The following is a 55,369-nucleotide window of genomic DNA, read 5'->3' on the forward strand; positions in this document are numbered from 1 at the left end:
CAACCAGATCAGATCACTCATGGCAGCACTCCTTGAACCGCCATTGAATCAATCAACCTCACCTCACACAAGCAATTTAATGGGTCCTGAGCCTAGAGCATAGTCAGAGAGCCTCCGGCTGGAGCAATGCCCAGCTTATTCTCGTGGGACGATAGGGTCTTTGTCCGCCTCTGGCTGGCCCGCTCGCGCATCGCGGAACGAGTACACAGCATCCAGCAATATGCATGCGAATCGCATATATTGGCACGATGAGAACAGAGCTCGAATCCGCAATCAACCGATGGCACGAAGCGGTAAGCAGCGGCCATCTCGCGCAAGCAGCAGCCGCAGTGAGCGATCCGATCGTCGTGTTAGGGCCGAAGGGCGCTGGTCCTATCTCGGCCCCCGATTTTGCCGACTGGGTGGACAGGTCAGGGATCAAACTTATTGCGAAGTCATGGCATCCAATCAGCGACCGCCTGATGGTCGTGGAACAAGATGCGACTTGGCCGGAAAGCGAGCAGCCGGCTCGGGTTGCGACGATCTTTCGCGTTACGGGTGACAAGGTATCGGCGGCTCTGAGATTGCCGGATCTTCGCTCTGCGCTGGAACTCGCATTCATTTGCCGCGAAATGGCCGCCTCCGAATGAGGGTCACGGGCGAAACGCGCCAGCCGATTTCAGCAATCGGCCCGGGACAAACCTTATTTGAGTTTGTCCGTCACTGGTCTCGCCGGCCGAATACGCCGACCGACCGTTTGCTTGAGCAGAACGGTAGGCATGTGCTTGTCGCAGAGGCGGTGGGGACACTCACAAAGCGAGAGCCTGTGACGATCAATGCGTTGGCGCGCGAGATTGGTATCGACCAGAGTGGCGCATCTCGTCTCGTTAAGGAGGCTGCGGAGGCGGGATATTTAGAGATGAAATCGTCTCCTCACGACGCGCGCCGGCGGGAAGTTTCTCTCAAAAAAGCGGGTCAACGACTTCTTGTTGACGCCCATTGTTGGCAGGAAGAAGTATTCAGGCAGTTGACGGATGGCTGGGAGGACGATGAGCGCTTGGCATTCCATCGGGCCATGCTTCGCTTGCTGCAACGCTCGCATATGATCGACACCTAAGGCGCCGCCCGCTCGAGGGCCTCCTTACCCGCCGTGGTCATGTCGGCGGCTCCTCGGCCAAATATCACTCGCCCCCACCCCAGCGCTCCGTTTGTAGATTGAACACTGAATCAAGCCTGCGACACCTCCTCCGCGGCGACGGTCTGAGCGCGAGCGATGTCTGCCAGAGCCGGGGCGATGAGATTAAGCCTGCATGAGCGCACAGGCATATCTCGCCTTGGACGGACACGCATGCTATTATGATGCTAATATAAAACGGGGCAAACAAACATGGACCTGATAATGCCCAGCGCAACGAATCTCGGCTTATTTGTCAGCGCCACGTTCGTGCTACTTCTCGTACCGGGACCAGCGGTCCTTTACATTTTTGCGCGTTCGGTCGAACAAGGCCGTTCTGCCGGCCTAGTTTCGATCCTGGGCATCCATACGGCTACACTGGTACATGTCGGCGCCGCCGGCGTCGGACTATCAGCGCTCCTGGCATCGTCTGCGCTCGCATTCAGCGTCGTGAAGTGCGTCGGCGCCGCTTACTTGATTTGGCTTGGCCTCAAGAAGCTCTTCGGCCAGTCGGCCATTCCCGACGTCGAGCGCGGTTTACCGACGCGCGGCCGCATGCGTATCTTTCGAGAGGGCTTCATAGTCAACCTTCTCAATCCGAAGACAGCACTCTTCTTTCTGGCTTTCCTGCCACAGTTCGTTGAGGTTGGTCGTGGCCATGTGGCGACGCAGATCGCTTCTCTCGGGCTTCTCTATACGGCGATTGGCGTCTTGACGGATGGCACCTATGCACTTGCTGCAGGCACCGCGGGCAACTGGTTGAAGCGTAGCCCCGTCTATCTCAAAGCCGAACGCTGGGTTAGCGGTTTCGTATACATTGGCCTTGGCTTGACAGCTGCTTTTGCGGGCAATCAAAAGAAGTAAACCGCCTACCTTCGTGTAAGCCGCTTTGAATAGCCCCTAGTTTTCTAGACGCCTTCCGCTTTCAAGGTCTGCTGCCGTTCGAATTCGACGGGCGACAGCATCCCGTTCCTGACCTGCTTACGCACCAGGTTGTAGAACATCTCGACGTAATCGAACACGTCCTGCCGGGCTTCCTCGCGGGTTTTGTAGGTCCGGCGCCGGATGCGCTCGCGCTTGAGCGAAGAGAAGAAGCTCGCCTGGCTGATCCCGGCCTTGCGACAGATGTCCGTGACAGGAACACCGTGGGCGCCCTGCTTCAGAATGAACGTCTTGTGGGCGTCCGAGAACCTCGATGCCTTCATCGTCTTCCGCTCCTTCCAGCCAGGAAGATTACGCATCGCCGAGCATGTCCATCGAATCCGCCATCAGCGCGCTCGACTGCGCGACGACGCCCGCCCCAAACTCGGCCATAAACATCGCGATGTTGACGATCATGACGATCACCAGCACACGCCGTTGCTCGCCCTGCGCCAGCAGGTTCAGAGTCTCACTCTTTCTGGAGCAGCAGTCGTCCACGCGCTTTCCCTTGTCCTCGACTCAGGATTTGGATCGCCTTATGCACCCTGTAACAACTACAGGGTCAAGCGATGAAGATCGGTGAGATGGCGTCTGCGACCGCGACCAATATCGAGACGGTCCGCCATTACGAGAAGATCGGGCTGTTGCCCCTGCCGGCGCGCGACGCGGCCAACTACCGCAGTTATGGACAAGAACATCTGGCGCGTCTCTCCTTCATCCGGCGCGCGCGCGACCTTGGCTTCACGCTCGATCAGGTCCGGGAATTGCTCGGCCTTGCCGACCACCGGGATCAATCCTGCGCGGCCGTCGACGCGATCGCGACCGTCCACCTGACCGAGATCGATCGCAAGATTGCCGATCTTCAGTCCCTGCGGGGCGAACTCAGCCGTTTCCTCGGCGACTGCCGGCGGGGAACAGTCGCCGATTGCCTGATCATCGAGACGCTGGCGCCGGCGGGGCTACCGCGATGACGACCGCTTTTGTCTATGTTCTGGCGGCGCTTGGCGAGATCGCCGGCTGTTTCAGCTTCTGGGCGTGGCTGCGGCTGGGCAAGTCGCCCTGGTGGCTCGCGCCGGGCATGGTGTCGCTTGCCGTCTTCGCGTGGCTGCTCACCCGTGTCGACAGCGCAGCGGCCGGGCGTGCCTATGCGGCATACGGTGCGGTTTATATCTGTGCGTCCCTGGGCTGGCTCTGGGCGGTGGAAGGTACGCGGCCCGATCGATGGGACTTGCTCGGCGCCGCAGTGTGCCTGGCGGGCGCTGGCATCATATTGCTCGGACCGCGCAACCTCGCTGCCTGACGCCGCATTCAGTGCGAATGAACATGCTGGCCATGGCTGTCATGGACGGGCGAGGAACGGTCGGCGAACCTCCATGATCGGGCGCACCCGCAGCCATGGTCGTTCGGCGTTGCTTCAATCTGAATGGTCGCATGTGCGATGCCGAAACGATGCTCAAGCGCATGGGCGACCGAAGTGGAGAAGATATCGTCGATCATGGCGGCGGGACGAACCAGATGGGCGGTAAGGGCGATCTCGGTCGTGCTCATCGACCAGATATGCAGGTGGTGTATCTGTGTGACGCCGGGCAACTTGGACAGGTAGGCGGCGACTTCGGCCTGATCGATCCTCTGTGGCACGGCATCGAGCGAGAGGCGCAGGGATTCGCGGAACAGCCCCCACGTCCCTGCGATGATGACGGCGACAATGGCGAGGCTGGCGATGGGATCGATCCAGCGCCACCGGGTGCCGAGCGTTGCCAGCGCCGCTAGGACCACGCCGGCCGAGATCGCTGCGTCGGCGAGCATGTGCACGAAAACCTCGCGGATATTGATGTCGCCATTGTCTCCGCGGGCAAACAGCCAGGCGGTGACGCCATTGACGACGATGCCGGCCGAGGCGACGATCAGCACGGTAGCGGCGGCCACCGGCTGCGGTGTGGCGAGCCGCTCGATTGCTTCCCAGGCGATCATGCCTGCGGACACGAGCACGAATATGGCGTTGATCATTGAGGCCATGATCGAACTGCGCCGAAACCGGTAGGTGAAGGTGGCGGTCGCCGAGTGGCTGGAAAGCCACACGGCGGACCATGCGATAACGAGTCCGAGCACGTCGGCGAGATTGTGCCCTGCATCGGCGAGCAGGGCGAGCGAGCCCGAGAGGAAGCCGTACACCACCTCGGCGATGACGAAGCCCGAATTGAGTAGAACGCCGACCGCGAATGCCCGATCGAAGTTGCGGGGAGCATGATGGTGCCCGTGGTGATGGCCGTGGCCGGCGTGGCTATGGTCGTGGGCTATCGGCGAACTCCATCATGTGGCAGAATTGATCGGATCGACGACTCCTGGCCGGACTGCGCAGGCGCAAGGTCGCTCATACGCCGCGACCGGGCGCCTTGCGAGCGTTCCAAGGGAAGGCGCAGCGATACGAAAGTATATCGGCCCCGTTTGGAGATGACGCCACGCCGGACTGCGTGATAGCCAGATTTCCGGACAATCGAAGTTCACTGCGCAGGACGGCGGGAGAGGTATTTCTTGCACCCATGGCTCAAAAAGTGATTGTCGTCGCGACCGGCAGCCGGATCGGAAGGACATCGATTGTCGCGGTGCTTACGGCTGCTGTCTTTGCGCTCGACACGGTCACCGATCTCGAGATCGCGACGGCCGTCTTCTACATCGTCGTCATCCTCATCGCGATCGGGCTGTTCAGCCGGCGCGGGGTGGTCCGCCTGGCGATCGCCTGCATAGCGCTGACCTTGTGCAGCGCGGCGCTCACAAAGTCGGGCTCCTACGAGGCCGGCCTCATCAATTCGGGCATCAGCATTGCGGCGATCGCGATCACCACCTGGCTCGCGCTCAGGATGATCGCAGCCGAAGCTGCCGCGTATGAAGCCCGCGCCCAACTCATCCGCATCGCGCGCGTCAACAGCCTGGGCGAACTGGCCGCCTCGATCGCGCATGAGGTCAACCAGCCGCTCTCGGCGATCACGACGAGCGGCGACGCCTGCCTGCGCTGGCTGGCGGCCGATCCTCCCAATCTCGAGCGGGCGCGGCTGGCGGCGGGCCGGATCGTCGATGACGCCAGCCGGGCCGGCAAAGTGGTCGCGCGCGTCAGGGAACATATGCGCGGCGAGGCCGCCGAGAGGCGGGAAATGTCGCTGAACGACGTGGTCGCCGAATCCGTCGCGCTCGCACAGAGCGAGATCGATCGCGGCGGGGTCACGGTCCGTCTCGACCTGACCGAACTGCTGCCTCCGATCCAAGGGGATCCCATCCAGCTCCAGCAGGTTCTCGGCAATCTGATCCTCAACGCGATCGAGGCGATGGCGGATCAGCCCGCGCCCAGCCGTTCGCTCGACCTGCGCACATGGGCGGACAATGGCATCGTTCGGCTGTGCCTGGGGGACGCCGGGATCGGCGTGAGCGAGGACAATCTTCCCTTCCTGTTCGATGCCTTCTGGACGACCAAGAAGGGGGGCACCGGCATGGGTCTTGCCATCTGCCGGACCATCGTCGAGGCGCATGGCGGCACGATCAGAGCGAAGCTTGGCAGCCCGGTCGGCCTGGAGATCCATCTCGGCCTGCCGGCAGCGGCGCGATCGTGACCGAGGAGATCGATCCCGGCGAGTTGCCGCCCGTGGTCCGAATCGTCGACGACGACGCCTCGGTGCGCGCGGCGATCGAAGATCTCCTGGCTTCCGTTGGCTTGGAGTCACGATCCTTCGCCTCGACGCGCGCCTTTCTCGACGGGGACGCGCCTGAAGCGCCGGGATGCCTGGTTCTCGACGTTCGCATGCCCGGGCAGAGCGGGCTCGATTTCCAGCGGCAGATGGCCTCGCTCAGGATCGGGCTGCCGGTGATCTTCATCACCGGGCATGGCGATGTCCCCATGTCGGTCCGGGCGATGAAGGAAGGGGCGATCGAGTTTCTCATGAAGCCCTTCGACGACCAGGCACTGCTCGACGCCATCCAGAGCGGGATCGGGCGCGACAGGGTGCGACGCGCGTTCGAGGCCGAGATCACGACGCTCCGGGCGCGATACGATGAGCTGACACCCGGCGAGCGCGCGGTCATGGACTCTGTCGTCAAGGGACTGCTCAACAAGCAGATTGCCGGATTGCTCGACGTCAGCGAGATCACCGTCAAGGTGCGGCGCCGGCAGGTGATGCTCAAGATGGGCGCGACATCGCTGCCGCAGTTGGTGCGCATCTACGACATGGTCGCGTCATCAGCGACGGACGGACAGAACCCGTCCGGTGCGGAGGGGCGATGACGGACGATCCGGCCTCGATGGAAGCGCCTGCGCCCGAACATCGCGCGGGGCGCGGCGCGGCAGCGTCCTGCTGCAGGCGCGGGCCCGGCGTCCCGGAGATAGCGAGGCGATGACCCTGCGCATTCGCAACCTTTCGGCACAGGGCCTCGGCGGCGACCGGGTGCAAGGCATGACCGAGGGCGAAACCCTGATCCTGACGCTGCGCGGGATCGGCGAGACGAGAGGGCGCGTGGCCTGGGTCGCGGGTTCGCATTCCGGATTCGCCTTCGACCATGCGATCGATCCGACTCTGATCCGGACGCCACCTGCGAACTCGGCGGCGGCGGACCGTTTCGTCCCATCCGTGACGGACAGCTACAGGAGGCTGGGCTTGAAGCCGCGGCAGTAGCTATCGGCCTGCGGTCAACCGGCGCAGCCGCTGGGAGACGGATAGCCGTCGACGACGAAATCGAGGATCGCGTGCAGTACGTAATCCACGCCGTGACTAAGGAGCACCGGCGCAGCTTCAAGCTGGTCGCGCAGAACCGAATGGTCGCGAACCGAGCCGTGCCGTGCCTGACGCTGATGATGTGGTTGGCGCCGACGAAGACCGCCGTCTCTCCATAGCTGATGGCGTCGGCGTCGAGATGCGCGGTGCGCGCGACGACGAAGAGCTGGTCGCCATAGACGTCGACCTTGGGCAACTGGTGGCCGTGCCCTCGGAACATCAAGGGCGCGGGCGATACTTTAGTATAGTCGGCGTTCCTTCAATTGACATTGCAGCAGTGCGGGAGCATCGGCCGCCCGTCGGCAGAACTGCCGCGATCAGGAAAGCAACACGAACAATGCCAAGCGACAGTAGTCGATTGTCCGCGCCGCTGGGGGCGCCCGGCCGAGCCTGATCGCATCAGTCTCGCCCCGGGCAGCCGCTAGGCGGTGCCCGAAGAGGTGAGACATGAAAGAAATGACCCCGATTGCGAGGGGTGTGCGTCCCTTTTCGCGCATGCTTCGCCTGACCGCGCCGAACCGGGCCGATGCCATCGCCTTCGTCCTGCTGACGGGCCTGGCCATGCTCGTCTTTCGCGGCGCGGAGGGCATCGCCGAACCACTGTCGCGGCTGCGCATCGAGCCGGTCACGCTCGATCCGGCCTATCTCCCCTATTATGCCCTGCGCACCACGCTGCGGATGTTCGCGGCGCTGTTCGCATCGCTCGCCTTCACGCTTGTGGTCGCGACGCTGGCGGCGCGGAGCCGGCGCGCCGGCCAGATCATCGTCCCCGCGCTCGATATCCTGCAGTCGGTGCCGATCCTCGGCTTCCTGACCTTCACCGTCACCTTCTTCATGGGGCTGTTTCCGGGCCGCATCCTGGGCGTCGAACTGGCCGCGGTATTCGCGATCTTCACCAGCCAGGCGTGGAACATGGCCTTCAGCTTCTACCAGTCGCTGCGGTCGATCCCGTCCGACCTCGACGAGGTATCGCGCGGCTTCGGCCTGTCGCCGGTGCGCCGCTTCCTGCGGCTCGACCTGCCGTTCGCAACCCCGGCGCTGGTCTGGAACATGATGATGTCGATGTCGGGCGGCTGGTTCTTCGTCGTCGCATCAGAAGCGATCACCGTCGGCAACACCACGGTCACCTTGCCCGGCATCGGCTCCTGGCTCGCGCTGGCCATCGCACAGCGGGATTTCACCGCGATCGGTTGGGCAGTAGGCGCGATGGCGGTGGTGATCCTGCTCTACGATCAGTTCATCTTCCGGCCGGTCGTGGCCTGGGCCGACCGCTTCCGCTTCGAGCAGACCGCAAGCAGCGAGCGGCCGCAGTCCTGGGCCTATGACCTGTTCCGCCGCACCCGGCTGCTGCCGCTGCTGTTCGCACCCGTCACCGGTCTCGCCCGGCTGCTGCTGATGCTCGATCCCGGTCATGCAACTGCCAGAATCGCGAAAGCCGACAAGCAGGCCAGCCGGATCGGCAACGCGATCTGGACGGCGCTGATCGGGGCGGCAGTGCTGTTCGCGGCCTGGACGATCATCGCCTATGTCGCACGGACCCTGAGCTGGGATGATGCGCTGACCGTAATAGGCCTCGCCTGCCTGACGATGCTGCGCGTGCTGGTACTGATCGCACTTGCCAGCCTGATCTGGGTGCCGATCGGCGTCTGGATAGGCCTCAGGCCCAAATGGGCCGAGCGCCTGCAGCCGGTCGCGCAGTTCCTCGCGGCGTTCCCTGCCAACGTGCTGTTCCCGTTCGCGGTGATCCTGATCGTGCAGTGGAAGCTCAGCCCCGAGGTCTCGCTGTCGCCACTGATGATCCTGGGCACCCAGTGGTACATCCTGTTCAACGTCATTGCGGGCGCGAGCGCGATCCCGACCGATCTGCGTGAGGCCGCCGACATGTTCAGGGTCAGCGGTTGGCAATGGTGGCGGCAGGTCGCCCTGCCGGGGATATTTCCCTATTACGTGACCGGTGCGCTGACCGCGAGCGGCGGCTCGTGGAACGCCAGCATCGTTGCGGAAGTCGTGTCCTGGGGCGACGAGAAGCTCCATGCCTCGGGCCTCGGCGCTTACATCGCCGATGCAACCGCCGCGGGCGACTATCCCCGCGTCGCGCTCGGCATCGCGGTCATGTCGCTGTTCGTGATCGCCTTCAACCGGCTGCTCTGGCGACCGCTCTACGCCTTCGCCGAACGCCGCCTGCGCCTCGCCTGACCCCTCGGACCCTGACCTATCGGATAAGGAGCCATATCATGGCCACCATCGTAGAAACCCGCCCGCTCGTCGAAGTCACCAACGTCCGCCATCTCTACGGCAAGGGGCATGGCCAGATGCTCGTGCTGGACGACGTCGACCTGACCCTCAACGAGAACGAGATCGTCGGGCTGCTCGGTCGGTCGGGTTCGGGCAAGTCGACGCTGCTACGGTCGATAGCAGGGCTGCTTCGCCCCAGCGAAGGCGAGGTCCGCTTCGTGCAAGGCGAGGACGGCAGCCAGCCCAGCGTCAGCATGGTGTTCCAGACCTTCGCCCTGTTCCCCTGGCTCACCGTGCTCCAGAATGTCGAGCTGGGGCTGGAAGCGCAGAAAGTGGCGGCCGAGGAACGCCGGGCTCGCGCGCTCGCGGCGATCGACCTGATCGGCCTCGACGGGTTCGAGAACGCCTACCCGAAGGAACTGTCGGGCGGCATGCGCCAGCGTGTCGGCCTCGCCCGCGCGATCGTCGTAGATCCGTCGCTTTTGCTGATGGACGAGCCCTTTTCGGCACTCGACGTCCTCACTGCCGAGACACTCAGGACCGACCTGCTCGATCTGTGGTGCGAGGGACGGATGCGGATCAAGTCGATCATGATCGTCACCCACAATATTGAGGAGGCCGTGCTGATGTGCGACCGCATCCTCGTCTTCTCGTCCAATCCGGGGCGGGTGGCGGCCGAGATCAGGGTTGATCTTCCACAGCCGCGCGACCGGCTCGATCCCGCCTTCCGCGCGCTCGTCGACGGGATCTATGTGCAGATGACAGCGCGCACGCCCGCGACGCGGGTCAATGACGGGCTGTTCCCGGGCATGGGGATCGCCATGGTGCTGCCGCGCATCTCGACCAACAGCCTCGCCGGCCTGATCGAGGAGGTGCACGGCACTCCGTTCGACGGCCGCGCCAGCCTTGCCGACCTTGCCGACTCCCTCCAGCTCGAGGTGGACGCGCTGCTGCCGATGGCCGAGACGTTGCAGCTCCTGCGCCTGGCCGAACTTGCGGGCGCAGACATCAGGCTCACGCCCGAGGCGCGGCGCTACGCCGAAGCCGATGTCGATGCCCGCAAGGCGATATTCGCCCAGGCGCTCCTCGCCCATGTCCCACTCGCGCAACATATCCGCCGCATCCTCGACGACAGTGCCGGCCACACGGCTCCGGCACGCCGGTTCCGCGAGCAGCTCGAGGATCATATGTCGCCCGATTATGCGGAAGAGACGCTGCGCACGGTGACGCAATGGGGGCGCTACGCAGAGGTCTTCGCTTATCATGAGGATACCGACCTGTTCAGCCTGGAAGATCCCAGCTGATGCGGCATGTCCTGGGGGGAACGGTCCTGCTGCTGGCCCTGCCGACGGCGACGCCGGCGTTGGCGGCTGGCGGCGCGGACGTGGTCGACGATGCCGCAGTGGAGACGCCGGGCACCTGCCATTTGGAAAGCTGGGTCACGCTCAACGACGAGAAAGGCGGCATCATCAACAGCGCCCCCGCCTGCACGCGGAAGGCTTGGCCTAATCTCGAGCTGGGGGGTTTCGTCGCCCATGGCTGGACGCACGATTCCGACGACACGGTGATTGGCCTATCGCCGAAGCTGGTACTGCGTTCGGAAGATCGCGGTGTTGGGATCGGCATCGCGACGAGTCTCGGCTACGGCATCGATCGGCGCCGGTTTGAAACCGCGTCGATCATCGTCCCGGTGACGATTTCCGCCTGCCGTATCGTTCGCTTCAATCTCAATGCCGGCTGGCAATGGACCCGCGCAGACCATCGGCACGACCTGTTCGTCGGCGCGCAGGCCGAGGTGGCGGCGACCAGGAACCTCAACCTAATGGTCGAGGCCTTCACCCGCGATCATGACAAGGCCGGCGGTCAGGCCCGCTTGCGCTGGACGGTCGCCGGCGGCGCGGTCGATCTCGATCTCATCGGCGGACGCTATGTGGACGGTGCAACGCCGAGCGCCATCACGTTCGGGGTGACGATCCGCCGGTAGGGTCGGGATGCAAATCAATAGATCAGAATCGAATGACGAAGCGGACGAGACAGCAGCCTCGCCCGAACGCTTTCACTGCAGCCTATCGCCGCTCCACTACTTTGGCGCAGGTCGGGCGGCCCACGGACCTACACAGCAGCTGACGGCGGTATTTGGCGCACCGTGCCGGGTGAAGATGATAACTATGTCTACGCTATAGCCCTCTAAATTCAAAGCCCACAATCGGACTGTAAGATGCTGAACTCACAGTAATTTTTAGATTGTCGCCTCCCCGGCACGCGGATTCTCGCAAGTTGGAAGGAATCGCCTCGGCCGAGCAATGCGCCCGATTGCCTTCCTTCATATCACGCTCAACGATGACCGTCGAAAAGCTGGCCGATGCTGGGGCGTGGTCAAACCCGACCTGCACCGAACCGCTTATCAAATGCCGGTCTCGCGACAGATCACCACCCGCCAGCCGTCAGGATCCTGGTAGGTGAAGCTGCGCTCGAGCCAGTATGGATTTTCCGGTTCCACGGGCGCGTAGCCCATCCATTGCATCCGCTCGTTGAGGCGATCATAGGCATCAGGCACGGTGATATAGAGCACCAGCAGATTGTCGAAGCTCGGAGCGGGACACGGGCTGCCTTCTGCGTGTTGGGTGAATTCAAGATGCACGGACTTGCCGGGCAGACCGAGCATGATGCCGTCATAGCCGGCATGAGCTTCGAAGCGCGCGAGCTCCGGCAGGCCCAGACCATCCCGATAAAAGGCGATGACGTCTTCGAGCTTGTCTGTCGGCCTCGCTATGCGCACCTGCGCCGGAATGGCGTCACCGCCCAACGAATATGCGGGCCGCGAAGTCTGATCGTCATTGTTCATGATAGTTCTCCTGTCGATTACTGTTGCGTGGAAAGCTGCGTGGCTGATTGCACCATTCGCCAAAGGCTTGGCCCCTGCATGACCAGAGCGCCGGCCACGACCAGCAGCGATCCCATGAGACGCGCTCCGGAAATCGGTCTTGCGGTGAAACCGACGATGCCGAAATAGTCGATCGCCATTGAAGCGAGAATCTGACCGGCAATGGCTGCCGTCATGAAACCTGCGGCCCCAAGCTTCGGGGCAAGGAGGAGCGCGGCCGTGATGTAGATCACCCCGGACATGCCGCCGATCCAGATCCATTTCGGCTGAGCGGCAAGGTTGGTGATCGACGGTGCGGAAACCCGCAAGGCCATCATGACCGGCGCGACACAGATGACGCTTACCGCAAGCGATACCACGGTCGCCCAGAGAGGATGGCCCAGAGCGCGGCCAAGTGCTGCATTTGCACCGGCCTGGAAGGGAACCAGCGCCCCTGAGACCAGTGTAGCGACAAGGAGGGCCAAAGGCTGCATGAGAAGAAGTCCTTGCTCGAATTGAACGGACTCTTCTTCTAATTATCCACTGTGCCTATTTGAAATTCATAATCTCCAAACTATCATGCACAGTATGAATAATCTGCGCGGCGTCGACCTCAATCTCCTGGTGATACTCGATGCGCTGCTCTCCGAGCGGCATGTTTCGCGCGCGGCGCTTCGGCTGAACATGAGCCAGCCGGCCGTCAGCCACGCGCTGGCCAGATTGCGCTTTCTGCTTGGCGATCCACTTTTTACGCGCCACGGCGGGGGGCTAGCGCCGACCGTCCGGGCGCTGGAGCTTTCACAACCGTTGAGGGAGGCCCTTGTACAGGTACGCGCAGTGCTTGGACCCGACGGTTTCGATCCGGCGCAAAGTCGCCACATCTTCAGGCTGGCGATGTCGGACTATGGCGCCAACCTCATCCTGCCAGGTCTGATGAGGCTGATGCGACAATTGGCGCCGGGCGTAGATCTGTCTGTTACTCAATTTAGCCGGGAGGGAATGATCGCCAGGGTGGTCGATGGAGAAGTCGATCTGGGGCTGGGCGTGTTTCCACATCTGCCTGCGCAGATTTACCCTGAGCTTCTGTTGTCGGATCGATATGTCTGCCTCGTCGATCGCGCGTCCCTTCCGCCGCAGGCGAGGCAAATCGATCTGGAAGACTATCTCGCGCGGCCCCACGCGCTGGTCGCCGTACATGGTGAGGCGTCGACCGAGATCGACGAGGCTATCCATTCGGCGGGATTGACTCGCAGGGTGGCGCTGGTGCTTCCGCATTGGAGTGTCGCGCCGACAACGATCATCGGAACCGACCTCATTCTGACCGTCGCCGCGAGGAGCCTTGATGCGCTGCGGCGCGACAAGAGTTTGGCTATCCTGCCTTCGCCGCTCGAGTTCCCCGCGATCCCGTTCACGCAGATCTCGCACAAGCGACGGCAAGCCGATCCCGCACTTCGATGGCTCCGGAGCATAGTCAGCACGATTGCGCAGCCAGCTTCACCGAGCATTACCCGAAGAAACCCACCGACGGTCTGACCTCTGGTGCCTCAAGGCGGGGTGAGGTGGCCCTGAGTTCCCAGACACCTGCCTGGTTCAGGCCGATTTGTCTGATTTCGAAGTCAACGGGCGACAGCATGCCGTTGTTCGTGTGCTTGCACTTTGAATTGCAAAACAGCTCGATGTGTTCGAACACGTCCTGCCGCGCATCGTCGAGCCTACAAACTCGATCGCCTGGAGCGCGAAAAGCGGATTCTGGCGGAAAAGTTGCGCGTGATTGCGGGAAGCGCCTTATCCCGCAAGACGGGTTTGACGTGTCGCCGAAGTGATCGCGTTACGAGCGTCGACCAATCTTTCCCTTTGCAGTCCGCCGCAAAGCGGTCGGCGTAATTGGAAAAGGCAAGGTCGACAGCCTCGCGCCGTCGCTGCTTGTCTGATTCGACGGGGTCGATCCCTTGGGCGACGAGGCGGAGGAGTCTCGTCGCTTCCTCGCGAGCGGTAAACGGCGTCCAGGGCGATCCATGGCCGCCGATGGCGTAGCGACGCGTCTTCGCCTCTCGCCCACCCATGCGATATTGAACGACGTAGGACGCAGAGCCCCCCGCGCTGATCTTTAGCCCGAACCCCTTCAGATCCTCATCCCAAAGGAAGCCAGTAACGGCACCCGCTTGGAGCGCGTCGATCGTCCGCTTGGTGATTTTTCCGGTGGCCATGACGAACCTCATGTACCAGAAAAGCAATCACCGCGGTGGAAACGGGCGGCGGCAGGCGGCGGCGCATTTCGGATTAAACTACTGAAAATAATATATTATAAATCGCAATCTATTGATCTAAATCCGCCGGTATCGGAAGTACCAGACCTCATGCCCCTGACGCCGCGCCTTCGCCTCATAACGCGTTTCGGGCCAGCCGCCCGGGCGAGTCAGGAAATCCCTGGGTTCGGTAGCCAGCCAGTCGAAGTCGGGATGGCCATTCATCACCATCATCGCCCAGCGCAGATACACGGGATGGTCTGTGCCGAAACGGAATTCGCCGCCAGGCTTCAGCTTGCGCGCGATCATTGCCACCGGGCCGGGGTTCATCATCCGTCGCTTTGCATGTCGCGCCTTGGGCCACGGATCGGGATGCAAAAGATAGACGAAGCTGAGCGCGCCATCGGGGATGCGCGCCAGCACCTGCAGCGCATCGCCCATGTGCAGCCGAACATTGGGAAGGCCCATGTCTCGGACATGCCCCAGCGCGGTGACGACGCCGTTGAGGAAAGGCTCGCAGCCGATGAAGCCATGGTCGGGGAGAAGGTCCGCGCGATAGGCCAGATGCTCGCCGCCGCCAAATCCGATCTCGAAATGAAGCGGCCGGTCCGTGCCGAACAGGCCCATGGCGGTGACTTCACCGGCTTCGGGAACCGACAGGACGGGCAGAAGTGCATCGACAAGCTGCTGCTGGCCAACGCGCAGCTTGTGACCCGACTGACGGCCATAGAGTCGGTTAAGTGTGGTGGGGTCGCCGGATTTGTGCGCGGTCATGTCCCCGGCGCTTAACGGGCGCGGACCGCCGGGGCAAGCATCGGGGGAAGTTAAAGTCCCAGCAGCGGCCAGAGCACGATCAGCAACCCGGCAAGGCTTGCCATGAACAATATCGTGCGGACCACCGGCACACCGAAACCGTAAAGCGGCAGATAGACGATGCGGGCGCCGAGCCAGATCCATCCGCCCAGCGCCGTCCATTCGCTTGTTCGCCCGGCCAGTACCACGCCTGTCAGGGCGACGATGGCGATGGGAAGCGTTTCCATGAAATTCGCCTGCGCGCGCGACAGGCGACCTGCGATCGGGTTCAGCGGCGGCAGGGTTTCGTCGCGGGCGCCCATATTCCAGGTCACGCCATATTGCTTTGTCTTGACATGAGCGGCAGCAAAAATGTGGACGAGGAGCAGGATCATGCCCCAGGCGAGAATCTTCAGTTCCACGGGCATGATGCTATCCTTCCGTCTGCATGGTAGCAAAGCCGGCATCCGCTGCACATCCCGATATTTCTAGAGGCTGAAACCGGCCGTTGCTATCAGCGTCGCCCCGGCATGGGCATCTGTTGCCGGGACAATGTCCGTATCGGTATAGCGCAGGCCCAGCGACCAGTGCCCGCGGTACCAGTCCAGCGCGACACCGTGGTCCCAGTATCCGCCGCCTGGGCGAAGGCGTGCTGCAAAGCGTTGGTTGTGCACGTTGCCGGTCGAGCGGCCCAGATGCGCGGAAAGCGTAAGCGGGGTGCCCGGAAGCGCGAATGCCGCCCCCGTCGAAACATAGAGATTGTCGCCGCCTATGGCGGATTGGCGCGGGGCATAATGCGCACCGACATCGATGCTGGCGGGGCCGAGCAGGAAGCCGCCCGTGACGCCGACCTCCCCATAACCCCGGTGCGCGGCGCCGGGAAAGAGATGGTAGCGGCCCTCCGCGGACAGGCGCCATCCGCCAATCTGTCGGACAAAGGTGGCGCCTATATCCAGCGCCGCGTCGGCGTCGCCGTGACGATCGCCACCCCACAGGGTCGTCGCCGCGCCGTCCAGGCTCAGACCTGGCGCGACCGGGACGGAGAGAGACCCACGCACTACGGGATGGCCGTCGCTCCAGCCAAGGCCCCGGCGTCGATCCTCTGTGGCGGCTTCGATGTCGATCGAAGGTCCCGCGGCATATTGCGCGGCCGCCGGGCCGGCATGGAGCAGGACGGCGACCGCCGCGCCCCATGCCGGACGGGAGAGAAACCTAGTTGACGGCAAGCGCGCGCACCGCGTCCAGTTCGCCGATCAATGCCGGGCGGTCGGATTGCGCGACCTGCGCCAGATGCGCCTCGATATGGTCCTTGTGGGTGGCGATCACCTGGCTTTCGATGGTGTCGGCGCTGGCGCAGGCGCCGTTTTCGCTGCCCGAAAAACGGGTGTCGGACGCGACGGTACGGGCCAATGCCGGGCTGTGATCCAGTGCGCGGTCTACCTTCACCGCGGCGGACCACATGCAGCGGCGCATGTCCGGACGGTTGGGGGTATGGGTTCCGATGGTTTCGGCGCGTACATCCGCATGCGCGGTGTACGTCGCGGTCATCGCCGTGCCTTGATGGTCGATCGACACATTGTGGGTCGCGGCGGCAGCCGCGATGGCGATAAGGGTCATGCTCATCTCATTCTCCTGTAGTGCAGCGCCGGCCCTCAAAACAGGGCGGCGACGCACCAGGATGTAAGGCGCGACTGTTTCTGGTCTTTTTCCCGGGCAAGACAAAATCCTGCCATTTCATGAAACAGACATGGATTGGAAAAGCGGAAGGGTCAACCGTTTGAAAACAGCCAGATCCCGCCAGGCGAAGCCATCCATCGCCGATTCATGCCGCAGACTTGGCCAGCCCCTTCGACAATTGCAGCGCACCATTGAGCCGCGCCTGCGGGTCGGCCCAGGCACGTTCCAGTACCACCTTGCTGTCAGGCCGCAGGCGCGCCACCCCGTTCAGACGCTGGACATAGGCGACGAGTCCGGCCGGGTTGGGGAAGCGATCCTCGAAGAAGCTGACCAGGGCGCCCTTTGGTCCCACATCGATCTTGGAGATGTTGGCGATCAGGCAGTTTTGCTTGATCTCGATGATCTTGAGCAGATTTTGCGTGGGCAACGGCAGCTTGCCGAAGCGGTCGATCAACTCGGCGGCAAACGCCTCCAGCCCCTGACGATCTTCCAGTTCGTTGATACGGCGATAGAGGCCCATGCGCAGGTCGAGATCCGGCACATAATCGTCGGGGATGAGAATGGGCGCATCGACCGTGATCTGGGGCGAGAAGCTGTCGCGGCGCGTATCCAGCCCGACGCCGCCTGCCTTGGCGTCCATGATCGCGTCCTCCAGCATCGACTGGTAGAGTTCGAAGCCCACTTCCTTGATATGGCCCGACTGCTCGTCGCCGACGAGATTGCCCGCCCCGCGAATGTCCAAGTCGTGGCTGGCAAGCTGAAAGCCGGCGCCCAGCGTGTCGAGGTCGGACAATACCTTCAGGCGCTTTTCGGCCGTTTCGGTAATGATGCGGTTGGCCGGCGTGGTGAGATAGGCATAGGCGCGCGTCTTGGAGCGACCTACGCGCCCGCGCAACTGATAGAGCTGGGCGAGGCCGAAGCGGTCGGCACGGTGGATGATGAGCGTGTTGGCGCTCGGAATGTCGAGGCCGGATTCCACGATGGTGGTGGAGAGCAGCACATCGTAGCGCTTGTCGTAAAAGGCCGACATGCGCTCCTCCACGTCCGTCGCGCTCATCTGGCCGTGGGCGACGATGGGCTTGACCTCGGGAACTTCGGTGCGCAGGAACTCCTCGACTTCGGTAAGGTCGGAGATGCGCGGCACGACGAAGAAGCTCTGGCCGCCGCGATAATGTTCACGCAGCAGGGCTTCGCGAATCACCACCCCGTCCCAGGGCATGATGTACGTGCGCACGGCGAGGCGATCGACCGGCGGAGTCTGGATGACGGAAAGCTCGCGCAGGCCGGACATGGCCATCTGCAAGGTGCGGGGTATGGGCGTGGCAGTAAGGGTCAGGACATGGACGTCGGTCTTGAGGGATTTCAACCGTTCCTTGTGCGTGACGCCGAAACGCTGTTCCTCGTCCACGATGACGAGGCCGAGGCGCTTGAACTCCAGCCCCTTGGCGAGGAGCGCATGGGTGCCGACGACGATGTCGATCGTCCCGTCGGCCAGCCCGGCCTTGGTCGCTTTCGCCTCCTTGTCGGGGACGAGCCGGGAGAGGTGGCCGATATTGACCGGGAATCCGCGGAAGCGATCCACGAAATTCATGTGATGCTGGCGCGCGAGCAGCGTGGTGGGACAGATGACCACGACCTGCATCCCGGCCATTGCCGCGACGAAGGCGGCGCGGAGCGCGACCTCGGTCTTGCCGAAGCCGACATCGCCGCAGACGAGGCGGTCCATCGGCTTGCCCGCGCCCAGATCCTCGACCACGTCGCTGATGGCGCGGTCCTGGTCGTCCGTTTCCTGATAGGGGAAGCGGTCGACGAAGGCGGGGTAGCCCGCCGCATCGGGTTCGGCGACGGTCGCGGGACGCAATGCGCGTTCGGCGGCGGTCTTGAGCAGTTCGCCCGCGATCTCGCGGATACGCTCCTTCATCCGCGCCTTGCGCCGCTGCCAGGCTTCGCCGCCCAGCTTGTCCAGGCTTACGCCCTCGCTCTCCGACCCGTAGCGGGAAAGCACCTCCAGATTTTCGACCGGGACATACAGCTTGTCGCCCCCGGCATAGCTGAGGGCGACGCAATCGTGCGCCGCCTTGCTGACCGGGATCTGGGTCAGCCCTTCATAGCGGCCGATGCCATGATCCCGGTGAACGACGAGGTCGCCCGGCGAGAGAGTCGCCAGTTCCTGCAGAAAGGCGTCCGCGCTCTTCTTGCGCTTGGCACGGCGGACCAGGCGGTCACCCAGCATGTCCTGTTCGGTGAGGACCGCGACATCGGGCGCGGTGAAACCATGGTCGAGGCTCAGGACGGTGAGCGTGACGCTGCCGCCGGCGGCGATGCCCAGCGCTTCCTGCCAGTCGTCCGCGGCGGCGAGGCGGGCGACGCCATGGTCGGCAAGCAACCCGGACAGGCGTTCGCGCGCGCCGACCGAATAGCTGGCGATGACGATCCTTTTCTTCTGCCGGCGAAGGCTGTCGATATGCTTGCCGACCGCTTCGTAGATATTGGCGTTCTGCGCGCGTTCGGGGGCGAAATCGCGCGGGCCGTCCACACTGAAATCTAGGACGGCCGCACTTTCCGGTTCGTGGAAGGGCGTCGTCTCATGCATGGGCAGCGTGGCGGCGGCAGCGTTCCATTCGTCCGGATCGAGATAAAGGGCCTGCGGGGCGAGCGGGCGGTAGGAACCGGGGTCGGACGATTTCGCCTGGACGCGATTGGCATGATAGTCGCGGATCGCCTCGAACCGGTTTTCCGCCGCGCCTGCAACACCGTGGTCGCGGATCAGGACGGCTTCACCCAGATGCTCGGTCAGGGGAACGAGACGTTCCTCGAACAGCGGTAGCCAATGTTCCATGCCGGCAAGGCGGCGGCCGTCGCTGACGGCCTGGTAGAGCGGGTCGCCTGTCGCGGTCGCACCGAATGTTTCCCGGTAACGGCCGCGAAAGCGCTTGATCGTTTCCTCGTCCAGCAGCGCTTCGGACGCCGGGAGGAGGGTGAAGCCATCCACGCTGCCGCTCGTGCGCTGGTCGGCGGGGTCGAAGCGGCGGACCGTCTCGATCTCGTCGCCGAAGAAATCGAGACGAAGCGGTTGTTCCTCGCCGCCGGGGAACAGGTCGACGATGCCGCCGCGAATGGCGAATTCGCCACGATCATGGACGGTGTCGGTGCGGACATAACCGTTCGCCTGAAGCATGTCGGCCAGGCGGCTGATCGCGATCCGTTCCTTGGGCGCGAGCTTCGCGACGAGTTGACGCACGCGGAACGGCGTAAGGGTGCGCTGGGTCATGGCTGCCAGCGTGGTGACGACCAGTTGCGGCCGCATGGGCTCTGCCTGCAATGCGTAGAGGCCCGCCAGCCGCGCCGAGGCCGCGCGCAGGGAAGGGCTGGCCCGGTCATAGGGCAGGCAGTCCCAAGCGGGAATTTCGACGATTTCGATCTCGGGCGCGAAATAATGCGCGGTGTCGGCTATGCTGCGCATCGACTGTTCGTCCGATGCGATGAAGACGGCACGCATGGTCGCGGCGCTTGCCGCGCGGGCGATGTCGGCCAGCAGCCACGGCTGGAAGCCTGCCGGCACGCCGGCCAAGGTCAGCGGCGCGGCGGACCGGAGAATTTTTTGCAGGTCGGTCATGCGGTCCGGTTCAGGCAATCTTCACAAAATCGAGTTTCAGGAACTTGTCCATCATCGGGCCTTTCCACCGGTCGGGAACCGGGATGGTGCCCAGCGCCCATCCCATGATGTCGGCGTCCTGCTCCTCCATGAACGCTTCGAACCAGGCAATGTCTTCCGGCGTCCATATTTCATGATAGCGGTCGAAAAAGCCGCCGACCGTATAGTCCGCCTCCCGCGTCCCGCGATGCCAGGCGCGAAATTGAAGGCGGCGCATCTGGGGATTGTCGTTCACAATTTGTTCCTTTAGCGGGCATGGCCGTTCACCCGATCGGGTGTTTGTGCCACCGTCCCGGTTGGTCTAGATGGCAGCCAGATAGACATGCGACCCGATATTCTCAATCCGCTCTTTGCCGAAATATCCCTGTTCAAGGGGATCGGCCCCGCGCTGGCCCGTCCGCTGGAGCGGTTGGGGCTGGCGCGCGCGGTCGATGTGGCCTTTCACCTGCCGGTCAGTTGGGTCGACCGGCACCTGACCGACGAACTGGACATGGCGGACGCGGGGCGTGTGATCGGCACGATGCTGACGCCGGTCGACTATCGCGCTAGCGGCAGCGCACGCGCGCCGTTCCGCGTGCAGGCGGTGGACGGGCGGGGCAATTCTGTCTCGCTCGTCTATTTCGGGAGGAACAGTGCCTGGCCGCGTAAGCTGTTGCCGCTGAACGAACCCAAATTCGTGTCGGGCAAGCTGGAGGCCTATGGCGACGCACTCCAGATGGTGCATCCTGACTACGTACTGCCGCCCGAGGAAGCGGAGACGGTTCCGGCGCGCGAATCGGTCTACGGGCTGTCGGAGGGGCTCACCAACAACCGGATGCGTGACATTGCGGGCCAGGCGCTGGCCCGCGCGCCGGAGTTGCCGGAGTGGATCGAGCCGAGCCTGCTGGCGCGCAAGGACTGGCCGGCCTGGAAGGACGCACTTGCGCGCGTCCATGCCGATCCTTCGGACGCGAAAGCGCGCGAGCGATTGGCCTATGACGAGATTTTCGCGGGACAGCTGGCGCTGATGCTGGTGCGGCAATCGTCGCGGCGGCGGCGGGGGGTGTCGATCCAGGGTGATGGGCGACTGCGCGCGATGCTGAAGCTGCCCTTCGCCCCCACGGGCGCGCAGCGGCGCGCGATCGGTCAGATTGAGGGCGATATGGCGCAGGCGACGCCGATGCTGCGGCTGCTCCAGGGCGATGTCGGGTCGGGCAAGACCTTGGTGGCGCTGATGGCACTGCTGAACGCGGTCGAGGCGGGGATGCAGGGGGCTATGCTGGCGCCGACCGAAATCCTGGCGCGGCAACATTACGAGACGCTGCGGAAAATGGCGTCGGGACTGCCGGTGGAGATCGCGATCCTGACGGGTCGCGAAAAGGGCAAGGTGCGCGAGGCGACGCTGATGGGGCTGGCGGACGGCAGCATCGACATACTTGTCGGCACTCACGCCATCTTTCAGGAGGCGGTGCAGTACAAGGCGCTGGGCCTTGCCGTTATCGACGAACAGCATCGTTTCGGCGTGGCGCAGCGGATGATGCTGGCCAGCAAGGCCGAACGCTCGCCGCATCTGCTCGTCATGACCGCAACGCCGATCCCGCGCACGCTGACGCTCACATATTATGGCGAGATGGATGTGTCGCGGCTGGACGAGATGCCGCCGGGGCGCCAGCCGATTCAGACGCTGGTGATGGCCGCCAGCCGGCTGGAAGAAGTGATCGATGCTCTCGCCCGCCATGTCGATGGCGGTGGGCAGGCCTATTGGGTGTGCCCGCTGGTCGAGGAAAGCGAGACGAGCGACCAGGCGGCGGCCGAGGCGCGGGCTGAATCGCTGAAGCTACGCTTCGGGGATAGGGTGGGGCTGGTCCATGGCCGGATGAAAGGGCCGGACAAGGATGCGGCGATGGAGGCCTTCGCCTCGAATCGCACGCAGATACTGGTGGCGACCACGGTGATCGAGGTGGGCGTGGACGTGCCCAACAGCAGTCTGATCATCATCGAGGGGGCCGAACGGTTCGGGCTTGCCCAGTTGCACCAGCTGCGCGGGCGGGTGGGGCGCGGCGACAAGCCGTCGGTGTGCCTGCTGCTGCGCGGCAGTGCACTGGGCGAAACATCGCGCGCGCGACTGGCCCTGATGCGCGAGACGAATGACGGGTTCCGGATCGCCGAGGAGGATCTGAAACTGCGCGGCGCGGGTGAGGTGCTGGGCACGCGTCAGTCGGGCGAGGCGGAACTGAAGGTCGCGACACCCGAACATGTCGCGGCGCTGGTGGATGCGGCGCGCGACGACGCGAACCTGCTGATCGAGCGCGACGGAGGTCTGGACAGCGCGCGCGGGCAGGCGGCGCGGACCTGCCTTTATCTGTTCGAGAAGGATGCCGCCGTGGGGTTGCTGCGCGGAGGCTGACGTCCCCCCGGCGGCATAAGCTCCTGTATCACCCCCCAATAGCCGCTGGTGATATGCGCGTTGGCCGCATAAGCCGGATCTGCCATCAGGTGCGCATGCAGCCGGCGCAGATTATGCCCCGGCACCGATGGAAACAGATGGTGTTCCAGATGGTAGCTGACGTTGAGCGGCCCGATCATCACCCTGTCGAACAGGGTCGGGATGACGGTGCGGGTGCCGTTGATTTCCAGCGTGTCGATAACGCCGTTATGTTCCGCCATCGCGCGGATGCGATTGAACACATTGGCCCATATCAGTTGCGGGATGAAGATCAGGCCCAATATCTGCCAGCGCCAGGGCGACCAGAGGATGAGCCCGTAGACCAGAACCGCCCATATCAAATAGCGAACGCGCAACCCGAGGCGAAAATCGAACCCGAAGCGCTTGGGGTTGTGCAGATTGGCGAGCGGCGACCACACCCGGGCCGCGCGCGCGATCCGGTAATAGTTGAGGCCGAACAGGCTGCGGAACAGAAGCGCTATCATCGCGCCGCCGCTTTTGGGGAACTGCTGGTCGGGGTCCCGGCGCTGGACCCGATAGTCATAATCCTGGGCGGTGTTGGTATGCCGGTGATGAACCATATGGGCGACGCGATACAGGTCTACGCTGATCAACAGGGGATAGGCGACGAACAGATCGCCGATCAGATCGTTGACGCGCCGGTTGCTGAACAGCAGCCCGTGACAGGCGTCGTGCATGATCATCGCCAGGCACTGGATGCGCGTGCCGATGACGAGGCCGCAGAGCAGATAGGCGGGCCATCGGTCGATCCGGATCGCGATCGCACAGGCAGCGACGATGACGGCCCATTGCAGGGCAAGGAACAGGGCGTTGCGCAGATTTGGCACCACGGACAGTTCGCGGATCAGCGGCAATGTGCCACGTCGGGAATAGCGATAGCCGGGCGCGCGTCCTTCGACCATTTCGTCCACGGGAGTCTCTTTTCGATATCGCACCTGCGTTATTGCGGACGCTATTTCCGGCGCATACGGGCGTCAAGTGTCCTCTCCCGACTGCAGGGTGGGCCTGATCCTGCGGCCTTTCGTGAAAAGTGATGCTGCACTTGCGAAACAAATGGGTGGGCGGTAGCGTTGCCCACGCATGTCCGACATCAGCCTGACCCACATCTCGCCGATGGCCGCGCTGTCGCTCGCGGTAACGGTGGCGGCCGCCTTCCTGGTTCACTGGGCGCTCTATGCGATTGCGATCCGTGTCCTGCGGGCGCGCATGACGCCGGTCCTGCTGCCGCAGATATTTCACCCCACACGCTGGCTGGTCGTGCTCACCGCGCTTGGCGCCGGATTGCAACCGCTGGACATGGGGCCGAAGTTGGCGGCGCTCTGGTCGATAGGGTCCCAAATGCTGTTCGCATTGCTGACCGGATGGCTTGTTTTCGGCATTTTGCGAGCGATCAGGCAGATGATCGAACGCCATTCCAACCTGGATGTTGAGGATAATCTGAAGGCGCGGCGGCGCCACACCCGGGTACGCATACTCTATCGCATTTCCCAGAGCGTCGTCGCGGTGCTCGTGGCCGCGATGATCCTGATCGCCATTCCCGGCGTGCGCTCCATCGGCGTGACCCTGGCCGCATCGGCGGGACTGGTCGGCCTGGCGGTGGGCGCGGCGGCGCAACCGGCGCTCAAAAATCTGATCGCCGGCATCCAGATGGCCTTTTCCGAACCGATCCGCCTGGACGATGTGGTGATTGTCGAGGGCGAATGGGGGCGGATAGAGGATATCACCTTGACCTATGTCGTGGTTCGCATCTGGGACGACCGGCGCATGGTTGTGCCTGTGTCCTATTTTCTCGAAAAGCCGTTCCAGAACTGGACGACCAGAACATCCGATCTGCTGGGGACGGTGTTCTTCTACGTCGACCCGGCCGCCGATGTGGGGCGTATCCGGGACGCGTTCGTCAACGCGACCAAGGCCAATAGCCGCTGGGACGGCCGAGTCGCCATATTGCAGGTGACCGACCATCGCGCGGACGCACTGGAACTGCGCGGCCTGCTGTCGGCCCGCAACGCCGGGATAGCGTTCGACCTGCGTTGCGAGGTGCGCGAGGCGGTCATGGATTTCCTGCGCCTGGAAATGCCCGACGCGCTGGTGCGCAACCGTCAGCGGCTGGAGGCTGCCGGGGGCTTTGCTACCATGCCGTCTGGCGGGGCGGGATGAGCGCCATCATCCGTTCATAGACGCGGGGCTTTATCGGCTCCAGAAATTCCATGCCGATCCGTCCGTCCTCGACCCACCGGACCATGGCGGGATAATCCTTAAGCACCGGCAGCCATATCGTGGCGCGCTCTCCCATCAGCCATTCGCCATCGGTTCTGCACATCAGGCCGAGAATGGATATGTTGATGATGCGCACGCCATGGGTGTGCCCGCGCCCCGTGGCATGGCTGACCATGTCGACGAGATCGCGGGAGGCGCGTCGCTGTTCGATCGAAGGATCGCGGGATCGCATGACATGGCCAAGATTGGCGAAGACGGATGACATGGGCACAGCCTGCCCTGTGGTCCATCAACGATATGCTGCCAAACAGGGTAAATTTTGGAATAAGTCTCTTTGTGCTCAGGCAATGGCCAGCCCGTGCTTTTTCGCGCCGAAGCTGATCTTGTCGCCGGGTTTCAGCGTCGCCGCCGGATCGGTGACGACTTCGCCGTTCACGCGGATCGCGCCCTCCGTCAGCTTGCGGCGCACTTCCTTGTTGGAACTGGCAAAGCCCAGGCCGGTCGTGGCCTGCACCACCGTCAGCCCGTCTGTGCCCAGGCTGATCGTGGGCAGATTGGCGTCCGCCGCGCCTTCCTCGAACGTCCTGCGCGCGGTCTCGGCAGCGGCGGTCGCCGCCTCGTCGCCATGCGCCATGGCCGTGGCGGCGCGGGCGAGCTGTTTCTTCGCCTCGTTGATCTCCGCGCCCTCCAGCGCCTCCAGCCTTGCGATCTCGTCAAGCGGCAGGTCGGTAAAGAGACGCATGAAGCGGCCCACGTCCGCGTCCTGCGTATTCCGCCAGAACTGCCAATAATCATAAGGCGACAGCGCGTCGGCATTCAGCCAGACGGCACCCTTCGCGGTCTTGCCCATCTTGCCGCCGTCCGCCGTGGTGATCAGCGGCGATGTCAGGCCGAATACCTGCGTGCCGTCGACCCGACGCGACAATTCGATGCCGTTGACGATATTGCCCCACTGATCGGACCCGCCCATCTGGAGCCGGCAATCCACCCGCCGGGACAGCTCCAGAAAGTCATAGGCCTGAAGGATCATGTAGTTGAATTCTAGGAAGCTGAGTGACTGCTCGCGGTCGAGCCTCAGCTTTACGCTGTCGAAACTCAGCATCCGGTTGACCGAGAAATGCTGGCCGATGTCGCGCAGGAAGGGGATATATTCCAGCCTGTCCAGCCAATCGGCATTGTCGACCATGACGGCATCGGTCGGGCCGTCTCCGAACGTCAGGAAACGTTCGAACACGCGCTTGATGCTGGCGACATTCTCCCGGATCTTCTCCACGGTCATCAACGACCGGGCTTCGTCGCGCAGCGACGGATCGCCGATCTTTCCCGTGCCGCCGCCCATCAGAACGATCGGCTTGTGCCCCGCCTGCTGCATCCGCCGCAGCATCATGATCTGCACCAGACTGCCGACATGCAGCGAGGGCGCGGTCGGGTCGAAACCGATATAACCCGGCACGATCTCCCGCGCGGCAAGGGCGTCGAGCCCCTCCGCGTCGGTCAGTTGGTGGATGTAGCCGCGCGTGTCGAGCAGGCGCAGGAGGTCGGACTGATGGTTGCTCATGGCGCGCGCCTGTAGCATTGGGGCAGCGGCTGTAAAAGAGGCGGAGTTTCGCATCATGTTGGCAATCGGTCTCATGTCCGGCACCTCGCGCGACGGGATCGACGCGGCGCTCATCGAAACCGATGGCGACCGACGGGTCGAAGCGGTTGCCTTTCATGCCTTGTCTTATGACGATGGGTTTCGCACGCGGCTCGCCGAAGCCTGCGCGCGTGCGATGGCAATGGCAGCGCCCGGCTTCGAACCGCTGATCGGCGCCGTCGAAACCGAATTGACCGAACGCCATGTCGACGCGGTTGCCGACCTGCTCGGCCGCAGCGGGCATATCGCTGGTGACGTCGGCGTAATCGGTTTTCACGGCCACACGGTCGCCCACCGGCCCGAACGCGGCTGGACCTGGCAGATCGGCGACGCGGCTGCACTCGCTGGCGCGTTCGGCATCCCGGTCGTGGGCGACCTGCGCGGCGCCGACGTCATTGCGGGCGGGCAGGGCGCGCCGCTTCTGCCGGTCTATCACCGCGCGCTGGCCGTGGACCTGCCCAAGCCCGCAGCGGTACTGAACCTGGGCGGCGTCGCCAATATCACCTTCATCGGATCGGACGGTACGCTGATAGCCTTCGACACCGGCATGGCGAGCGGGCTCATCGACAACTGGATGTGGACGCATGGCGGACTGGCCTTTGACGAAGGGGGGGCGACGGCGGCGCGGGGGCGCCCGGACGAAGGGCGGCTGGCAACGATGATGGCTGATCCCTGGTTTGCCGCCCCTCCGCCCAAGAGCATCGACCGCGAGGCTTTCTCGATTGCGGCGACACAGGGCATGTCGCTGGAGGATGGCGCCGCGACGCTAACCGCTTTTACCGCCGCCGCCGTCGCGCGCGCCATCGACCATCTGCCGGAACGACCGACGCACATCCATGTCGCAGGTGGCGGACGGCATAACGCTGCGCTGATGGCGATGATCGCGGAGCGGACGGGTTTGGCGGTCGAGCCCGTCGACGGACTGGGCTGGAACGGCGACGCCATCGAGGCGCAGGGTTTCGCCTATATGGCCGTGCGGCACCTGAACGGATTGCCGATCAGCTTCCCCGGCACGACCGGCGTTCCGGCGCCGATGACGGGCGGGGTGTTGTTCCGGGCCTGACGGTCCGCCGCTGGCAGCCCGATTCTGACATTCAATATGGTTCGAGGCCAAGTCTCGCTCGAATGTCAAAATCAATCGACTAACGCTTGCGCGTCAGTTCGCGCATGGCGTCGTCCAGCCCCTCGATCGTCAGCGGATACATGCGGTCGTTGATCAACTGGCGGATGATGCCGGTCGACTGGCTGTATCCCCAATGCGCCTCCGGCGAAGGGTTTAGCCACACCGTCGCGGGATAGGTATGGGTCATGCGCTCAAGCCAGACGGCGCCCGCTTCCTCGTTCATATGTTCGACCGATCCGCCCGGGTGACTGATCTCATAGGGACTCATCGATGCGTCACCGACGAAGATCACCTTGTAATCGTGGCCATATTTATGGAGTATGTCCCAAGTGGGCATGCGTTCCGAAAATCGGCGGCGATTGTCCTTCCATACGCCTTCGTACAGGCAGTTGTGGAAATAGAAGAACTCCATATTCTTGAATTCGGTCGTGGCTGCGGAAAACAGTTCCTCGCATAGCTGGATGAACGGGTCCATGGATCCGCCTACGTCCAGGAACAGCAGCAGCTTGACCGCGTTGTGCCGTTCGGGTCGCATCCTGATGTCCAGCCAGCCCTGACGTGCCGTGCCGCGAATCGTCTCGTCCAGGTCCAGTTCGTCGGCCGCACCCTCCCGCGCGAAGCGGCGCAGGCGACGCAGCGCAACCTTGATATTGCGGGTGCCCAGTTCCCTGGCATTGTCCAGATTGGCGAATTCGCGCTTTTCCCATACCTTGATCGCGCGCTTGTGGCGGCTTTCCCCGCCGATCCGCACCCCTTCGGGATTGTAGCCGCCATGGCCGAAAGGCGAAGTGCCGCCCGTGCCGATCCATTTGTTGCCGCCCTGATGCCGGCCCTGCTGTTCCTCCAGCCGCTTCTTCAGCGTCTCCATGATTTCGTCCCAGTCGCCGAGTGACTTGATCTTCTCCATTTCCTCGGCGCTCAGGAATTTTTCGGCGACCAGGCGCAGCCATTCTTCCGGAATTTCCGCTTCCACGCCCTCGCTGTCGAGAACGCCCTTGAAGACCTTGGCAAAGACCTGATCGAACCGGTCCAGCAGCGCTTCGTCCTTCACGTAGGTTGCACGGGCGAGATAGTAGAAATCCTCCGGCCGTCGATCGATGGCGTCGCGGTCCAGCGCCTCCAACAGCAGCAGATGTTCCTTGATGCTGGCGGGAATGCCGGCGGCACGCAGGGCGTCGAGAAAGTTGAGCAGCATGATTTGCTCTTTCTCGGGCAGCGCGGGCGTCGACGCAAGGCCGACGGCACTACTGCTCGCAAAATCTTAATTGTTGCGTTGCATGGTTAATTCCGCACTATCCCGTCGGGGGAAAATCGGGGCGATGCGCTTGGAAAATCAAGATTTGATGGCTGATCTGGGTGAACGGTCCGGCGACATTGCCTTGCAATGCAGCGAAACGGCCGGATATCTTGCTCGCCTGAACAGGCGGATCCAGCAGGATTCTCACAGCCTTTCGCAACTGCAATCGAACATGGCAAGGCTGGTCGACAGGCAAGCGGAAAGCATGACGGCGGCGCGCGAACTCAGCGTCACCGCCGGTCGCGCCGGCGAAGTCATTGCCGACGGACACAAGACCATAGGGGTGTCGCTGGAACAGGTAGCCGGATTGGTCGAGCATGTGATTGGCCTTGAAGGCGAATTGCGCCATTTCCTTTCGATGATCGAAGCCGTGGGCGATGTGTCTGGCCAGCTGGCGGCGATCGCGCGCCAGACGCGCCTTCTGGGCATCAACGCCGCGATCGAAGCCGCGCGGGGCGGCGCCGCGACCCAGGGCTTTGCCGTGGTCGCGGATGAAATCCGCCGTCTGGCCGAACAGGCTGGCGAATCCGCCACCTCCGTGGGCGATGATCTGGGCCGTCTGGACCAGGATGCGCGCCGGCTGATCGGCGGGATGGAAGCCAATATCCTGCGCGGACGGGATGTCGGCACGCGGATCGATGCCCTGCGTCGTGCGCTGACCGACATGGCCGGCATGATGACTCAGTTCGGCGACCGTTCCGACACTATCGTCACCTGTATCCAGCAGGCCGAAGGCGATGTCGGCGCGTTGCGCGAAAATCTGACGCGTTTCAGCCAACGCGCGGCCGAGAGCGCGGTTCGCGTGGAGTCTGCCCGGGGTCAGCTGGACGGGCTTGAGGGCATGGCCAACGACATGCTGAACCGCGCGGCCCATGGCGGTGGCCACACGCGTAACAGTCGCTATATCGCGCTGGCGGAAGAGGGCGCGGACGAGGTTGCGCGGCTGGTCGAAGGCGCGCTGGCAGACGGGACGCTCGCCCTTGAGGCGCTGTTCGATACTGCATATCGGCCGATCGCGGGGTCCGATCCCATACAATATGAGAATGGCTTTACCGCTTTCGCCGATGCTCGCCTACGTCCGCTGCTCGACCGAAGAACCATGGAGGACGCTGCCATCGTCGGCTGCTGCCTCGTGGACATGAACGGCTATCTGCCCACGCATATCAGCGCGCGCAGCCGAACGCAGAGGTCGGGCGAGCGTGAATGGAACATGGAACATGCCCGCAACCGGCAGATATTCATGGACAGCCAGACCCGTCGCGCGCTGGACGAGGAGGGGGACTTCTTCCTGTTCACCTATCGGCAGGACCTGGGGGAGGGGCGCTATCGCGCCTTGCGCAGCGTATTCATGCCGCTTGTTTTCGGCGGGCGACGCTGGGGCGTCTATGAGGTCGGCTACCTGATCTGATCCGTCCGGCGGATGCCATGGATCAGGGAAACGAGCACGAAGCTGATGATCATCAGCAGATACCAGCTGCCCAGCTTGGAGACGGAGACCATGTGCCAGCCCTCACGCTGGTCGGGGTAGGTCCAGGCACGAGCGAAGGTGCCGATATTTTCCGCCATCCAGATGAACGATGCCACCAGGAAGAAGCCGACGAGCAATGGCATGCGACGCGAAGTGCGCCATGGCGTGAAGTGGACGGAGCATCGACCGAACAGCAGGATCGCTGCCAGGAACAGCACGTGGCGCATGTCGGGCAACCAGTGATGGGCAAAGAAGTTGATATAGATGGCCGCTGCCAGCAGCGCGGTCGCCGCGATCGGCGGATAATGGCTGAAACGGAAATCGAAGATCCGCCACACGCGCGCGATATAGCTGCCGACCGCCGCATACATGAAACCGGAAAATAGCGGGACGGCGCCGATATGGAGCATGCTCGGTCCCGGATAGATCCACGAACCGGCCTGTGTCTTGAACAATTCCATGATCGTGCCGACGATGTGGAAGGCGAGGATGACGACGGCTTCCCGCAGGGTTTCGAGACGCAAGGCGAGCATTGCGATCTGTATGCCCAGGGCGGCCAGCGTCAGGAAGTCGTAACGATGGATCGGCGCGTGGGTCGGGTAAAGGAAATGGGTGCCCAGCAGTAGGGCCAGCATCAGTCCGCCGAACAGGCAGGCCCAGCCCTGCTTGAAACCGAACAGCAGGAACTCGAAAACCCAGGCCCTGGGGCCTGGTGCGATGTCCAGTCGTTCCAGCCGAGCGCGGATACGCCCGAAACGGGTTGCACCGGTATCGACCTCAGCCATGCTAGTCGCCGGTCGCCGGCAGGCTCAGTGCGCTGTCGCCGCCAGTCGGCTGATCGTCATGGCCCCTTCGGCGGTGTAGGCTGCGCTGGCCTGCGCCCGTGCCGTCTGTGGGTCCTTTCCGTCCAGGATCGCAGCGATCTGGCGCGGGCTGGGCACCTGATCATATACGCCGTACAGATCGGTCCGGCCGACCATATGGATCGACAGCCGATAGCCCGACCGATTCGCCGACCGGTCGAATGCCAACAGGGTGCCGCTGTCGTCCACCGGCACGATGATCGGACCATCGGGCTGCCCGGCCCGCTGAAGCATGTCATAGCGCCCCTCGGCCGTTGTCACCGTGCCGCGGACGCACAGCGTGTCCTGGCCGTCGCGCGGGATGCGGATGTCGGCATCTACCGCACGATCGTCCTCGCCCGATCGGGTCAACCGCGCGTCGCCGGACGCGGCGGCCGGGCATGCCCCGAAACTGGTCGTCGTGACAGGTTGCAGCGAAGCCGGATCGTCGAAAGCGAGACCGTTCAGCATCCCGTCCAGCCCCGCGACCACATCCGTGCGGCGCTCCGTCGGGCCGGTCACGCGGATCTTCACGATCCAGCGGCCCGCATGAACAAAGCCCGCCGCAGTCGTCAGCGCACCATCCGCGGCATCGTCATAGACGGCACGGATCGCCGCGCCGGCCCGTCCGCCGGCCGCGACGCTGGCATAGGCCGTGCGCCGGGTCTTCGCGCCGAACCTCTCCATGACCGCCTTGTCGGTCATATAGGCCGCGAGCGATGCATCGGCATAGGTTGGCATATAGACGTACAGCGTCGCCTGAATGGCGCCGTCATCGGACAGATATTGTGCATAATTGTCGATTGCGCGACCGCCGTTCGATGCTTCGCCGCTGCGGCTGAGCGACAGGCCGGCAACCGTCTGTGGCAAAGCTACGCCAGCCGCCGGGGCACGGATCGCGGTTTCGGTCGGCATCCATGCACCGGCTTCGTCATCGGCGCTGGCCATCGACGGCAGCATGGCAAGACCAAGAACGGCCGACCACAGGAACAACAGGCGCTTTGGCTTGGGCATGCCTCTCTCCACATCCAGACCGTCTTGGCGCGGCCTTGAACTATCGGAGAAACGCTACATGGAATGCGGGGCCGCGCAAGCGCCTTTTCAGGCGACAGGCGGAATTTGCGCCGGATAGTGCGGCAGGTCGGGGTCATGACAGGCCCATGATGGCGCGGCCCGGGTCCAGATGACCGCCTGCGGGCCGATCAGCGACGGATCGTCCAGTGCACCCGCCCGGATGAAGGTCAGGTGCGGGCGCGATTCGGCGAGGCTGAACAGTGGAGTGCCGCAGGCGGGGCAAAAGCCGCGCTTCATTGCGTTGCCGCTGTCGGCGACGCTGTCGTGCCAGCGCACCTCGCCCGTCGTCGCGACCTTGTCGGTCGCGAAGCAGACATTGACCGTCCCCGATCCTCCGCCCAGATATTGGCAAAGGCGACACCAGCATTGCCGCGCGGCCATGGGCTCCGCGTCGATCGAGATGCGCACCGCGCCGCACAGGCATCCGGCTTCATGGGTCATCGGGGAAACTCCTTGCGCAATCCCTTGTCCGGGAACTTTACCGCCCTTGCCGCCGCGCCATGAAGGCCAGGCGTTCGAACATCATGATATCCTGCTCATTCTTGAGCAGTGCGCCGTGCAGCGGAGGGATCGCCTTGGTCGGATCGCTGTTCTGGAGAATGTCGAGCGGCATGTCTTCGTTCAGCAGCAGCTTCAGCCAGTCGAGCAATTCGCTGGTCGAAGGCTTTTTCTTCAGCCCCGGCACCTCGCGTATGTCGTAGAAAATCTCCATCGCGCGCGACACCAGTATCTTCTGGATGCCGGGGAAATGCACCTCGACGATCCGCTCCATCGTCTCGCGGTCGGGAAACTTGATATAGTGGAAGAAACAGCGGCGCAGGAAGGCGTCGGGCAGTTCCTTCTCGTTGTTGGAGGTGATGACCACGACCGGCCGGTCCGCCGCTGCGACCGTTTCTCCAGTCTCGTAGACATGGAAGGCCATGCGGTCGAGTTCCTGGAGCAGGTCGTTGGGAAATTCTATGTCAGCCTTGTCGATCTCGTCGATCAGCAGCACGGGCAGCTTCGGGCTGGTGAACGCCTCCCACAGCTTGCCCTTGCGGATATAGTTTGAAATATCGTGCACGCGCGGGTCGCCCAGTTGCCCGTCGCGCAGGCGGGCCACGGCGTCATATTCGTAAAGGCCCTGATGCGCCTTGGTCGTGGACTTGACGTTCCATTCGATCAGCGGCGCATCCAGCGCCTTGGCGATTTCCTGCGCCAGAACGGTCTTGCCGGTGCCTGGCTCTCCCTTCACCAGCAGGGGGCGGCGCAGCAGGACGGCGGCGTTGACAGCGACCTTCAGGTCATCGGTGGCGACGTAATCCCGGGTGCCTTCGAAGCGCATATGCATTCCATCCGTTGCTGCAATGCCGGACGGTTAGGCAATAAGCGGTTGCGGCGCAACCGGGGGAACCGCTCAGGCGATCACATTGGTGTCCACCGCATAGCCCTGATAGATACCGCCGTTCAGATATTGGACCACCGGATCGCTGGTGACGTCGGGATGCAGCGCCAGATAGCCGCTGGTATCGAAAGCCGCCGACACGTCGCGTCCTTCCTTCCAGCCATAATCGTGGAAATGCTGGAGCGGGTTGATCCCGGCGGCCGCCACGTCGCGATTATGGTCGAGATAGTAGCTCGTATCGAACAGGCTGTTGGGATCGCGTCCTTCCTTCCAGCCATAGGTCATATAATGGGTGAAGGCATTGACCCCGGCCGCGGCGACGTCCGCGTTTCGGAACAGATAATATTCCGCGTCGAAGCCGACGCTGTTCAGCGTCCCGATAGCGTCGTGCACGGCGCGGCCTTCCATTGCGCCATAGAGCAGATAATGGGTCAACGGGTTGATGCCCGCCGCAGCGACGTCGGGATTCTGGATCAGGTAAAGTTTCGTATCGAATCCCGCGCCCGGATCGCGCCCTTCCTTCCAGCCGAAACTGGCATAATGGGTCAACGGATTGATGCCGGCCGTCGCGATGTCCCTGTAATAGGCCAGATAGGCACTGGTATCGAACAGGGCGTTGGGATCGCGCCCTTCCTTCCAGCCGTAGATATTAAAATGATCGTCGGCGCTTATGCCGCTGGCCGCGACGCCGGGATAGCGCGCGTAATAATAGGCGTCGTCGATGAGCGGTGTCGGGTCGGAAAGGTGAAGCGTGACCAGCCGGTCGGAAAAGCGTATCTGTTCGATATTGGTCAGCCGGTCGGTCCCGTCCGGTCCCGTAACGATGGCCTGCCCGGCCGAAAAGGTGACGGTCGCGAGCGCGGAGGCGAAGTCATATTCGACCGTGTCCAGTCCGCTCAGGCCGTCGAACCGGTCATCCCCCGGCGTGCCCGAAAAGCTTTGGTTGCCCGCGCCCCCCGTCAGCGTCAGTCCGCTCGTGCCCAGGCCGACGATGTGGGCGACGCCCGTCACGGTCGCGGATTGCGATACGAACAGCATGTCGCCGTCGACGATGTCGATCTTGACATTCTGGCTGGTCGGCTGGAGCGTTACGGTCACGGCACCGGCCGAAGCGCCGTCGGGATTGAACCGGAAGGTCCAGTCTGACAGACCCGTGATGTCCAGCGCATAGCCGCCGCTGGCCGTCGTCAGTGCGCTGGCCGCGCCAGCAAGGACGGAGGTACCGGCGCTTCCTTCGCCCGGCGAATAGAAATCATTGCCGTCCAGATCGGCATACACGACGCCAAGCAGGAACTGATGGCCGCGCGTGGCGAAATCCTGTGTCGTGACCTGTGGGCCGACGCGCGTGCTGCCGTCCGTTTCTGGTGTCACGCCGACGCCGACCTCGGTCCAGCTCGCATTCATGATGTTGTTGCGATGCCCCGGCGGCGATTGCATGCCGTCCGGCGCGTCGCCCCCCCAGTCCACCATGAAACCGGCATGGCCGTAGAGCGGGTCGTAGCTGTAGGCGTAGACATTCTCGCCATAGCCGCGCCATCCGGTATAGCCGGCCGCTTCGATGCGGCCGCCCACGTCCAGTTCGCCGGGCGCCTGATGGGTCTGTATGTCGTTGGCGATCATGACCGCGTTGTGGCTGTGCGCCGCCTGACCCAGCGCATCGCTCCAGGCGACGGGCTGAACGGCGGTCAGCGCGTCGAACGCGGCCTTCAGCGCGCTGCCCGAAACGCCGAAATAGGACAGCGCCCGATCAATATTTATGTCCGATGACCGCAATGGGTCGTAGGAACTAATATAACGCTCCGCCGCCATTTGCGGATTGAGACGCGTCTCGTTGATCAGTTCTAGATAAAGCTGTTCCAGGTCCGAAGGGCCACTCATCGTCCGGTCACGCCTCGCATTGCTTCGACATGGGACAAGGCTATCGCCGACGGGCTATTCCGGCAATGCGAATTTACTTCGGTTTTAGAAATATATGGCTGTTCTTATTCCGATTTGGCGCGAACGTCGGCGCGGGCGGCGAGCAGGTCCCACAGGCCGCGATGCTGGTTCAGCAATTGCCGCGCGCCGAACTGGATTGCTCGGTCGACATGGTCGTCGCCGCCGATTGCCCGCGCGACGTCCAGTGTCGAGGCGCGATCGGGAAGGGTACATGCATGGGGTTCGATCCCGGTACGGATCGCGGCCATGTCGAGCACATGGCGTATCGCACGCCAGTCGAGCACCAGCGCCATAGCGGCGCCCATGGCGCAGCCGCGCCGGTCGGATTGGGCCAGCATGTCGAGCGCGTGCCGCTGCTGGTTCACGATGGTCTCGCAATCGGCCTGGCCCGCCGTGCTCGGTGCGGGGCCTGCGGCGACCGTGACCTGGGTCAGATAGGCCCGCTCGCTGGCAAAGGCGTCCGCCGCCTCGATCAGCCATTCGCGCGCGGCATTGTCAGCCGACCGGGTCGCGGCGTGATCGATGACACCGGGGTGGCGGCCATGCAGCAGGCAAAGATAATTGGCCGCGTCGGCCAGATCTGGCAGCGACAACAGTGAGTCGCGGGTCAACGCCGTGCGGGCGCGATTGGCGTAGGCGTGGGCCGCCGAACCGTCGGCCGCAACCAATGCCTCCAATATCCGCGCGATATCGCCGAATTGATAGCGGGGGGCCGCTTCGCTCATGCTCAAATCCCTGTGATGCCTGCGCGCGTCAGCAGGACCTGGAAGCGACGATAATCAGGTGCGGTAAAGGAGCGGTTTACGCCGTCGAAAAAAGATCGGCCTTTGACACAGGGGCCAGAGCCCAAGCGCGGGGCGACCGAAACCGTGCCGACTGGGCGGCCTGAGCCGGGGGCGGTTAGCCGCAAGGCAAAGTGGCACTAAAGGGCACCGAACCGACCCCGGCGACGTGACGCCGGGGCCGTTTCGGCGGACGATCCTACTGGTCGAGGAAACTGCGCATCTTGCGGCTGCGGCTGGGGTGCTTCAGCTTGCGCAACGCCTTCGCCTCGATCTGGCGGATGCGTTCGCGGGTCACGCTGAACTGCTGGCCCACTTCCTCCAGCGTATGGTCGGTGTTCATGCCGATGCCGAAGCGCATGCGCAGCACGCGCTCCTCGCGTGGGGTCAGGCTGGCAAGGACGCGGGTAACCGTTTCCTTGAGGTTTGCCTGAATCGCTGCGTCCACCGGTATGATGGCGTTCTTGTCCTCGATGAAGTCGCCCAGATGGCTGTCTTCCTCGTCGCCGATCGGCGTTTCGAGGGAGATCGGCTCCTTGGCGATCTTCATCACCTTGCGGACCTTCTCCAGCGGCATCGACAGGCGTTCGGCCATTTCCTCGGGAGTCGGTTCGCGGCCCTGCTCGTGCAGGAACTGGCGGCTCGTGCGCACCAGCTTGTTGATCGTCTCGATCATGTGGACGGGGATACGAATGGTCCGCGCCTGATCCGCGATCGACCGTGTGATCGCCTGCCTGATCCACCACGTCGCGTAGGTGCTGAACTTGTAGCCGCGGCGATATTCGAATTTATCGACCGCCTTCATCAGGCCGATATTACCTTCCTGAATAAGATCAAGGAATTGAAGGCCACGGTTCGTATATTTTTTAGCGATGGAGATGACGAGGCGCAGGTTGGCCTCGACCATTTCCTTCTTGGCGATACGCGCTTCGCGCTCGCCCTTCTGCACCATGTTGACGATGCGGCGGAACTCGCTCAGCGACATGCCGGTGGCCTGCGCTATCTCGCTCACCTCGTTGCGGATGCGATCGACGGACCGGGCCTCGGCGGCGGCGAAGGCGGCCCATTTCTTGTCCAGGCCCTGCACCTTGTCCAGCCAGCCGTCGTCCAGTTCCGCACCGACATACCGGTCCAGGAAATCCTTGCGGCTGACCTTGTGCCGCTCCGCCAGGCGCAGCATCTGTCCGCCCAGCGCGGTCAGGCGCCGGTTATAGGCATAGAGCTGATCGACCAGATATTCGATCTTCTGCTGGTGGAACTGGACGCTTTCGACCTCGGCGGTCAGGCTTTCGCGCAGCGCCTGATAGTCGTCCTCATCCTTTTGTCGCAGTGTCTCGCCGTTGGCCATGGCCAGCATTCGCGATTCCTGCGCCCTGGAAAATGTGCGGAAGATGTCGGTGATGGTCGCGAACTTCTCCAGCGCCATCGGCTTGAGCGTTTCTTCCATCTGGGCGAGCGACAGGGTGTTGTCTTCCTCGTCCTCTTCCTCCGTGCGCCGCGCGCGGCGTTCGGTCAGGCCGTCTTCGTCCTCGTCGGCGTCCGCGGATTCCTCCTCGGGTTCTTCCTCTTCCTTGAAGCTTGGCCCGGCAGTCTTTTCGCTGATCTCTCCGTCGTCGTCCTCGGCGCCTTCCTCCAGGCTTTCGGGCGCCGGGTCCTTCGACAGCATGGCGTCCAGATCGAGGATCTCGCGCAGCTGCATCTCGCCATTGTTGAGCGCGGTCGACCATTCGATGATCGCGTTGAACGTCGTGGGGCTCTCGCACAGGCCCAGGATCATCGTGTCGCGCCCGGCCTCGATCCGTTTGGCGATGGCGATCTCGCCCTCGCGGCTCAGCAGTTCGACAGCGCCCATCTCGCGCAGATACATGCGCACCGGATCGTCGGTGCGGTCGACGGTTTCTTTCTTCTTTTCGGTAACCAGCTTGGGCCCGCCGTCGTCTTCGGCGGAATCGTCCTCGGCGTCGTCGGCCTCTTCGCGTTCGCGCTGCTCGTCGGCATCTTCCGACGCCTCTTCATTCTCGACGATGTTGACGCCCATCTCGTTGAGCGCAGACATGATGTCCTCGATCTGCTCGGAAGACATCTGGTCCTGCGGCAGTGCGTCGTTCAGCTCGTCATAGGTGATGTAGCCGCGCTTCTTGGCGCGCGCGATCAGCTTCTTGACCGATGCCTCGTTGAGGTCGAGCAGGGGGGCGTCTCCACCATCCTCGCCTTCACCCGCACCATTATTCTTGCTGTTCGCCTTGGTCGCCATCTATTCGCCTTAACTTCGTCGCCGCACGCGGGGCGATTACAAATCAAATACCGTCCTGCGGCTGGGTGAGTTCCGCGAGCCGGTGGTCGTGGTCAGCCTTCAACGCGCGGATGCGCTGCTGTTCGGCGAAATTGGCCTCGCTGAACTCGATCTCGAACCGCCTCGTCGCCTCCGCCAGCGCAATTTCCAACTCCGGTCCCTGCACCATCACCCGAATGGCCTCCTCCAGATCGCGCGCAACGCGATCGGGGTCGGCGGTCATCCTTTTGGGGGTGAGTGTGAACGTGTCGGCCCGGAGCATCCCCTTGGCCATATTATACACTTCACCTTGCTCCAATATGGTAAGGAGGGTGTCCGTTTCAACAGTTTCTTTGCTGAATGACGCACGAACCATCGCGTTCGTGATTCGAGCGAGCGTCGGGTCGGCGATCCGCAGCGCCGCCAGCATCTCGCGATGGGGACGAATCTGTTCGGGATGGCGGATCAGGCTGGCCAGGATCGCGCGCAACAGGCGCTGTTCCAAACCGGTCACGCCGATCGCCCGGACCTCCGTTCCCGCCGGCGGCAGGGGCGGCTTCCAGTTGCCGCGCCGGTCGCGCTGCCAGCGGCCGCCGTCCGGCCCGCCCCGCCGCTGCCCGGGCGGGGAAGGCGATTCTCGCCGGGCGAAGAACAGCGCGTCATATCGCTCGCGAAACTCATGGGCATAATGCATCCGGACATCGGGATGCTGGATCGCGTCGGTGACGGCGCGCAGTCTTTGCTTGAGCGCGGCCTTCTGTTCGGGCGTGTCGAGCGGCGCGACGGTCAGTTCATGATGCCAAAGCCGTTCGATCAGAGGCTGTGCCGCGTCCAGCACCGCTTCCATTGCGGCGGCGCCGCTGGCGCGGATCAGGTCGTCGGGGTCCTGTCCTGCGGGAAGGACGGCGAAGTTCAGGCTCCGGCCGGGATGGAGCAGGGGCAGGGCCCGTGTGGCGGCGCGGATCGCCGCCTTCTGCCCGGCGGCGTCGCCATCGAAACAGAGGATAGGAACGTCCACCATCTTCCACAGGCGCTCGATCTGATGTTCGGTCAGCGCGGTGCCGAGCGGCGCGACCGCTTCGCCGAAGCCCGCCTGGGCCAGCGCGATCACGTCCATATAGCCTTCGACCACGATGACGCGGCCCGTCTGGCGGCTGGCGGGGGAGGCGCGGTCGATATTGTAGAGCGTGCGCCCCTTGTCGAACAGGGGGGTGTCCGGCGAATTGAGATATTTGGGCTCCCCCGCGCCCAATATGCGCCCGCCAAAGGCGATCGTGCGTCCGCGAATGTCGCGGATCGGCAGCATCAGCCGGCCACGAAAGCGGTCGTAGGTTTCGCGCTTCCTGGTTTTCCCGTCATCCGGCTCGGCCCCGTCCGGGTCGATCAGCAGCCCGGCCTCGACCAGCATCGGTTCGCCATAATCCTTCAGGGCGCTTTTCAGGCGTCCTCGTCCATCGGGTGAATAGCCGAAGCCGAACGCCAGCGCCGTCGCCGCGCCGATCCCCCGCTTTTGCAGATAGGCGCGCGCCTCGGCGCCTTCGATTCCGGCCATCTGCGCGACGAAGAAATCCTGCGCCGCCGCCATGACGTCATGCAGGCCCCGGGCCTGTTCCGCGCGCTTGGCGGCGCGCGGATCGGCGGCCGGCACCTCCATGCCCGCGCTTGCCGCCAGTTCCTTCACCGCCTCCATGAAGGGCAGGCCGCGTTGGTCGGTCATCCAGCGGATCGCATCGCCATGCGCGCCGCAGCCGAAGCAATGATAGAAACCCTTTTCGTCGTTGATCGTGAAGCTGGGCGTCTTTTCGTTGTGGAACGGGCAGCACGCCTTGTACTCGCGCCCGGCCTTCTGCACCTTCACGCTCTTTCCGATGAGGGTGGAAAGCGTGGTCCGCGCACGCAATTCGTCCAGCCATTGCGGGGTGAGGGTCATGACGTCTCGCGCCAGTGGCTTCCCTCCCGCATGCGGGAGGGGTTGGTGGAGGGCATATCAGCAATCACCCGTTCGATTTCTCCAACCACACCGTCGATATTGTTCAGGACGTCATTGTTCCAAAACCGGATCACGCGAAAGCCTTGTGTCTCGATATAGCGCGTTGGGTCCGCATCGACGCCCATATCATGTTGGAGCCCGTGGACTTCGATCACCGATCCGATGGATCGGGCCGCCAAATCGCAGATGAAGGGGTCGATCGGTAGCTGACGGTTGAAGCGACGACCGGAAATCTTGCGGGCGCCGATGGCTCGCCACAGGGAATGTTCCGCCCCCGCGGCGTTGCTACGCAACGCGCGTGCATTTGCGGTGGGGCGGGCGTAGCCTTGATCCATCGGCTCAGAACATGCCCTCCCCTGACCCCTCCCGCAAGCAGGAGGGGACTGGTGCAAGTAGGTCAGTTGAGCGCCGCTTTCACCAGCCCGCTGGCCTTGCTCATGTCGATGACGCTGCCATGCCGTTCCTTCAGCACCGCCATGACCTTGCCCATATCCTTGACGCTCGTCGCGCCGATCTCGGCCTTGATGCCCTCGATCGCGGCCTTCGTCTCGTCCTCGCTCATCTGCGCGGGCAGGAAGCCTTCTATCACGTCCATTTCGGCCTGTTCCTTCGCCGCCAGCTCGTCGCGGCCGCCGTTCCTGAACATGTCGATCGATTCGCGGCGCTGCTTCACCATCTTCTGGAGCACCTCGACCACCACGGCGTCGTCGTCGGGCACGGTGGACGCCGTGCGCAGCTCGATGTCGCGGTCCTTCAGCTTCGCCAGGATCAGGCGTACCGCGGCCAGCCTTTCCTTGTCTCCGGCCTTCATGGCGGCGACCTGGGCGCTCTTGATGGTATCGCGAATCATGGCGAATGAATCCTGTCTCTCGGGAAAGAAGCAGATATAACGCCAAAAGAGATTTTTAACAGCCGTTGACCTTGCGGCGCGCCGGGCATAGGTGACCGGCCGTTTAACCCGCTCCAGACGGGTTCCCGCAAAAGCATAAGAAGGACCGCTGCCCATGGCTGACGCCAAGACCCTTACCGTGCCCAAAGGCGCCACCGCGGTACTGGTTTTCGCCGACGGCAGCGCGGTGTTCGGCCGGGGCTTCGGCGCGGTGGGCGACGCGGTGGGCGAACTCTGCTTCAACACGTCGATCACCGGCTATCAGGAGATCATGACCGATCCCAGCTACGCCGGGCAGATCATCAATTTCACCTTTCCCCATATCGGCAATGTCGGCACCAACCTGGACGATGTGGAGGCCGCGCACCCCTATGCGCTGGGCTGCGTCGTCCGGCAGGACGTGACCGCGCCCAGTAATTTCCGCAATGTCGAACCTTTCGATCAATGGATGCGCGCGCGCGGGCGCATCGGCCTGGCGGGCGTGGACACGCGCGCGCTGACCCGGATGATCCGCGAAAAGGGCGCGCCCAATGTCGTGATCGCCCATGAACCCGACGGGCATTTCGATCTGGCCGCGCTGGCGGCCAAGGCCGCCGCCTGGCCGGGGCTGGAGGGCATGGACCTCGCCATCGAGGTGACGGGCAGGGAAACGCGGCTGTGGAAGGATGGCGGGTGGAGCCTGAAGGGCGGCTATGACATCGACGCCACCGACCGCATCGAAACGGTCGCGGCCGGCTATCCCGCGATCGGCGAGGATGGCGAGCCGCTGTTGTTCGACGAGGCTGACGTGCCGACCCCGGCGCCGCGCCCCCATGTCGTCGCCATCGACTATGGCGCAAAGAACAATATCTTCCGCAATCTGGTGAAGGCCGGCGCGCGCGTCACCGTGCTGCCCGCGACCGCGACGTTCGAACAGGTGATGGAGCTGAAGCCGGACGGCGTGTTCCTCTCCAACGGCCCCGGCGATCCGGCCGCGACGGGAGCCTATGCCGTGCCCGTCATCGCCGCGCTGCTGACCGAGAATGTGCCGATCTTCGGCATTTGCCTGGGCCATCAGTTGCTGGGCCTCGCGGTCGGCGCCAGGACGATCAAGATGCATCAGGGGCACAGAGGCGCGAACCATCCGGTCAAGCGCCTGTCGGACGGGCTGGTCGAAATCACCAGCATGAACCATGGCTTCGCGGTCGACGCCGACACGCTGCCCGACAATGTGCGCGCCACCCATGTGTCGCTGTTCGACGGCAGCAATTGCGGCATCGAACTGACGGACAGGAACGCCTTTTCGGTGCAGTACCACCCCGAAGCCTCGCCGGGGCCGCAGGACAGCTTCTACCTGTTCCAGCGGTTCGTGGAGAGTCTCAAAGGGCCTGTCGCGGCGTGAGTCAGAACCTCCCCTCTGTCGATGAAGCGCGCCTCGCCGCCGAGTGGGAGGCGGATCGTGAAGTCCTCGCCAATCTCGCCGCCAATGGCGATGTAGCGTGCATCGCGCGGCCGGTGGACGTCAGCTTCCGGGGCAGCGAACAGGATCTCGAACGCGTCCTGACCATCGCCAGCCAGTTCGGCATGGTCGAACTGGACCGGGAAGAAGATGAGGAGGGCGACCTGTTCCTGTTCCTCGAATGCGTGCAGCCCGTCGACGAAGCCTCGATCCGCGCGCTGACGAAGAAATGCCTCCAGATCGAAATCCTCTGCGGCGTCGAATATGACGGCTGGGGGTGTGAGGCTCGGACGGGGGGCGTGCATTGAGCAGAGCCATTGCCTTTCCGGAACGGGCACCGTGAACCCGTACCGAAAATATTACCTAGCACGGCTCGGGCTGCGCCGATTTGACGATTGGCGGCATTTGGCAGCCATTCGACGCTCTGCAACTCGTCCACAAAGGTTGCCTTCAAACCTGTCTCCGGACGCACTTAGAAGATTAAGATGGCTGGGTTTTCAGGTTGTGAAAACAGGAAAAGGGCGGCTTGCTCGAATCTCAGTGACGTTTCCGCTGGCGATGTCGAAGAATCGACAACGGCGATTCATCAACTTCATAGAGCGTAATAGCTTTTTAAAACGCGAACTTGGTGGTTTAGCCGGTCGGATCGCCGATCAGCACCAGCTCCCCTCAAGACAGCCGAGAACATAATGCCCAAACGCACCGACATCTCTTCCATCCTCATCATCGGCGCTGGTCCGATCATCATCGGCCAGGCGTGCGAGTTCGATTATTCGGGCACGCAGGCGGTGAAGGCGCTGAAGGAGGAGGGCTATCGCATCATCCTGGTCAATTCCAACCCGGCCACGATCATGACCGACCCGGAATTTGCCGACGCGACCTATGTCGAGCCGATCACGCCTGAAATCGTGGCGAAGATCATCGAGAAGGAGCGGCCCGACGCGGTGCTGCCGACGATGGGCGGTCAGACGGCGCTCAATACCGCGCTGGCGCTCTATAATGACGGCACGCTGGAAAAGTACGGCGTCCAGATGATCGGCGCGGACGCGGAAGCCATCGACAAGGCGGAGGACCGGATCAAGTTCCGTGACGCCATGGACAAGATTGGGCTGGAATCCGCCCGCTCGCGCATTGCCCACACGATGGAGGAGGCGCTCGAAGCGCTGGAATTCACCGGCCTGCCCGCGATCATCCGCCCCAGCTTCACCATGGGCGGGACCGGCGGCGGCATCGCCTATAATCGCGACGAGTTCGTGACCATCGTGCGCGGCGGGCTGGACGCCTCGCCGACGACAGAAGTCCTGATCGAGGAATCGCTGCTCGGCTGGAAAGAATATGAGATGGAGGTCGTGCGGGATCGCAACGACAATTGCATCATCATCTGCTCGATCGAGAATGTCGATCCGATGGGCGTCCATACCGGCGATTCCATCACCGTCGCGCCGGCGCTGACGCTGACCGACAAGGAATATCAGATCATGCGCAACGCATCCATCGCGGTGCTGCGCGAAATCGGCGTGGAAACAGGTGGTTCCAACGTCCAGTTCGCGGTCAATCCGAAGGATGGCCGGCTGATCGTGATCGAGATGAACCCGCGCGTGTCGCGCTCCTCGGCGCTGGCGTCGAAGGCGACGGGCTTCCCCATCGCCAAGGTCGCGGCGAAGCTGGCCGTGGGCTATACGCTCGACGAGATCGAGAATGACATTACCGGCGCGACCCCGGCGTCGTTCGAACCGACCATCGACTATGTCGTGACGAAGATCCCGCGTTTCGCCTTTGAAAAGTTCAAGGGCTCCGAGCCGCTGCTGGGCACCGCGATGAAGTCGGTCGGCGAAGTCATGGCGATCGGCCGCAACATCCATGAATCGATGCAGAAGGCGCTGCGCGGCCTCGAAACCGGCCTGTGCGGCTTCAATGATGTCGATCATCTGGTGGGCGCGTCGCGCGACGACATCGTCGCCGCGCTCGCCACGCCCACGCCCGACAGGCTGCTGATCGCCGCGCAAGCGCTGCGCGAGGGGCTTTCGGTCGAGGAGATCCACGCCGTCGCCAAATTCGATCCCTGGTTCCTGGAGCGGATCAAGGAAATCGTCGAGGCGGAGGCCGATGTGCTGGCAAACGGCCTGCCGCGTGATGCCGATGGGATGCGGCACCTGAAAGCGATGGGCTTTTCCGACAAGCGGCTTGCCTGGCTGGCGCTGAAGTCGGCCAATCTGGCCGGCAACGAACGGGGCATCGCGCGGGGCAGCGGCCTGATCCACGAAACGGTCAAGGCGATGACCGGCGGCGTGACCGAGGACGAGGTACGGAAGCTGCGCCACAAGCTGGGCGTCCGCCCCGTGTTCAAGCGCATCGACACCTGCGCCGCTGAGTTCGAGGCGAAGACGCCGTACATGTATTCGACCTATGAGGCGCCGATCTTCGGCGAGCCGGAAAATGAAGCGGCGCCGACCGACCGCAGGAAGGTGGTCATCCTGGGCGGCGGGCCGAACCGGATCGGGCAGGGGATCGAGTTCGATTATTGCTGCGTCCATGCCTGCTTCGCGCTGGCCGACGTCGGCTATGAGACGATCATGGTCAACTGCAACCCGGAAACGGTCTCGACCGACTACGACACGTCCGACCGCCTCTATTTCGAGCCGCTGACGGCTGAGGACGTGCTGGAGATATTGAGCGTCGAAATGTCGAACGGCACGCTGGCGGGCGTCATCGTCCAGTTCGGCGGGCAGACGCCGCTCAAGCTGGCGCAGGCGCTGGAGGATGCGGGCGTGCCGATCCTCGGCACGTCGCCCGACGCCATCGACCTGGCCGAGGATCGCGAGCGTTTCGCCGCGCTGATCGACAAGCTGAAGCTGCGCCAGCCGGCCAACGGCATCGCCCGCAGCCGGGAGGAGGCGATCGCGGTCGCCAACCGCATCGGCTATCCGGTGCTGATGCGCCCGTCCTATGTTCTGGGCGGCCGCGCCATGGAGATTGTCGACGGCCAGGCGCAACTGGAAGAATATATCGCCACGGCCGTGCAGGTGTCGGGCGATTCGCCGGTGCTGATCGACCAGTATCTGCGCGACGCGGTCGAGGTCGACGTGGATGCGCTCTGCGATGGCGACGATGTGGTCGTGGCCGGCGTGCTCCAGCATATCGAGGAAGCCGGCGTCCATTCGGGCGACAGCGCTTGTTCGCTGCCGCCCTACAGCCTGTCCGCCGACATTATCGCGGAAATCGAGCGTCAGGCGGATGTGCTGGCCCGGGCGCTGCATGTGCGGGGCCTCATGAACATTCAGTTCGCGGTCAAGGACGGCACCGTCTACCTGATCGAGGTCAACCCGCGCGCCAGCCGCACAGTGCCCTTCGTCGCCAAGGCCATCGGCACGCCCATTGCCAAGATCGCGTCGCGCGTGATGGCGGGCGAGAAGCTGAAGGACCTGCCGACCATCGACCGCAACGCGATTGACCATATCGCCGTCAAGGAAGCGGTATTCCCCTTCGCGCGCTTCCCCGGGGTCGACCCGGTCCTCTCGCCGGAAATGAAGAGCACCGGCGAAGTCATGGGAATCGACAGGGATTTTGCAACGGCGTTTGCCAAGGCGCAGATCGGCGCCGGCACGATGCTGCCGACCGCCGGCACCGTCTTCGTGTCGGTCAAGGACAGTGACAAGGCCGTGATCCTGCCGGCGGTCAGGAAGATGGCGACGATGGGTTTTGCGATCATCGCGACCGGTGGCACCGCCCGCTATCTGGAAGGGCAGGGCATCGCGGTCGCCCCCGTCAACAAGGTGGCGGAAGGGCGGCCCCACATCGTCGACAGGATCACTGACGGCGATGTGGACCTGATCTTCAACACCACCGAAGGCTGGCAGTCGCTCAAGGACAGCAAGGCCATCCGCACTTCGGCTCTGCGTGCGAAGATCGCGAGCTTCACGACGGCCGCCGCCAGCGTCGCCGCTGCTGACGCTATCGAGGCTTTGCGGGACCACGCCCTTGAAGTGCGCTCGCTCCAGTCCTATTATCCCTCGTCGCAAGCCTGATCCCCTGCACAAGGAATGACGCTGCGGGGCGGCTCCATGTCGGAGCCGCCGAAGGGAAGTTTTGACGAAGGATTTGGATAGATGGCGACCGTCGAAAAGATGCCGATGCTGCAAATGGGCTATGACAAGCTCAATGCGCAGCTTCGCGAGCTGAAGGCCGAGCGCCCCCTGATCGTTGACGCCATCGAGGAAGCGCGGGCGCATGGCGACCTGTCGGAAAATGCCGAATATCATGCGGCGAAGGAACGGCAGGGCCAGGTGGAAGCGACCATCGCCGACCTGGAGGACAAGCTGTCGCGTGCCCAGATCATCGATCCCAAAACGCTGTCGGGCGACAAGGTCGTGTTCGGTGCTACGGTGACCCTGCTCGACGAAGATGAAAAGCCGGTGAAATATCAGATCGTCGGTCAGGCCGAAGCCGATGCCAAGGTGGGCATGATTTCCTACAACAGCCCGCTCGGCCGCGCGCTGATCGGCCGTCAGGTCGGCGAGGAGGTCGAGGTTTCCGTGCCCTCCGGCGATAAATTCTACCTGGTCGACAAGATCGCGTTCATCTGACGTCGTGAAGCTGCCGGCCGGCCGACTTACCGACGGGGTGTCCGCGGTCACCCTCCTGGCTTTCCTGATCGTCTATCTGACGGGGCATGTCGACGACGCGGCGATCGTCGCCGGCTTCATTCCGGCGCGTGTGGGCAATGGAGGCCTGCTCGACGGTATGGCCGCCGTGCCGACGTGGCTGACCCCGCTCAGTTGCACGCTGGTTCACGCCAACTGGCTGCATGCCGGCTTCAATCTGCTCATGCTGGTCTTTTGTGGCCGGCAGGTGGAACATGTGCTGGGCAAGGCCGCTACGCTTGTGCTGTATCTGGCCGGCGCCTACGCCGCCTGTATGGCGCAATGGTTGGTGGATCCTGCGTCGACGAATCCGATGATCGGGGCCAGCGGTGCCATTTCCGCCGTCATCGCGACCTATGCCGTGCTGTACAGCCGGCAGAATGTCCGGCGAATTGGGCCGTTGTCGGCCAATCTGGTCCGCATATTGTGGCTCGCCGCCGCCTGGATCGCGATCCAGCTCATGATAGGGGTGGCGATGGCAGGCGGGTTCGGCGAACTTGGCCAGATCGCCATCGCCGCGCATATCGGCGGTTTTGTCGCCGGATTGTTGTGTACGCGACCGATGTTGCGCTGGCGCTTCAGGAAGCGGCCACGAACTGTGAATTGACGAGCCGCTGCCGCAGCAGTCACAAGCTGCAGCAAGGCGGCCCGCACATTACGACTTTGGCAGGTCGGGTTCCAGCAGCCGGTGCAGGTGGACGATGACATAGCGCATCTCGGCATCGTCGACCGTCCGCTGCGCCGCTCCACGCCATGCTTTCTCTGCCGAGGCATAGTCGGGAAACACCCCGACCACGTCGATGGCGTTGAGATCCTTGAATTCCAAAGTCTGGGGATTGCTGACGCGACCGCCCATCACCAGATGCAGCTTGCTCATGGCGTTTGATTATCTCCCTGGAGTGATCGTGAAGCCTTAGCATTGGCTCCACGATCCGCCAAGCAGACCCGGACGACATTCGCCGTGGTTCGCTACGATCCTGCTCAGCTTTTGGGCAGGCGCGCCTTGATCGCCTCGCCCACGGCGTCGACCTTTGTCGAAACCAGTGCGATCACGTCTTCGGCCAGCTTCGACGCCTTGTTGCTGAGGTCCGATGCAGCGGCGGTTTCCCGCGCTTGCGACGCGGCATCCCCTGCCGCGTGGATCATGTCGCTGGCGCTGTCCTTGATCGTCTGCGCGCGTTCCGCAGCGGCGGCCCGCGCCGCGATCGCCGTTTCGGCCAGGCGGGTTCCGGCCGCCGTCGCAATGCCCGGCAACGCCTTCATCGCCCGCCGGCTCTTGGGGAACATCCACGCTATGACTGCGCCCGCGGCCACCGCCCCGGCGACGGCCATTACCGGATGATCCTGCACGATCTGGTTGGCGCGTGTGGCGGCCCGCTGCGTCCTGTCACGCGCGTCGGCATAGGTTTCGGCTGCCTTTTCGCGGCCCGTCTGTACCAGTTCGCTGGCGCCGTCGCGGGCCTTTCCGGTTCCTTCCTTGATTTTTTCACCGGCGCTGAAGGCGATGTCGTTGGCCGCTTCGCGGGCGCGGGTGAGGGGGGCGCGGATGTCAGGCATCGTCAATCTCCGGGGTGTCGGTCTGGGTGTTCCTAAGGCGAACGTACAAGCCGCCAAAAAGTGCCGCCAGCGGGCGTCGCGCCAGATACAGCAAGAATGCGCCGGCCGCAGCACCGAACGCCACCGGCTTCTGCTGTACCTGCACGGCGGCGGTGGCGACGCCGTCCAGCGCCGCCGCCGTCATCTTGTCGATGGCGTCCTGTTTCAGTCGGCTGGGTGCGATCCGCGCCTTCGCAGCCTGTGCGCTTGCGATCATCCGGCCGCGTTGCGCCTGGGCGTGCATCGTAGCGGCCCTGTAGGTTTCACGGCGGTTCATGGCTCCAACGCCTTCTTCGTCGCGCCGACGCATGCCTTCGCAAGGAGCAGCAGCACGATGGCGACGGCGAGCCCGCCACCCGTCACTGCCAGGGTCGCACCCAGCGCGCCGAGAGCGGACTGCAACACAAGTACCAGCCCGACCAGCAATGCCACGATGCTGGCAAATATCAGCATCAGCCCGATGAAACCCAGTATTGCCGCGTTGCGCACGCCGGTGGCGACGATGCTGGCGCGCAGCTTCTGGCGTTCTGCCTCCGCTCCGGCATAAGCGCGAATGTCTGCATATAGGCGCGCAAAGCTTTCCCGCACGCTACCATCGTCCGACGGGTCGTCAGGCCCTTCGGTCTGCGGCGTGACCGCCGTGTCCGCTGGCTCTTCAATCAAAACCGCTCTCCGCCCGCCTCGCCACGGGTTCGTGCGTTAAGGCGCCGATATTCGGCGCCTGGATAGGCTAATACTGGCGTGCGTCGCGCATCAGCCCTTGTCGTCCGACCCCTTGGCAAGGCGCATCAGCACGTAGCCGAGCACCGCAGCGGCGCCGATGGCGACGGCCGGGCTCTTGCGCACGAAATCGCGAGCATCGTCCATCAGTTGATCGACATCCTTGCTTTCCAGCGTGGTCGCCGCGCCCGCAACCTGCTCGGCCGCCTGACGGGCATAGTCGCCATATTGCGGGCCGAGTTTGGAATCGACCGTGCCGGCGGTATCGGCAATCAGCTTGGCCAAGCCCTGCATCGCCGAACCGGTCTTGTCCTTAGCGGCGCCGGCAGCGGTCTTCGCCGTTTTCCCGGCCTGCTCCTTGATCGGATCGATATGTGCTTTCCAGTCGACGGCGTTCAGCTTGTCGGCCGCTGCCTTTGCGGCCTTTTCCGCCTGGGCCTTGATCGGCGCGATCTGCGCGTTCCAGTCATAGGAGGATTTGCCGTTGCCCGGCTTCGCGGCGGGCTTGCGCGAGGGCGTGCTGGCGGGCGCGGCCTTCACCGCAGCCGTCTTGATCGGGGCCGCCGCCGTAGCCTTGGCCGGCTTGGCTTTAACCGCCTTTACGGCGGCGGGCTTCCTGCCGCGCTTGACGGGCGGTGTTTCCGGCGTGTCGGCCATGTCCTGTTTCTCCCTCCAGTAAGAGCGTGGATCGCATCGATGCGGTCGGTCACCATTCCAATGCATCGCGACGGCATACAGTTCCGAAGCCGTTACATTTTGAGCATCGGCATTTTTCCGCTTGATGCAAGCCCTGCATTGCCATTGCCGGGGCTGCTGGCTAAGCGGAGCCGGAAAAAGGCGTCCGGCCGCCGTGCAGGCCATATTTCAGGGAGCGATCATGACCGCCATTCTCGACATCCACGCCCGCCAGATACTCGACAGTCGCGGAAACCCCACCGTCGAAGTCGACGTGATGCTGGAAGACGGCAGTTTCGGCCGCGCCGCCGTGCCCTCGGGCGCGTCGACCGGCGCCTATGAAGCGGTCGAGAAGCGCGATGGCGACAAGAGCAAATATCTCGGCAAGGGCGTCCTGGCCGCCGTCGCCGCCGTCAATGACGAGATTGCCGAGCAGATCATCGGCCTCGACGCCGAGGATCAGGCCGAAGTCGACGCCGCGATGATCGCGCTCGACGGCACGGAAAACAAGTCGCGCCTGGGCGCCAACGCCATTCTGGGCGTGTCGCTCGCCACCGCGAAGGCGGCGGCCGACGCGCGCGGCCTGCCGCTCTATCGCTATGTCGGCGGCGTTCAGGCGCATGTCCTGCCGGTGCCGATGATGAACATCATCAATGGCGGCGAACATGCCGACAACCCCATCGACTTCCAGGAATTCATGATCATGCCGGTCGGCGCCGAAAGCATCGCCGACGCGGTGCGTATCGGGTCCGAAATCTTCCATACCCTCAAGAAGGGCCTGCACGACAAGGGGCTGGCGACGTCGGTCGGCGACGAGGGCGGCTTCGCTCCCAACATCGCCTCGACCCGCGATGCGCTCGACTTCATCATGCTGTCGGTGGAGAAGGCGGGCTACAAGCCGGGCGACGACGTCGTGCTGGCGCTGGACTGCGCCGCGACCGAGTTTTTCAGGAACGGCAAGTATGAGATTTCGGGCGAAGGCCTGTCCCTGTCGCCGGTCGAAATGGCCGACTATCTTGCCGCGCTGTGCGCCGACTATCCGATCAAGTCGATCGAGGACGGCATGGGCGAGGACGATTTCGAGGGCTGGAAGGCGCTGACCGACAAGATCGGCGGCAAGGTGCAGCTGGTCGGCGACGACCTGTTCGTCACCAACCCCGCGCGTCTCGCCATGGGCATCGGCAAGGGGTTGGCCAATTCCCTGCTGGTCAAGGTCAACCAGATCGGCACGCTCACGGAAACGCTGGCGGCCGTCGATATGGCGCATCGTGCACGCTACACGGCGGTCATGTCGCATCGCTCGGGCGAGACCGAGGACGCGACCATCGCCGACCTCGCCGTCGCGACCAACTGCGGCCAGATCAAGACCGGTTCGCTCGCCCGTTCCGACCGGCTTGCCAAATATAACCAGCTCATCCGTATCGAGGAGGAGCTGGGCGACGTGGCCGTCTACGCCGGCCGCTCGATTTTCCGTTGACCCGCTGACGGTTCGGTTGGCCGCAAGTTAACCATTTTTCGCTTGCGGCCGACCTAATCCTGTGATTCGAATAGCTAATGGCGCATATCGCAAAGCTTCGTCTGTTATTGACATCGGCCCTTGGTCCGGCGATTGCGCTACTCCTTCTGCTGACCTTCGCGGGCTATGTCGTGCTGGGATCGAACGGAGTGCTCGCTTGGGGCGATTATTCGCGCCAGTTGCGGCAGGCGAAGGGCGAGTTGCACAAGGCTCAGGCTGCCCGCGCGGAACTGCGCAACCGGGTGGAGGGGCTGGACCCGCGCCGCGTCGATCCCGATCTGGCGGACGAATTAATCCGGCGGCAACTTGGCGTGATCCATCATGACGAAGTGATCGTCCCGCTCAATTGACCCGCGGGTGACGTAAGGATTTTGCGCGGCCGCGGCGCTTCCGGCAATTTTGCTGCGGGCCTTCCGACCGCGCTCATTTTCGCGTGCCGATTTTCCTCGTTTCGGCCGGATTCGGCAGGGGTCGCCGTTGCATTAAGCACATCTGTATCGCTATATCGGCCTTCCTTCCATCCTACCCACGCAAGAGGATAAGAGCCTTGGCGAAACCAACGACGCCGCGTCCCTCCCGCGCAAAGGCGAAAGCGGCCGCTCCCGCGGCTGGCGCGGATCATAACCGGCCTCGCCCAGAAACCCCGACTGATTACAAGGCCAGCAAGGAAGAGTTGCTCGAATTCTACCGGCAGATGGTGTTGATCCGCCGTTTCGAGGAAAAGGCAGGGCAGCTTTACGGCCTGGGTCTGATCGGCGGCTTCTGCCACCTCTATATCGGCCAGGAAGCGGTCGCGGTCGGCATCCAGTCGGCGCTTACGCCCGGCAAGGACAGCGTTATCACAGGCTATCGCGACCACGGCCATATGCTGGCCTATGGCATCGATCCCAAGGTCATCATGGCTGAATTGACCGGCCGGGAAGCCGGCATTTCGAAGGGCAAGGGCGGCTCGATGCATATGTTCAGCGTCGAGCATAAATTCTATGGCGGCCACGGTATCGTCGGGGCGCAGGTGTCGCTCGGCGCGGGCCTCGGCTTTGCCCATAAATATAATGACGATGGCGGGGTATGCGTCGCCTATTTCGGTGATGGCGCGGCCAATCAGGGCCAGGTGTATGAATCGTTCAACATGGCCGAACTGTGGAAGCTGCCGATCATCTTCGTGATCGAGAATAATCAATATGCGATGGGCACCAGCGTCAACCGCGCCTCGTCGGAAGACCAGCTTTACCGTCGCGGCGAAAGCTTCCGCATCCCCGGGATCCAGGTCGACGGCATGGACGTGCTCGCCGTGCGCGGCGCGACCGAGGAAGCGTTGAAATGGGTGCAGGGCGGCAACGGCCCGATCCTGCTTGAAATGAAGACCTATCGTTATCGCGGCCATTCGATGTCCGACCCGGCGAAATATCGCTCGCGTGAGGAAGTGCAGGCCATGCGCGACAAGTCCGATCCAATCGAAGGCGTGAAGAAATATCTGCTGGAGGCCGGCATCGGCGAGGATCAGATCAAGCAGATCGATCAGGATATCCGCAAGCAGGTGAGCGAAGCGGCAGATTTCGCCGAAACGTCGCCCGAACCTGAAATGTCCGAACTCTATACCGACGTGCTGGTGGAGCAATATTGATGGGTATCGCGATCAAGATGCCGGCGCTCTCGCCGACGATGGAAGAAGGTACGCTGGCCAAGTGGCTGGTGAAGGAAGGCGATGAGGTAAAGTCCGGCGACATTCTTGCCGAGATCGAAACCGACAAGGCGACGATGGAGTTTGAGGCCGTCGACGAGGGCCAGATCGGCAAGATCATGATCGCCGAGGGCACCGAAGGCGTGAAGGTCGGCACCGTCATAGCCGAAATGGCAGGCGAAGGCGGCGAAGCGGCCGAGGCACCGGCGCAACAGGAAGAAGCCCCGGCGCCCAAGGCAGACGCCACCGCGCCCAAGGTGGAAGCTCCGGCAAAGCCCGAAGGAGGCGCTGCCAAACTGGCCGCCGAATTCAGGCCGGCGGTGCAGGATCCCGCGATCCCCGAAGGCACCGAGTTCGTCAAGACCAGCGTGCGCGAAGCGTTGCGCGACGCTATGGCGGAAGAAATGCGCAAGGACGAGCGCGTCTTCGTGATGGGCGAGGAAGTGGCCGAATATCAGGGCGCCTACAAGGTGACCCAGGGCCTGCTGGAGGAATTCGGGGCGAAGCGGGTCATCGACACGCCCATCACCGAATATGGCTTTGCCGGGATCGGCACCGGCGCGGCGATGGGCGGCCTGCGTCCGATCGTCGAATTCATGACCTTCAATTTCGCCATGCAGGCGATCGATCACATCATCAATTCGGCGGCCAAGACCAATTATATGTCGGGCGGCCAGATGCGCTGCCCCGTCGTGTTCCGTGGTCCCAATGGCGCAGCGAGCCGCGTGGCGGCCCAGCACAGCCAGAATTACGGTCCCTGGTATGCGTCTGTTCCCGGGCTGATCGTGATCGCCCCCTATGATGCGGCCGACGCGAAGGGGCTGCTGAAGGCCGCGATCCGTTCGGAAGACCCGGTCGTGTTCCTGGAAAACGAACTGGTCTATGGCCGCAGCTTCGACATGCCCAAGCTCGACGATTATGTTCTGCCGATCGGCAAGGCGCGCATCGTCAAGGCGGGCAAGGACGTCACGCTGGTCAGCTATTCGATCGGCGTCGGCCTCGCGCTGGACGCTGCCCAGGCGCTTGCGGAAGAAGGCATCGACGCGGAAGTGATCGACCTTCGCACCCTGCGTCCGCTCGATACGGCGACAGTGCTGGAAAGCCTTAAGAAGACCAACCGGATCGTCGTTGTGGAGGAAGGCTGGCCGACCTGCTCAATCGCTTCCGAGATCGCGGCCGTGGTCATGGAAAAGGGCTTCGACGATCTGGACGCGCCGGTTCTGCGCGTTACCAACGAAGATGTGCCGCTGCCCTATGCGGCGAACCTTGAAAAGGCCGCGCTGATCGATGCCGGCCGCGTCGTCGCGGCCGCCAGAAAGGTCTGTTATAAATAAGCGGGAACGGGGCGGTCCATTGGGCCGCCCTTTTTCGTTCAGGTGCAGCTTGCCGTGGCGCTGGTGGCTAGGCCGCCCGCATTCTTGATCGTCTGGTCGGTCCGTTCGCGCA

At 63.5% G+C, this 55,369-nt stretch carries 56 protein-coding genes and 2 pseudogenes (1 of these 58 cut by a window edge); 25 read left to right on the plus strand and 33 right to left on the minus strand.

Annotated features, from left to right (window positions below):
• The first annotated feature begins 224 nt into the window (after window positions 1-224).
• The 3 genes from J3E64_RS11700 (at window position 225) to J3E64_RS11710 (ending at window position 2,017) form a co-directional block, all read left to right on the plus strand.
• On the plus strand, window positions 225-629 hold the full coding sequence (locus tag J3E64_RS11700; protein ID WP_253343036.1) for a hypothetical protein: 405 nt from the start codon (window positions 225-227) through the stop codon (window positions 627-629).
• Window positions 626-1,096 (plus strand): MarR family winged helix-turn-helix transcriptional regulator, encoded by a 471-nt coding sequence (locus J3E64_RS11705; RefSeq protein ID WP_253343038.1) that lies wholly within the window; start codon window positions 626-628, stop codon window positions 1,094-1,096. The genes J3E64_RS11700 and J3E64_RS11705 overlap by 4 nt, the downstream gene beginning before the upstream one ends.
• A gap of 270 nt (window positions 1,097-1,366) precedes the next feature.
• On the plus strand, window positions 1,367-2,017 hold the full coding sequence (locus J3E64_RS11710; RefSeq protein ID WP_253343040.1) for a LysE family translocator: 651 nt from the start codon (window positions 1,367-1,369) through the stop codon (window positions 2,015-2,017).
• A 44-nt stretch (window positions 2,018-2,061) separates the two neighbouring features.
• Here J3E64_RS11710 and J3E64_RS20840 read toward each other — a convergent pair whose 3' ends face one another.
• Both J3E64_RS20840 and J3E64_RS11725 read right to left on the minus strand, forming a co-directional pair.
• Entirely contained in the window at window positions 2,062-2,394 is a 333-nt protein-coding gene (locus J3E64_RS20840; RefSeq protein WP_367398625.1) for an IS3 family transposase, read from the minus strand.
• Window positions 2,390-2,572 (minus strand): annotated as a pseudogene (locus J3E64_RS11725) (cation transporter); the annotation flags it as partial. The gene J3E64_RS20840 and the pseudogene J3E64_RS11725, both read right to left, overlap by 5 nt.
• A gap of 71 nt (window positions 2,573-2,643) precedes the next feature.
• Here J3E64_RS11725 and J3E64_RS11730 point away from each other — a divergent pair.
• The gene (locus J3E64_RS11730; protein ID WP_253343042.1) at window positions 2,644-3,045 is read left to right on the plus strand and encodes a helix-turn-helix domain-containing protein; all 402 of its coding nucleotides are present in this window, start codon (window positions 2,644-2,646) and stop codon (window positions 3,043-3,045) included.
• A complete protein-coding gene (locus tag J3E64_RS11735) occupies window positions 3,042-3,374 on the plus strand; it encodes a YnfA family protein (RefSeq protein ID WP_253343044.1) in 333 nt (110 codons plus the stop codon). Before J3E64_RS11730 ends, J3E64_RS11735 begins: the two co-directional genes overlap by 4 nt.
• An 8-nt stretch (window positions 3,375-3,382) precedes the next feature.
• Here J3E64_RS11735 and J3E64_RS11740 read toward each other — a convergent pair whose 3' ends face one another.
• Window positions 3,383-4,372 (minus strand): cation diffusion facilitator family transporter, encoded by a 990-nt coding sequence (locus tag J3E64_RS11740; RefSeq protein ID WP_367398629.1) that lies wholly within the window; start codon window positions 4,370-4,372, stop codon window positions 3,383-3,385.
• A gap of 242 nt (window positions 4,373-4,614) precedes the next feature.
• Between J3E64_RS11740 and J3E64_RS11745 the strand changes: the two genes are divergently transcribed.
• From J3E64_RS11745 to J3E64_RS11755, 3 genes are all read left to right on the plus strand, one after another.
• Window positions 4,615-5,676 carry a sensor histidine kinase gene (locus tag J3E64_RS11745; protein ID WP_253343048.1) on the plus strand — a complete coding sequence of 354 codons (1,062 nt, stop codon included), beginning with the start codon at window positions 4,615-4,617 and terminating at the stop codon, window positions 5,674-5,676.
• Complete coding sequence (locus tag J3E64_RS11750; RefSeq protein WP_253343050.1) at window positions 5,673-6,344, plus strand: response regulator transcription factor; 672 nt, start codon at window positions 5,673-5,675, stop codon at window positions 6,342-6,344. The genes J3E64_RS11745 and J3E64_RS11750 overlap by 4 nt, the downstream gene beginning before the upstream one ends.
• Window positions 6,345-6,453: 109 nt before the next feature.
• Window positions 6,454-6,732 (plus strand): hypothetical protein, encoded by a 279-nt coding sequence (locus tag J3E64_RS11755; RefSeq protein ID WP_253343052.1) that lies wholly within the window; start codon window positions 6,454-6,456, stop codon window positions 6,730-6,732.
• Between the two features lie 41 nt (window positions 6,733-6,773).
• Here J3E64_RS11755 and J3E64_RS11760 read toward each other — a convergent pair.
• Window positions 6,774-7,051: pseudogene (locus tag J3E64_RS11760) on the minus strand (magnesium transporter); the annotation flags it as partial.
• 227 nt (window positions 7,052-7,278) lie between these two features.
• Here J3E64_RS11760 and J3E64_RS11765 point away from each other — a divergent pair.
• From J3E64_RS11765 to J3E64_RS11775, 3 genes are read left to right on the plus strand one after another with little or no spacing between them, the layout of a single operon-like run.
• The gene (locus tag J3E64_RS11765) at window positions 7,279-9,027 is read left to right on the plus strand and encodes an ABC transporter permease subunit (RefSeq protein WP_253343054.1); all 1,749 of its coding nucleotides are present in this window, start codon (window positions 7,279-7,281) and stop codon (window positions 9,025-9,027) included.
• Window positions 9,028-9,065: 38 nt separating this feature from the next.
• The gene (locus J3E64_RS11770) at window positions 9,066-10,370 is read left to right on the plus strand and encodes an AAA-associated domain-containing protein (protein WP_253343056.1); all 1,305 of its coding nucleotides are present in this window, start codon (window positions 9,066-9,068) and stop codon (window positions 10,368-10,370) included.
• On the plus strand, window positions 10,370-11,050 hold the full coding sequence (locus J3E64_RS11775; RefSeq protein ID WP_253343058.1) for a hypothetical protein: 681 nt from the start codon (window positions 10,370-10,372) through the stop codon (window positions 11,048-11,050). Before J3E64_RS11770 ends, J3E64_RS11775 begins: the two co-directional genes overlap by 1 nt.
• A 420-nt stretch (window positions 11,051-11,470) precedes the next feature.
• On the opposite strand, the gene J3E64_RS11780 is transcribed toward J3E64_RS11775, so the two are convergent.
• Together J3E64_RS11780 and J3E64_RS11785 are read right to left on the minus strand one after the other, a co-directional pair.
• Window positions 11,471-11,911, minus strand: a complete 441-nt coding sequence (locus tag J3E64_RS11780; RefSeq protein WP_253343060.1) for a VOC family protein — start codon at window positions 11,909-11,911, stop codon at window positions 11,471-11,473.
• A gap of 17 nt (window positions 11,912-11,928) precedes the next feature.
• A complete protein-coding gene (locus tag J3E64_RS11785; RefSeq protein ID WP_253343062.1) occupies window positions 11,929-12,423 on the minus strand; it encodes a DMT family transporter in 495 nt (164 codons plus the stop codon).
• Window positions 12,424-12,517: 94 nt separating this feature from the next.
• On the opposite strand from J3E64_RS11785, the gene J3E64_RS11790 reads away from it, so the two are divergent.
• Complete coding sequence (locus J3E64_RS11790) at window positions 12,518-13,462, plus strand: LysR family transcriptional regulator (RefSeq protein ID WP_253343064.1); 945 nt, start codon at window positions 12,518-12,520, stop codon at window positions 13,460-13,462.
• Window positions 13,463-13,641: 179 nt separating this feature from the next.
• Here J3E64_RS11790 and J3E64_RS11795 read toward each other — a convergent pair whose 3' ends face one another.
• The 7 genes from J3E64_RS11795 to J3E64_RS11825 form a co-directional block, all read right to left on the minus strand.
• A complete protein-coding gene (locus tag J3E64_RS11795) occupies window positions 13,642-14,136 on the minus strand; it encodes an Arm DNA-binding domain-containing protein (RefSeq protein ID WP_253343066.1) in 495 nt (164 codons plus the stop codon).
• 117 nt (window positions 14,137-14,253) lie between these two features.
• Window positions 14,254-14,949 carry a tRNA (guanosine(46)-N(7))-methyltransferase TrmB gene (locus tag J3E64_RS11800; RefSeq protein WP_253343068.1) on the minus strand — a complete coding sequence of 232 codons (696 nt, stop codon included), beginning with the start codon at window positions 14,947-14,949 and terminating at the stop codon, window positions 14,254-14,256.
• A 50-nt stretch (window positions 14,950-14,999) separates the two neighbouring features.
• Window positions 15,000-15,395: an MAPEG family protein gene (locus J3E64_RS11805; protein ID WP_253343070.1), complete on the minus strand. Its 396-nt coding sequence runs from the start codon at window positions 15,393-15,395 to the stop codon at window positions 15,000-15,002.
• 60 nt (window positions 15,396-15,455) lie between these two features.
• Window positions 15,456-16,193 carry a TorF family putative porin gene (locus tag J3E64_RS11810; protein ID WP_253343072.1) on the minus strand — a complete coding sequence of 246 codons (738 nt, stop codon included), beginning with the start codon at window positions 16,191-16,193 and terminating at the stop codon, window positions 15,456-15,458.
• Window positions 16,180-16,590, minus strand: a complete 411-nt coding sequence (locus J3E64_RS11815) for a hypothetical protein (RefSeq protein WP_253343074.1) — start codon at window positions 16,588-16,590, stop codon at window positions 16,180-16,182. Before J3E64_RS11815 ends, J3E64_RS11810 begins: the two co-directional genes overlap by 14 nt.
• A 199-nt stretch (window positions 16,591-16,789) precedes the next feature.
• Window positions 16,790-20,260 carry a transcription-repair coupling factor gene (gene mfd, locus J3E64_RS11820; protein WP_253343076.1) on the minus strand — a complete coding sequence of 1,157 codons (3,471 nt, stop codon included), beginning with the start codon at window positions 20,258-20,260 and terminating at the stop codon, window positions 16,790-16,792.
• Between the two features lie 10 nt (window positions 20,261-20,270).
• Complete coding sequence (locus J3E64_RS11825) at window positions 20,271-20,534, minus strand: succinate dehydrogenase assembly factor 2 (protein WP_253343078.1); 264 nt, start codon at window positions 20,532-20,534, stop codon at window positions 20,271-20,273.
• Window positions 20,535-20,621: 87 nt separating this feature from the next.
• On the opposite strand from J3E64_RS11825, the gene recG reads away from it, so the two are divergent.
• Window positions 20,622-22,685 (plus strand): ATP-dependent DNA helicase RecG, encoded by a 2,064-nt coding sequence (gene recG / locus J3E64_RS11830; RefSeq protein WP_253343080.1) that lies wholly within the window; start codon window positions 20,622-20,624, stop codon window positions 22,683-22,685.
• On the opposite strand, the gene J3E64_RS11835 is transcribed toward recG, so the two are convergent.
• Window positions 22,637-23,656 (minus strand): fatty acid desaturase family protein, encoded by a 1,020-nt coding sequence (locus J3E64_RS11835; RefSeq protein ID WP_367398626.1) that lies wholly within the window; start codon window positions 23,654-23,656, stop codon window positions 22,637-22,639. The genes recG and J3E64_RS11835 overlap by 49 nt on opposite strands.
• 169 nt (window positions 23,657-23,825) lie before the next feature.
• Here J3E64_RS11835 and J3E64_RS11840 point away from each other — a divergent pair, with 169 nt between their 5' ends.
• Window positions 23,826-24,902, plus strand: coding sequence for a mechanosensitive ion channel family protein (locus J3E64_RS11840; RefSeq protein WP_253343083.1), 1,077 nt, complete (start codon window positions 23,826-23,828; stop codon window positions 24,900-24,902).
• On the opposite strand, the gene J3E64_RS11845 is transcribed toward J3E64_RS11840, so the two are convergent.
• Together J3E64_RS11845 and tyrS are read right to left on the minus strand one after the other, a co-directional pair.
• Window positions 24,874-25,227, minus strand: coding sequence for a PilZ domain-containing protein (locus J3E64_RS11845; RefSeq protein ID WP_253343085.1), 354 nt, complete (start codon window positions 25,225-25,227; stop codon window positions 24,874-24,876). The two genes, J3E64_RS11840 and J3E64_RS11845, sit on opposite strands and share 29 nt — an antisense overlap.
• Window positions 25,228-25,302: 75 nt before the next feature.
• Window positions 25,303-26,520: a tyrosine--tRNA ligase gene (gene tyrS / locus J3E64_RS11850; protein ID WP_253343087.1), complete on the minus strand. Its 1,218-nt coding sequence runs from the start codon at window positions 26,518-26,520 to the stop codon at window positions 25,303-25,305.
• A gap of 55 nt (window positions 26,521-26,575) precedes the next feature.
• Between tyrS and J3E64_RS11855 the strand changes: the two genes are divergently transcribed.
• The gene (locus J3E64_RS11855; RefSeq protein WP_253343089.1) at window positions 26,576-27,661 is read left to right on the plus strand and encodes an anhydro-N-acetylmuramic acid kinase; all 1,086 of its coding nucleotides are present in this window, start codon (window positions 26,576-26,578) and stop codon (window positions 27,659-27,661) included.
• A gap of 79 nt (window positions 27,662-27,740) precedes the next feature.
• Here the strand turns inward: J3E64_RS11855 and J3E64_RS11860 are convergent, their stop codons facing one another.
• Window positions 27,741-28,916, minus strand: a complete 1,176-nt coding sequence (locus tag J3E64_RS11860; RefSeq protein ID WP_253343091.1) for a VWA domain-containing protein — start codon at window positions 28,914-28,916, stop codon at window positions 27,741-27,743.
• Window positions 28,917-29,064: 148 nt separating this feature from the next.
• On the opposite strand from J3E64_RS11860, the gene J3E64_RS11865 reads away from it, so the two are divergent.
• The gene (locus J3E64_RS11865; protein ID WP_253343093.1) at window positions 29,065-30,426 is read left to right on the plus strand and encodes a methyl-accepting chemotaxis protein; all 1,362 of its coding nucleotides are present in this window, start codon (window positions 29,065-29,067) and stop codon (window positions 30,424-30,426) included.
• Here the strand turns inward: J3E64_RS11865 and J3E64_RS11870 are convergent.
• The 10 genes from J3E64_RS11870 to J3E64_RS11915 form a co-directional block, all read right to left on the minus strand.
• Window positions 30,414-31,271 (minus strand): DUF817 domain-containing protein, encoded by an 858-nt coding sequence (locus J3E64_RS11870; RefSeq protein WP_253343095.1) that lies wholly within the window; start codon window positions 31,269-31,271, stop codon window positions 30,414-30,416. The two genes, J3E64_RS11865 and J3E64_RS11870, sit on opposite strands and share 13 nt — an antisense overlap.
• A gap of 24 nt (window positions 31,272-31,295) precedes the next feature.
• Complete coding sequence (locus J3E64_RS11875; protein ID WP_253343097.1) at window positions 31,296-32,342, minus strand: hypothetical protein; 1,047 nt, start codon at window positions 32,340-32,342, stop codon at window positions 31,296-31,298.
• 87 nt (window positions 32,343-32,429) lie between these two features.
• The gene (locus J3E64_RS11880; RefSeq protein ID WP_253343099.1) at window positions 32,430-32,843 is read right to left on the minus strand and encodes a GFA family protein; all 414 of its coding nucleotides are present in this window, start codon (window positions 32,841-32,843) and stop codon (window positions 32,430-32,432) included.
• A 37-nt stretch (window positions 32,844-32,880) separates the two neighbouring features.
• Complete coding sequence (locus tag J3E64_RS11885; RefSeq protein WP_253343101.1) at window positions 32,881-33,726, minus strand: MoxR family ATPase; 846 nt, start codon at window positions 33,724-33,726, stop codon at window positions 32,881-32,883.
• A 72-nt stretch (window positions 33,727-33,798) separates the two neighbouring features.
• Window positions 33,799-35,664, minus strand: a complete 1,866-nt coding sequence (locus J3E64_RS11890) for a CAP domain-containing protein (protein WP_253343103.1) — start codon at window positions 35,662-35,664, stop codon at window positions 33,799-33,801.
• Window positions 35,665-35,768: 104 nt separating this feature from the next.
• Window positions 35,769-36,449 carry a hypothetical protein gene (locus J3E64_RS11895; RefSeq protein WP_253343105.1) on the minus strand — a complete coding sequence of 227 codons (681 nt, stop codon included), beginning with the start codon at window positions 36,447-36,449 and terminating at the stop codon, window positions 35,769-35,771.
• 256 nt (window positions 36,450-36,705) lie between these two features.
• The gene (rpoD, locus tag J3E64_RS11900; RefSeq protein WP_253343107.1) at window positions 36,706-38,760 is read right to left on the minus strand and encodes an RNA polymerase sigma factor RpoD; all 2,055 of its coding nucleotides are present in this window, start codon (window positions 38,758-38,760) and stop codon (window positions 36,706-36,708) included.
• Window positions 38,761-38,803: 43 nt separating this feature from the next.
• The gene (gene dnaG / locus J3E64_RS11905; RefSeq protein WP_253343109.1) at window positions 38,804-40,708 is read right to left on the minus strand and encodes a DNA primase; all 1,905 of its coding nucleotides are present in this window, start codon (window positions 40,706-40,708) and stop codon (window positions 38,804-38,806) included.
• Window positions 40,705-41,103, minus strand: a complete 399-nt coding sequence (locus tag J3E64_RS11910; protein ID WP_253343111.1) for a DUF559 domain-containing protein — start codon at window positions 41,101-41,103, stop codon at window positions 40,705-40,707. Before J3E64_RS11910 ends, dnaG begins: the two co-directional genes overlap by 4 nt.
• Window positions 41,104-41,165: 62 nt before the next feature.
• Window positions 41,166-41,618: a GatB/YqeY domain-containing protein gene (locus J3E64_RS11915; protein ID WP_253343112.1), complete on the minus strand. Its 453-nt coding sequence runs from the start codon at window positions 41,616-41,618 to the stop codon at window positions 41,166-41,168.
• Window positions 41,619-41,772: 154 nt separating this feature from the next.
• On the opposite strand from J3E64_RS11915, the gene carA reads away from it, so the two are divergent.
• The 5 genes from carA to J3E64_RS11940 all read left to right on the plus strand — a co-directional run bounded on the left by carA (window position 41,773) and on the right by J3E64_RS11940 (window position 48,342).
• Entirely contained in the window at window positions 41,773-43,038 is a 1,266-nt protein-coding gene (gene carA / locus J3E64_RS11920) for a glutamine-hydrolyzing carbamoyl-phosphate synthase small subunit (RefSeq protein ID WP_253343114.1), read from the plus strand.
• Entirely contained in the window at window positions 43,035-43,403 is a 369-nt protein-coding gene (locus J3E64_RS11925; protein ID WP_253343116.1) for a ribonuclease E inhibitor RraB, read from the plus strand. Before carA ends, J3E64_RS11925 begins: the two co-directional genes overlap by 4 nt.
• A 381-nt stretch (window positions 43,404-43,784) precedes the next feature.
• Complete coding sequence (gene carB / locus J3E64_RS11930; protein ID WP_253343118.1) at window positions 43,785-47,120, plus strand: carbamoyl-phosphate synthase large subunit; 3,336 nt, start codon at window positions 43,785-43,787, stop codon at window positions 47,118-47,120.
• A gap of 81 nt (window positions 47,121-47,201) precedes the next feature.
• Entirely contained in the window at window positions 47,202-47,678 is a 477-nt protein-coding gene (gene greA / locus J3E64_RS11935; protein ID WP_253343120.1) for a transcription elongation factor GreA, read from the plus strand.
• Between the two features lie 4 nt (window positions 47,679-47,682).
• A complete protein-coding gene (locus J3E64_RS11940; protein ID WP_253343122.1) occupies window positions 47,683-48,342 on the plus strand; it encodes a rhomboid family intramembrane serine protease in 660 nt (219 codons plus the stop codon).
• Between the two features lie 48 nt (window positions 48,343-48,390).
• On the opposite strand, the gene J3E64_RS11945 is transcribed toward J3E64_RS11940, so the two are convergent.
• The 5 genes from J3E64_RS11945 to J3E64_RS11965 form a co-directional block, all read right to left on the minus strand.
• Window positions 48,391-48,612, minus strand: coding sequence for a DUF4170 domain-containing protein (locus J3E64_RS11945; RefSeq protein WP_253343124.1), 222 nt, complete (start codon window positions 48,610-48,612; stop codon window positions 48,391-48,393).
• A 104-nt stretch (window positions 48,613-48,716) separates the two neighbouring features.
• Window positions 48,717-49,292 carry a hypothetical protein gene (locus tag J3E64_RS11950; RefSeq protein WP_253343126.1) on the minus strand — a complete coding sequence of 192 codons (576 nt, stop codon included), beginning with the start codon at window positions 49,290-49,292 and terminating at the stop codon, window positions 48,717-48,719.
• The gene (locus tag J3E64_RS11955; protein WP_253343128.1) at window positions 49,285-49,608 is read right to left on the minus strand and encodes a hypothetical protein; all 324 of its coding nucleotides are present in this window, start codon (window positions 49,606-49,608) and stop codon (window positions 49,285-49,287) included. The genes J3E64_RS11950 and J3E64_RS11955 overlap by 8 nt, the downstream gene beginning before the upstream one ends.
• Window positions 49,605-49,994 (minus strand): hypothetical protein, encoded by a 390-nt coding sequence (locus J3E64_RS11960; protein ID WP_253343130.1) that lies wholly within the window; start codon window positions 49,992-49,994, stop codon window positions 49,605-49,607. Before J3E64_RS11960 ends, J3E64_RS11955 begins: the two co-directional genes overlap by 4 nt.
• Before the next feature lie 90 nt (window positions 49,995-50,084).
• Complete coding sequence (locus tag J3E64_RS11965; protein WP_253343132.1) at window positions 50,085-50,708, minus strand: hypothetical protein; 624 nt, start codon at window positions 50,706-50,708, stop codon at window positions 50,085-50,087.
• A gap of 220 nt (window positions 50,709-50,928) precedes the next feature.
• On the opposite strand from J3E64_RS11965, the gene eno reads away from it, so the two are divergent.
• From eno to J3E64_RS11985, 4 genes are all read left to right on the plus strand, one after another.
• On the plus strand, window positions 50,929-52,203 hold the full coding sequence (gene eno, locus J3E64_RS11970; RefSeq protein ID WP_253343134.1) for a phosphopyruvate hydratase: 1,275 nt from the start codon (window positions 50,929-50,931) through the stop codon (window positions 52,201-52,203).
• A gap of 77 nt (window positions 52,204-52,280) precedes the next feature.
• Window positions 52,281-52,592 (plus strand): septum formation initiator family protein, encoded by a 312-nt coding sequence (locus J3E64_RS11975; RefSeq protein ID WP_253343136.1) that lies wholly within the window; start codon window positions 52,281-52,283, stop codon window positions 52,590-52,592.
• Between the two features lie 197 nt (window positions 52,593-52,789).
• Window positions 52,790-53,866, plus strand: a complete 1,077-nt coding sequence (gene pdhA, locus J3E64_RS11980) for a pyruvate dehydrogenase (acetyl-transferring) E1 component subunit alpha (RefSeq protein ID WP_253343139.1) — start codon at window positions 52,790-52,792, stop codon at window positions 53,864-53,866.
• Entirely contained in the window at window positions 53,866-55,257 is a 1,392-nt protein-coding gene (locus J3E64_RS11985) for a pyruvate dehydrogenase complex E1 component subunit beta (protein ID WP_253343141.1), read from the plus strand. The genes pdhA and J3E64_RS11985 overlap by 1 nt, the downstream gene beginning before the upstream one ends.
• A 38-nt stretch (window positions 55,258-55,295) precedes the next feature.
• On the opposite strand, the gene J3E64_RS11990 is transcribed toward J3E64_RS11985, so the two are convergent.
• Window positions 55,296-55,369, minus strand: partial view of a TadE/TadG family type IV pilus assembly protein gene (locus J3E64_RS11990; protein ID WP_253343143.1) — the end only. Its footprint extends 577 nt past the window's final position; the window shows 74 of its 651 coding nt (coding positions 578-651); its start codon lies beyond the right edge, outside the window; its stop codon occupies window positions 55,296-55,298.

The sequence above is a fragment of the Sphingobium sp. OAS761 genome (genome assembly GCF_024168485.1).
GTDB lineage: Bacteria > Pseudomonadota > Alphaproteobacteria > Sphingomonadales > Sphingomonadaceae > Sphingobium.

What these genes read in the sequence shown, in the direction of transcription:
- J3E64_RS11700 (WP_253343036.1), top strand. Translation starts at nt 225, where the DNA reads ATGCGAATCGCATATATTGGCACGATGAGAACAGAGCTCGAATCCGCA.
- J3E64_RS11705 (WP_253343038.1), top strand. Translation starts at nt 626, where the DNA reads ATGAGGGTCACGGGCGAAACGCGCCAGCCGATTTCAGCAATCGGCCCG.
- J3E64_RS11710 (WP_253343040.1), top strand. Translation starts at nt 1,367, where the DNA reads ATGGACCTGATAATGCCCAGCGCAACGAATCTCGGCTTATTTGTCAGC.
- J3E64_RS20840 (WP_367398625.1), bottom strand. Translation starts at nt 2,394, where the DNA reads ATGCGTAATCTTCCTGGCTGGAAGGAGCGGAAGACGATGAAGGCATCG.
- J3E64_RS11730 (WP_253343042.1), top strand. Translation starts at nt 2,644, where the DNA reads ATGAAGATCGGTGAGATGGCGTCTGCGACCGCGACCAATATCGAGACG.
- J3E64_RS11735 (WP_253343044.1), top strand. Translation starts at nt 3,042, where the DNA reads ATGACGACCGCTTTTGTCTATGTTCTGGCGGCGCTTGGCGAGATCGCC.
- J3E64_RS11745 (WP_253343048.1), top strand. Translation starts at nt 4,615, where the DNA reads ATGGCTCAAAAAGTGATTGTCGTCGCGACCGGCAGCCGGATCGGAAGG.
- J3E64_RS11755 (WP_253343052.1), top strand. Translation starts at nt 6,454, where the DNA reads ATGACCCTGCGCATTCGCAACCTTTCGGCACAGGGCCTCGGCGGCGAC.
- J3E64_RS11765 (WP_253343054.1), top strand. Translation starts at nt 7,279, where the DNA reads ATGAAAGAAATGACCCCGATTGCGAGGGGTGTGCGTCCCTTTTCGCGC.
- J3E64_RS11770 (WP_253343056.1), top strand. Translation starts at nt 9,066, where the DNA reads ATGGCCACCATCGTAGAAACCCGCCCGCTCGTCGAAGTCACCAACGTC.
- J3E64_RS11775 (WP_253343058.1), top strand. Translation starts at nt 10,370, where the DNA reads ATGCGGCATGTCCTGGGGGGAACGGTCCTGCTGCTGGCCCTGCCGACG.
- J3E64_RS11780 (WP_253343060.1), bottom strand. Translation starts at nt 11,911, where the DNA reads ATGAACAATGACGATCAGACTTCGCGGCCCGCATATTCGTTGGGCGGT.
- J3E64_RS11785 (WP_253343062.1), bottom strand. Translation starts at nt 12,423, where the DNA reads ATGCAGCCTTTGGCCCTCCTTGTCGCTACACTGGTCTCAGGGGCGCTG.
- J3E64_RS11790 (WP_253343064.1), top strand. Translation starts at nt 12,518, where the DNA reads ATGAATAATCTGCGCGGCGTCGACCTCAATCTCCTGGTGATACTCGAT.
- J3E64_RS11795 (WP_253343066.1), bottom strand. Translation starts at nt 14,136, where the DNA reads ATGGCCACCGGAAAAATCACCAAGCGGACGATCGACGCGCTCCAAGCG.
- J3E64_RS11800 (WP_253343068.1), bottom strand. Translation starts at nt 14,949, where the DNA reads ATGACCGCGCACAAATCCGGCGACCCCACCACACTTAACCGACTCTAT.
- J3E64_RS11805 (WP_253343070.1), bottom strand. Translation starts at nt 15,395, where the DNA reads ATGCCCGTGGAACTGAAGATTCTCGCCTGGGGCATGATCCTGCTCCTC.
- J3E64_RS11815 (WP_253343074.1), bottom strand. Translation starts at nt 16,590, where the DNA reads ATGAGCATGACCCTTATCGCCATCGCGGCTGCCGCCGCGACCCACAAT.
- mfd (WP_253343076.1), bottom strand. Translation starts at nt 20,260, where the DNA reads ATGACCGACCTGCAAAAAATTCTCCGGTCCGCCGCGCCGCTGACCTTG.
- recG (WP_253343080.1), top strand. Translation starts at nt 20,622, where the DNA reads ATGCGACCCGATATTCTCAATCCGCTCTTTGCCGAAATATCCCTGTTC.
- J3E64_RS11840 (WP_253343083.1), top strand. Translation starts at nt 23,826, where the DNA reads ATGTCCGACATCAGCCTGACCCACATCTCGCCGATGGCCGCGCTGTCG.
- J3E64_RS11845 (WP_253343085.1), bottom strand. Translation starts at nt 25,227, where the DNA reads ATGTCATCCGTCTTCGCCAATCTTGGCCATGTCATGCGATCCCGCGAT.
- tyrS (WP_253343087.1), bottom strand. Translation starts at nt 26,520, where the DNA reads ATGAGCAACCATCAGTCCGACCTCCTGCGCCTGCTCGACACGCGCGGC.
- J3E64_RS11855 (WP_253343089.1), top strand. Translation starts at nt 26,576, where the DNA reads ATGTTGGCAATCGGTCTCATGTCCGGCACCTCGCGCGACGGGATCGAC.
- J3E64_RS11860 (WP_253343091.1), bottom strand. Translation starts at nt 28,916, where the DNA reads ATGCTGCTCAACTTTCTCGACGCCCTGCGTGCCGCCGGCATTCCCGCC.
- J3E64_RS11865 (WP_253343093.1), top strand. Translation starts at nt 29,065, where the DNA reads ATGGCTGATCTGGGTGAACGGTCCGGCGACATTGCCTTGCAATGCAGC.
- J3E64_RS11870 (WP_253343095.1), bottom strand. Translation starts at nt 31,271, where the DNA reads ATGGCTGAGGTCGATACCGGTGCAACCCGTTTCGGGCGTATCCGCGCT.
- J3E64_RS11875 (WP_253343097.1), bottom strand. Translation starts at nt 32,342, where the DNA reads ATGCCCAAGCCAAAGCGCCTGTTGTTCCTGTGGTCGGCCGTTCTTGGT.
- J3E64_RS11880 (WP_253343099.1), bottom strand. Translation starts at nt 32,843, where the DNA reads ATGACCCATGAAGCCGGATGCCTGTGCGGCGCGGTGCGCATCTCGATC.
- J3E64_RS11885 (WP_253343101.1), bottom strand. Translation starts at nt 33,726, where the DNA reads ATGCGCTTCGAAGGCACCCGGGATTACGTCGCCACCGATGACCTGAAG.
- J3E64_RS11890 (WP_253343103.1), bottom strand. Translation starts at nt 35,664, where the DNA reads ATGAGTGGCCCTTCGGACCTGGAACAGCTTTATCTAGAACTGATCAAC.
- J3E64_RS11895 (WP_253343105.1), bottom strand. Translation starts at nt 36,449, where the DNA reads ATGAGCGAAGCGGCCCCCCGCTATCAATTCGGCGATATCGCGCGGATA.
- rpoD (WP_253343107.1), bottom strand. Translation starts at nt 38,760, where the DNA reads ATGGCGACCAAGGCGAACAGCAAGAATAATGGTGCGGGTGAAGGCGAG.
- dnaG (WP_253343109.1), bottom strand. Translation starts at nt 40,708, where the DNA reads ATGACCCTCACCCCGCAATGGCTGGACGAATTGCGTGCGCGGACCACG.
- J3E64_RS11910 (WP_253343111.1), bottom strand. Translation starts at nt 41,103, where the DNA reads ATGGATCAAGGCTACGCCCGCCCCACCGCAAATGCACGCGCGTTGCGT.
- J3E64_RS11915 (WP_253343112.1), bottom strand. Translation starts at nt 41,618, where the DNA reads ATGATTCGCGATACCATCAAGAGCGCCCAGGTCGCCGCCATGAAGGCC.
- carA (WP_253343114.1), top strand. Translation starts at nt 41,773, where the DNA reads ATGGCTGACGCCAAGACCCTTACCGTGCCCAAAGGCGCCACCGCGGTA.
- carB (WP_253343118.1), top strand. Translation starts at nt 43,785, where the DNA reads ATGCCCAAACGCACCGACATCTCTTCCATCCTCATCATCGGCGCTGGT.
- greA (WP_253343120.1), top strand. Translation starts at nt 47,202, where the DNA reads ATGGCGACCGTCGAAAAGATGCCGATGCTGCAAATGGGCTATGACAAG.
- J3E64_RS11945 (WP_253343124.1), bottom strand. Translation starts at nt 48,612, where the DNA reads ATGAGCAAGCTGCATCTGGTGATGGGCGGTCGCGTCAGCAATCCCCAG.
- J3E64_RS11950 (WP_253343126.1), bottom strand. Translation starts at nt 49,292, where the DNA reads ATGCCTGACATCCGCGCCCCCCTCACCCGCGCCCGCGAAGCGGCCAAC.
- J3E64_RS11955 (WP_253343128.1), bottom strand. Translation starts at nt 49,608, where the DNA reads ATGAACCGCCGTGAAACCTACAGGGCCGCTACGATGCACGCCCAGGCG.
- J3E64_RS11965 (WP_253343132.1), bottom strand. Translation starts at nt 50,708, where the DNA reads ATGGCCGACACGCCGGAAACACCGCCCGTCAAGCGCGGCAGGAAGCCC.
- eno (WP_253343134.1), top strand. Translation starts at nt 50,929, where the DNA reads ATGACCGCCATTCTCGACATCCACGCCCGCCAGATACTCGACAGTCGC.
- J3E64_RS11975 (WP_253343136.1), top strand. Translation starts at nt 52,281, where the DNA reads ATGGCGCATATCGCAAAGCTTCGTCTGTTATTGACATCGGCCCTTGGT.
- J3E64_RS11985 (WP_253343141.1), top strand. Translation starts at nt 53,866, where the DNA reads ATGGGTATCGCGATCAAGATGCCGGCGCTCTCGCCGACGATGGAAGAA.